Below are 43761 nucleotides of genomic sequence, written 5' to 3'. Positions count from 1 at the left end.
CTTCTTTAAGAATTGAAATTATCTGTGTCTCTGTGAATCGTGACTTCTTCAAAACGAGCCTCCTAGCTTTTATAGTTTGCCAGAAAAACTCTGCTTATGAAACGTCTACTTAATAGGGGAGCTTACGCCCCTTCCGATGGCGACCATCTGCTGTTCACCGCCGGAAAGCGTTCCTGCGAGCTGTTTTTCCCGTTCTTTCAGTCGCGGAAACAGGTTATGCACGTCCTCCAGATTCTTTTTGAAATCCTTCTGTGCGCGCTTGCTGAAAGCGCCCATCTCAAGGTTCTCGAAAACGGTCATAAGGCTGAAAAGCCTTCTGCCTTCGGGAACGTGGATAAGTCCCCTGCCCACTATCTCGTCGGCGGGGAGCTTAGTAATATCCTCGCCGTTAAAGGTTATTTTGCCGGACGACGGGCGGATGAGACCGGAAAGCGCTTTGAGCAGGCTGGATTTGCCCGCACCGTTCGCACCGATGATGCTCACAACTTCGCCCGCCTCCACACGCATGGAGACGTCGAACAGAACGCCTATCTCGCCGTATCCGGCGCAAAGATTTTCAATGGCTATTAGCGACATATTCATCCCCCAGATAGGCTTTGATAACCTCTTCCTCGGCGACCACCTTATGGGGGTCTCCCTCGGCTATCTTCTTACCGAAATTGATAACGTACACTTGCTCCGACAGGTTCATTATCGCCTGCATTATGTGCTCGACGATAACTATCGAAACGCCCACGGAGTTTATCTTGCGGATAACGGGCAGCATCTCCGCCACTTCGGAGGGACGCAGCCCTGCCATAACCTCGTCCAGCAGCAGCAGCTTAGGCTCTGTTGCCAGCGCTCTGGCAAGCTCAAGCCTTTTACGTTCCGGCAGAGTGAGGTTCTTTGCGGGAACGTCCTTTTTGTCGTAAAGGTCGATGAGTTTAAGAACCTCCATCGCCTTCTCTTCCGCAACGTCCAGTCTGTTGGTCTTTGCGAAAGCGCCGACGGTTGTGTTATAGAGCACGGTTTTGTTTGCGAAGGGCTTAACCACCTGAAAGGTTCTGGTCACGCCCAGTTTGCATATGTCATAGGGTCTTTTGCCCGCAATCTCTGTTCCGTTGAATTTTATGCTCCCTTTAGTGGGAACGTGTGAACCGGCTATGCAGCTGAAAAGGGTCGTTTTGCCTGCACCGTTGGGTCCTATGATCCCGACAATCTGCCCCTCCTGCACTTCCATATCCACATTGTTGACCGCCGTGAGACCGCCGAACTGCTTCGTTACGCCTTTAACTTCCAAAAGTGCCATGATTACGCCCTCCTCCTGTTCTCAATGCGGTCAAAAATAGCGGTAAGCCATTTTGACACAGGCTCAACAAGCCCACGCGGTTGATAGCGCATAACGATTATGAGCACCAGACCAAAGATGATGAGGTGCAGACCGGGGAGCGTATCGCCGAGGTATATCCTCGTAAGCTCACCAACCGGACGCAGAAGGAACGCGCCGAGAACGGGACCTAAGATTGTACTTCTGCCGCCTATGAGGGCGATGAAAGCGATTTCATAGGACATATCAAGCCCCATGATGGATTTCGGATAGAAATACAGCACGAGCTGGGCATAGAAAGTACCGCCAAGAGCTGTGAGAAAGCAGCTTATCGCCATTGCGATGAGCTTATATTTTGAAACCTTGATACCAAGCGCCTCCGCAGCTTCCGGTTCTTCGCCACCGGCAGCAAGGTAGTAGCCCACCTTTGACCGCATCATAAAAAAGGTCAGTATCAGCACCAGTACAAGCATGGTGAGTATTATGTAATAATAGGGAACCTTGCTGAGAAACTGAAAATCCCTGAACGAGTTGCCCACAAGGTTGATGAGCAGACCCTTGGGACCGCGAACCTCGAAAGAACCGAGTTTTTCGATATTTTCCACCAGAACGCGCAGACCCTCGGCAAACGCAATGGTTGCAAGGGCGAAATATGCGCCGCGCAGTTTCAGTGTCGGCAGACCGATGAGCAGACCGAACGCCGCCGCCACGATGCCGCCCGCTATCATGCCTATCCACGGGCTGATGTTGTATGTGAGATAAAGAAGCGTTGACGTATAAGCGCCAAGTCCAACAAATGCGGAGTGCCCCAGAGGCAGAACCCCTGCGAAACCGCCAACGAAGTTCCATGAAGAGGTCAGATACGCATAGAAGAATATAAGTATGAATATCTGTAACATAACAGGGCTTGTAACAAACAGCGGCAGTGCGTAGAGCACAGCCAGAACAAGCGCCGCGAATACTTTATGTGTTGTCGGTACGTTGCTTAGAAATTTCATCTGTGCGCCCCCTTAATAATCCTGTCTCAGACCGAAGAGACCGGAAGGTTTAACAAACAGAACCACAAGGAAAAACGCATATATAAGCATTTCCGTCCATGTCGCCGCCATAAACTGTGCGCCCACGGTCTCTATGATACCGATGATCACGCCGCCCAGTATCGCGCCGGGGATGCTCCCCAGACCGCCGAGAACGACTATTACAAAAGCCTTTATGTCAAACGGAACGCCAACCGTCGGATATACATAATAGAAAGGGACAAGAACGCAAGCCGCAACGCCGCAGCAGGCGCAGCCCATACCGAATACGATGTTGTATATGCGGCTCTGTTTGATGCCCATAAGGGTTGCCGCCTCCCTGTCAAGGCTCGTTGCGCGCACAGCTTTTCCCATACGCGAGTGTTTGAGGAACCAGTAAAGGTATACGCCCAGCAGAAGTGTTATCCCTGTGCCGATTATCTTTGCCAGCGGAAAATACATCTCTGCCACTTCAACCATTTTGCCTGTGACGGATGTCTGAGCAACGCGGAACTCCGCACCGAAAACCAGCAGAGCAAGGTTGTCCAGAACATACCAGATACCCGTTGTGACTATGATGACAGTGATAGGCTCTCTGACATGCTTTTCAGCTTCAAAGATGGGTTTAATGACGATCTTCTGCATATAATAACCGAAGAAATAGAGCAGAGGTACAACAACCACAAGCGCCAGATAGGGGTTAACCCCTGTCAGCGTAATAAACCAGTATGCAGCGAACATCCCCACCATGAGGATTGAGCCGTGAGCAAAGTTTACCACCTTCATCACCCCGAATATCAGGGTAAGCCCCACCGCAGTGAGTCCGTAAATCGAACCCATGAGTATGCCGTTGATGACGGATTCTATATAGCCGATCATAATAATAACTCCCGTAAAAACACGGGTCAGGGGGGTAAAAGTCTCCCCCGACCCGTTCTATGAATGGTTCTTATTTATTCGGTTGGGGGAATACCACTTTATATCCCGCCCTTCTGACGTTTTTAGGCCATACGGTGATTCTCTCCATCTTGCCGTCTTTGCCGCTTCTCACCTGAACAATGACAAGGCTTGCGTTCCTGTTCTGCCCTGTCTGGTCAAACTGGATACAGTTGTATGCCAGAAGACCTGTTTTGCCGCCGCAAAGGTTTGTGGATGCAAGAGCCGCGCGCAGAGCGTTGGGGTCTGTTGATTTTGCTCTTTCCAGAACGTCTTTGACGAGGTACATGGAAGCGTATGCGTCAACAGCTTCACCTGTGAGGTTATATCCGTAGAGTTTTTTGAACTTTTCGTTTGTCTCTTTCAGACCGGGTCTGTTGAGGTCTGTCTCCCACTCGACGATGTCGAACAGATATTCAGCACTCTTGCCCACAGCCGCCAGATATGAAGGGTCTGCGTGTCCGCCGCCGGATGTTACAATGGCTTTAACGTTGACCTTGAGGTCGGTCATTGTCTTTGTAAGAAGAATCGCGTCAGCCGCGTTTGAAGTCATGAAGACAACGTCGGGGTTGGAGCGTTTCAGTTTAAGAACAACGGGGGTAAGGTCGCTTGCTGTGCTGGGATAGGGTTCATCAAGAACAACCTGATATCCGGCAGCCTTCGCAAGTTCACGCCATTTCTCAGCGAAACCTGTTCCCCAGTCGCCGTTTTCATAAACAAAAGCAACTTTTTTAATGGGGGTTTTAAATTCTTTCTGCATATCGGAAAGGAAGCGGAACTGGTCGCGTGTCCACCATGAGTCTTTCGCTGCGATGCGGAACACGTTTTTGAAGCCTCTCTCTGTTATAGTGTCGCGGACAGACACGGGCACAACGAAGGGAACCCCGTATCTTTCGGCAACCTGAGTCGAGGGATAGGTTACGGATGAGTTCCAGGCGCCTGTGACGATGCTGACTTTTTCGGTGCTGATGAAGCGTTCAGTCTCAGTAACGCCTGTTGTGGGATCGCCTTTGCTGTCGGCAAAGAGAAGTTTCAGCTTAGCACCGCCGAGTGCCTTGATACCACCTGCTTTGTTGATCTCGTCAACAGCCATTTCCCTTGCCTGTTTGCCCTGAATACCAACGGATGCCGAAGGTCCGGACAGGGGGAGTATGTTACCTATCTTGACCACTTTTTCCGCAGCGTAAGCAGAAAAAGATGCTGTTCCCATTGCCAGTACAACGGCAGGAACGATGAATTTCTTCAGATTCATAGAATACCCTCCTTTTTATTTTCACCGCCATAAAGCGGTAATGAGACCCCCTAATCCCCCCTTTTTAAAAGGGGGTTAGGGGGATTTACACTTATTTTTCAGTTACTTACTCAGCACCTTGCGTACTGCTTTTTCGAATATGCTCATTGCCTGACCGAACTGCGCGTCTGTAAGTACAACAGGGGGAAGCATACGGATAACGTTGCCGAAGATACCCGCGCCGATGAGCAGCAGACCGTCCTTCTGGCATTCAGCTATTATCGATGTGACGCTGTATTTGTCGGGTTCCTTTGTGGTTTCGTCTTTGATGAACTCGATACCTATCATGCTGCCGAGGTTGCGAACATCGCCTATCACGGGAAACTCAGCCTGAAGTGCCTTAACGCGCTCCACTATCCTTTCGCCGAGGTCTGCTGATTTGTCGGCGAGTTTCTCGTCTTCCATATATTTAATGGTCGCAAGCGCCGCTTTGCACGCAACAGGGTTGCCGCCGTATGTGCCGCCGATGCGTCCCGCGCCGACTGAATCCATAACGTCTCTGCGTCCCACAACTGCCGAAAGGGGCATACCGGATGCGATTGACTTAGCCATGGTGACAAGGTCGGGAGAAATGTCGTAATGATCCATAGCGAACATCTTTCCTGTGCGGCAGAAGCCCGTCTGAACCTCGTCCGCAATAAGCAGGATGCCGTGTTTGTCGCATATTTCGCGAAGCCCTTTCATATATTCTTTGGGTGTGACGTTAAATCCGCCCTCACCCTGAACAGGTTCGATGATGATTGCGGCGATGTGCGAAGGGTCAACCTCCGCCGCGAAGAACCTTTCGAAGTAGTCAAGGTATGCCTTCACCGCGTTCTCTTTGCCGACGTGGAGCTGACCTCTGTAAAGGTTGGGGAACGGAACCTTGTAAACTTCGGGCGCATAGGGACCGAAGCCGTGTTTATAGGGTTTCACTTTGCTGGTGAGTGACATTGTGAGCAGTGTGCGTCCGTGGAAAGCGGACTCGAAACAGATAACGCCCTGTCTGCCTGTGTATGCTCTGGCTATCTTAACGGCGTTTTCAACGGCTTCCGCGCCGCTGTTAACAAGCATCGCCTTCTTTTCGAAATTTCCCGGTGCTATCTCAGTGAGCTTTTTGGAAAGCTCAACGTAGGAATCATACATTGAGACCATGAAACAGGAGTGGATGAGGTTTTCCGCCTGCTCCTTAACAGCCGCAACGACGGGTTCGGGGCAGTGCCCTGCGGTGGTAACGCCTATTCCGGCATAGAAATCTATATAGCGGTTGCCGTCGATGTCCTCGATAACAGCGCCCTTAGCCTGTTTGATAAAAATCGGTACGGAAGCGCTTATGCCAGCCGCAACGTACGCCTCTTTCTTGCGGAGCAGTTCTTTTGTCTTTTCGCTTTGGGGTGCAGATATCTGCGCCAGTTCGTCGCCTTTCAGCATAGTATCCTCCAAGGATTTGATGTTATTTAAATCCGTTAAAGCAACGCCCATGCCACAAGATAAGATATTAATAAATAAAATATTTTTTCAACCAGACCCATTTGTGTCAATTTTTATTGAAGTGCAGGTCAACAATAATTGACCCGCAGACCGGAAAATAAACAAAAATTGACGTAAAAAAGCCCCGTTACCTGTCCGATAACGGGGCGAAATGCACGGGTTGACTTTCGTGCAGTTAAGTTTGTTTATCCTGATGAGACTGCTTCGCTCCGCTCGCAGAGACTTACTTTTTCCGTCTTCGCGAGGGTCGTATACCCGAAGCGATCTCATTCTCTTATCAGTTTCTGTTTATCATCACCATTTTGATGCTTGTCATGTCCTCCATGGCAAAGCGCACGCCTTCCCGTCCGAGACCTGAAAGTTTGTTTCCGCCATAGGGCAGATGGTCAACTCTGAACGTTGCAGTGTCGTTAATCATAACGCCGCCAACTTCAAGGTCTTCCACAGCCTCCATTATCTTGTTAATATCTCTGGTGTAAACGCCAGCCTGAAGCCCGAAGTCGGAATCGTTCACGCGTTTGATTGCATCGCTGAAATTATCGTATGCAACGATGGACACAACGGGCGCGAAGGTCTCCATACACATTACCTTCATATCCTCGGTGACGTTTGTGAGCACTGTCGGTTCAAAGATGTTGCCGTTGACCTTTCCGCCTGCGGCGAGCACAGCGCCCTGAGCAACCGCCTCGTTCACCCATTCCTCGATACGTTTAAGCTCTTTGCCGTCTATCATGGGCCCAACGTCACAAGCCGCATCCATGGGATCGCCCACAACGAGAGCTTTCGTCTTTTCTACAAAAACCTTAGAAAACTCTTCTGCAACTTTTCTGTTAACGTATATTCTCTGGAGTGAGATGCACACCTGTCCTGAGTTTGAAAACGCGCTGACGACGCATCTTGCGGCGGCTTTTTCGATATCCGCATCGGCTTCAATGAGCGTTGCGGAGTTGTTGCCAAGCTCAAGAGTGACCTTTTTGATACCCGCTTTTTTGATTATCTGATCGCCGACGCCGGGTGAACCTGTGAAGGTTATCTTCTTGCATTTGGGGCTTGCCACGATGGTGTCGCCAACTGTGCCGCCGGAACCGATGACAACGTTAAGAACACCTGCGGGCAGTCCTGCCTCCTCCATTATTTCGGCAAGGATGATTGAAGACAAAGGAGTGCTGGACGCCGGTTTCAGAACAACCGTGTTCGCAGTTGCAATGGCAGGTGCGACCTTGTGCGCAACAAGGTTCAGCGGGAAGTTGAAAGGAGTGATGGCTCCGATAACTCCCAGAGGTTCTCTGATGAAATAGCCCACGCGGTTCTCACCGAATGCGCTGGCATCCACGGGAATGGTTTCGCCGTGTACTCTTTTCGCCTCTTCCGCGGCAAATTTAAAGGTTTCCGCACTGCGGTAAACCTCGTTCATGGAAAATTTCCATGCTTTTCCCGCTTCTTTTGATATTATCTCCGCAATTTCTTCCTTTCTGGCAAGGATGATGTCGGCTGTTTTTTCAAGTATCTCCGACCTTTTGTGTGCGGGGCATTTTCTGAAAGTTTTGAAAGCCTCTTCGGCTATGTCTATGGCTCTCTGAGTCTCTTTCTCGTCCGCAACGGGAACGTCGGCGAAGACTTCGTTGTTATACTTGTTCTTCACTTCAAGTTTTTTGGCGGAATCGACCCACTCCCCTCCGATCAAAGTTTTATAATGCTTCATCGTTCACCTCATGAAATCTGATGGAGGAAAAGGACGCAAGAACAGTGCCAGAAAAAAGGTATTGAAACAGTGGTTTTGCGGCAGTTATAGTTGACGGGGGTCAACTTTTATTGACCCCGTGGTTGACATTAGTAATCTATCAGTGTCCGCGTTTCTGAATACGTTTGTTGAGCGCCTGTTTGGAGATGCCCAGAAGCTTCGCCGCCTGCGACTGATTATTATTTGCTGACTTCATCGCCGATGTAACAGCATATTGGGTGATTTCCTCAAGGGTGGGGAAATGACCGAATATCTGCTCCAGAGGCTCGCCGGATAGAATCTGTACAGTCTGCTCCCGCGTGAGCTCACCCAGCCTGTCGGCTATGAACCTGTCCTCCATAACTTCGGAATTGCACCTCGCAACTGCGTCATAGATATAGGTTTTCAGCTCTCTGATATTGCCGGGGAAATCGTGTCCCATGAGCATACGCATCGTCTGCGGGCTGAAAACAGGCGTAGTTTTGCCCATTCCTTTTGCCGCTTCTTCCGCAAGATATTCCGTCAGAAGGGGAATATCCTCTTTGCGTTCCCGCAGTGAAGGCAGTTTTATAAGATGTGTGCTGAGTCTGTAATAAAGGTCGCGGCGGAATGTGCCGCCGGCAACGGTCATAGCGTTCAGATCTTTGTTTGTCGCGGCGATTATCCGCGCCTGACACTGTTTGGGCTTATCCGAACCGAGAGGATAGTATATCCGCTCCTGCATAAGACGCAGAAGCTTCACCTGCGAGGTCTCGTTAAGATCGCCTATCTCGTCAAGGAATATCGTTCCGCCCGCCGCACGCTCCACAAGCCCCGGACGGGTGCTGTCAGCACCTGTATACGCGCCCTTTGCGTGACCGAACAGGGTGTCGGAGAACAGCGAATCATCAAGCCCTGAAACGTCCACGGCGACGAATTCGCCGTTCAGCCCGCTGGAATCGTGAACAGCCTTGGCTATCAGCTCCTTGCCTGCACCTGTCTCACCGAGAACCAGCACCGGCTGACCGCTTTTCGCAATGGATTCTATATACTGAAATATGCCCGTCATTATGCCGCTGCATGTGACAAGGCTTTTGAAGTTTTCTGGAGTTTTAAGTCCTGTATCCGTACCGATCCTTTTAAGTGAAAGGAGTTCCGAACGGAGTGAACCTATCTCGCTGGCGTTTCTCAGCGCTGAACCGAAAGTGCTGACACTTATAGGTTTAACAAGATAGTCGTGTGCGCCGAGCTTAAGGCACTCCACAGCGGTTTCAAGGTCGCTGTTCGCAGTGCAGATTATAACCGGAACCTGCGGAAGACGCTCCTTGATCTCTTTCAGAACCTCTTTGCCGCTCTTTTTCGGCATGTTGAGGTCGAGAAACACAACGGGAGAATCGAGTTTTTCAAGTGTATCAAGAACATTCCTGCTGTCGTCAAGGGTTGTAATATCTTTAAGCCCCATTGATTCAAGCAGAAACTTATAAGCTGTCAGTTCCTCTTTCTCGTCGTCTATTATCAGAATGGAGGGGTTGAATCCTGTCAGGTCAAACAAATTAATCCTCTTTATGAATTTTCGGCAGGGTTACCGTAAACACCGCTCCATGCTCATAGTTCTGCGCGGTCAATGTCCCCTGCATCTCGCTTTCGATAATGGTGCGCGACATATAAAGTCCTATCCCCGTTCCCGAAGCGTAGGTCTTTGTGGAAAAATACGGGTTGAATATCTTCGGCAGAATATGTTCCGCTATCTTGCATCCGGTATCTTTCACCTTTATCATAACATTATTGTCGTCATGTTCAATCTCAATATAAACTTCACGCGGTTCGTCTTCCGGTGCATTTCTTTCAATAATAGCGTCTCTGGCATTTGCCAGCAGGTTAAGAACAACGTGAACAAATTCGCTCCGGCATCCGTTAACCACCAGCGGATATTTTTCCTGCGGTTTCAGTATGTTGAGCGATATATTGCCGTCTTTGTAATTAGGCGCTATGAGCCTTGCGGCGCTCTCCACCGCTTCAACGGAATCGAAAGGTTCCTTCGCCTTTGACGGTTTGAAGAAGTGTCTGAAATCGTCGATGGTCTTTGACATGAACTGAATCTGGCTGTCCGCTCCGGACACCAGTTTTTCAACAAAATCCTTATTCACCATATTATTATAGTATGCCGACTGGATACTGGCAACGTATGTTGAAAGGATGTTCAGAGGCTGGCGCCACTGGTGGGCTATGGCTCCCACCATCTCACCCATCGCCGCCATCTTCTGCGCCTGACGAAGCTGCTGTTCGGCGTTCACACGTTTGGATATGTCCCTGATACTCAGCAATATGAGCTGTTCATTGTTCAGACGGAGCTTTTTAAGACTCACTTCAGCGGGGAACTCCGTTTTGTCGCCACGCATGAAGTTCCAGTTAAAGAACTGCTGTTCGCCCTTCTCCGCTTCCGAGATTATAACAAGCGCTTTCTCGTGGCTGCGCACCCCGTCGGGCTGGTGGGCAGGTGAAAGATCGAGCATGTTATTTCCCAATATACCGTAATGACTCAGCCTGAATATCTCGTTCGCCTTTTCATTGCAGTCCACAAATATCATACCCTTGCAGACCATGATTGCGTCGTTCGCCACGTTGAACAGAGTGTGGTAGTGTGTCTCAAGTTCCTTACGGCGGGTGATGTTCCACTTAAGGTCTTCGTTCATACCTGTTATCTGCACCTGCTGCCTCTGCATAGCGTTGACAAACCTGCGGTTATACAGATACAGAATAAGTGCGCTTCCGCCTATGCCGATCATGGTTATAACCACCAGAAGCCCAAGCACTTTAAGCACCGATTCGGTGGCGAGGAGCATGGACGCTCTGCCGGAAAGCTCGTATGCGTTGGTTCTGGTCATGGTTGTGCAGAGGTACCAATCAACGTTTTCTATCTTCTGAAAGGCGAGGATATATTCTTTGCCATGCTGTGTGTATGAAAACGAACCGGAGTCTTCGTCCTTCATAACGTTAAGGATGTTTTCAAGACTGGGGTCGGCGTCCTGCAGTTTTTCGCGCATGAGCAGATTCTTGTCGGGGTGCATTATGATGGTTCCGCCCTGACTGACAACGAAGGTATATCCGCCCTTAGCCGCTCTGGCGTTCACCACGTTCTTCATAAGCATATCAAGGTTAGTGTCCGCACTGAGAACACCTTTCAGTTTTCTGTCGGCAACAATAGGCATTGAAAGGGCAATTACTATCTGTCTGGTGGTCATATCAACGTAAGGGTATGTGAAACCGGCGGAATCCGACTTTTCGCCTCTTTTGTACCACGGGCGTGTCCTGGGGTCGTAATTGTGCGGCGGAATCCATTCAGCCCCGTCTATCATCTGCCCGTCGTACATGCCGATATAAACGTCACTGAAATCACCCGCATCCATAGCCATTTTCAGAATGTTCATAGTCTTATCAAGATTCTTTTCAGGCTCTTTACCAAGCGAATTCGCCGCAGACTGGAGTATCTTTATCTGCTGCTGAACCCATATTCCGGTGGTGTTCGCCGCCTGCGCGGCTATGTTCTGCTGGTGGTTCATGACCGTTCTGTCGATAATCACCCGTGTGCTGTGATAGGTCACACCTATAAGGGTGAGTATCCCGATGAGAACAAGCGTCATGGTGATCAATGAATTTTTAACTTTAAATGTCATCTCGGTTCCGTTTGGATCGTATAATTTACCGAGAGAAACGTGCAAAAGGCGTGCCAGTTTATTTAACAGAAAAATCTCCGATAGTTTTGTCTCCTGTGTTCGTACAGACATTTTGAATTTTGGGCAAGTATTTTTATGAAAAAAGCACTCTTAAAAAAGAGTGCCTTTTGTTTACAATTTCAATGTCCGCCTGCGGAATCTGGTCCCGCCTTTACCTTTTTCGGTCTTGCCAGCCAGACAACACCTATCAGGCAAAGTATCAGAAATCCGGAGACCCTGAACATCTCATATGTCGAAAACATGAATGACTGAACGGTTATGTCCCTCTCTATCATGCTGTAAGCAGCCGAACCCTTGATGTTTATAGCCGAAAGAGCGTTTGCCATATGCGACCATGCCACCGAATAAGGAGTTATCTCCTCGGTTAGTCTCGCGTGGTGCATCGCGGCTCTGTTCTCCCATATGGTTGTTCCAACGGAAGCGCTGAAAGCCCCCATCATGATACGGGCAAAATTTATAAGCCCCGATGCGGAACCTATCCTGTCATGCGCCATGCCCGCCACAGCCATAGCGTTAAGCGGTGTCATGAACGCCGCCATACCTATACCCTGAAACAGGTGGTTAAGTGCAATGGACTTCGCATCCACAGCTGGGGAAAAACCGCTCCGCATGAAGAACGCCGCGGAAAAGAACGTGAACGCGAACGTCACGAACAGTCTTGGGTCATATTTCGATATCCCTTTTCCCACAAGGGGCGAAAGGATGATGGCGAATATCCCGAAAGTCGCTGTCACAAGCCCTGCCCATGTCGCAGTGTATCCCATGTATTTCTGAAGCCAGAGCGGCACAAGGACAAGGTTCATAAAGAACACGCCATAGCCCAGACTGAGCGTCAACGTACTGACGGTGAAGTTTCTTATCCTAAACAGCGAAAGATCTATGATGGGATGTTTCTCCGTAAGTTCCCACACAAGGAAATATACGAACGCCACAACTGAAACCACAGCCAGAGTAACAATGAACGGTGAACCGAACCAGTCCAGCTCCTTTCCCTTGTCCAGCATTACCTGAAAACTGCCAACCCATATGATTAGAAGTGCAAGTCCCACCCTATCCACAGGCAGTTTGCGCGTGGGCGATTCCCTGTCGCCTATCATCATAAGCGAAATAACCAGCGCCAATATACCTATCGGTATATTGACATAAAATATCCATGGCCATGATATGTTATCGGTAAGCCAACCGCCCAGAATCGGTCCCGCGATTGGCGCAACTGTAATCGTCATCGACCAAATAGCTATCGCCATACCCGATTTTTCCCGCGGATAACACTGCAAAAGCAGTGACATAGACAGAGGAATAACGGGTCCCGCCACAAACCCCTGCATAATCCTGAATCCTATCAGCGACTCTATATTCCATGCCATCCCGCACAAAAACGAAGACAGGATAAAGAGCGCCACAGACCAGACGAACAGTTTTATCTGTCCTATCCGCTGAATCAGCCATCCGGTGAGCGGTACCGCGACGGCATTTGCCACAGCAAAAAAGGTTATGACCCACGTTCCCTGACTGGTGCTGACACCAAGGTCACCTGATATCGCAGGTATGGAAACGTTAGCAATGGTCGTATCTATAACTATCATAAGTGTCGCCAGCGAAAGAGATATCGTGGCGAACACAAGTTTCGCTCCTGTAAGGGGTGCAGGAGGAGCCTGTTTATTGTCCTGCATACTTTTCTCCCTGCATATCAGCGGTTTCTGGCTATTATTCCGGAAACTACGGCATCAGCCTCGCTTTTCCATGTATTTTTATAGGCAGGTTTAACGCTGTCATGGGCAGACACGCCGCCTGTGAATCTTTTGCCGGAATTATCCCTGACATTTACGCGTGCTTCCATCGAAAGCCCTATCTGGAGAGGATTTTCCTTTATCTCTTTTTTATCGAGCGCAACGCGCACGGCAAGTCTCTGAACAACCTTTATCCAGTTCCCTGTGGCGTTCTGCGCGGGCAGAAGGGAGAAAGCCGAACCTGTTCCAGCGGAAAAGCCCTGTATCACGCCTTTATATTTAACGCCGCTGCCCAGCAGGTCGCTGGAAAGTTCAACGGGCTGACCTATGCGCATGTTTCTGAGCTGAGTTTCTTTAAAATTGGCGTCCACCCATATCTGATCCAGCGGCACAATAGCCATAAGGGGTGCGCCTGTGTTGACCCACTGTCCTTTCTGCACATTGCGTCTTGCGACAAAACCGTCCTCCGGTGCGACAATTTCCGTTCTTTTAAGGGCAAGGTAGCTCTCGCGAACCTGTGCCGCCGCTTTTTCAACATCGGGGTGGCTTTCGGCAACCGTTCTCTCGGTGAGGCTTCTGCTTGTTTTAAACTGTTCATGTGCCTCTTCAAGTGACTGCTGAGCCAGCTTTACCGCTTCACCCGCGTGGTCTATCTCTTCCTGTGCTATAGCCCCTGTACCTGAAAGTTTCATACGCCTGTCAAGGTCGTCCTGTGCTTTTTTAAGGGCAGTCTCTTTCTGTTTCACAACAGCTTTCAGTCTGCTGTCGGATGTGTAAAGGCTTCTGACCTGTCTCACGGTGCGGGCAAGCTCCGCCTCCGCCTGTTCAAGTGCTGTTTCAGCGTCGGCTCTGTCAAGGCTCACAAGAACAGTCCCCGCTTTAACAAAGTCGGTATCGTTAACAAAAACAGCAGCAACTGAACCGGAAGTCTGGGGCGTGATCTGAATTATATTGCCGGAAACGTATGCATTATCCGTCGTTATGCTGTATCTGGCGAACGTGAACCAGTAAAATGCGTACGACGCTCCTATCAGGACAAAAATTCCCGTAACCATCAGCATCAGCCGCATCCTTGAATTCGGTCTCATTGTATTTTCACTCATCATTCTTCTCCTCACCTTTCTTAACAGCCGTTTCAAATCCGCCGCCGAGCGCTCTTGTCATGGATACGGCAAGCTCAGTCTGTCTGGATTTCAGCGCTATCACGGCGCTTTTAGCATTAAGGATATCTATTTCAGTGTTCAGAGCGGGCAGAGCGCTTGCAATCCCGCTTTTATAGTTAAGATCCGACAGCCTTTTAGCATTCGTAAGACTGCCCACCGCGTTCTGTCTGTCCTCAAGCTGTTTCATGTTCTCTTTGCCCGATACGGCGAGGTCTGCAACCTCCTGAACGGCATCCAGAATAAGAGTATTATATCTTTCAACCGCTTCATCATATTCCGCATTCTTCATTGCAAAATTACTTCGGAGCGCGCCTCCGTTGAATATGGGAAGAGTGACAGCAGGTCCCACGCCGAAGGTACCGCTTCCTGTTCTCAGCAGATTTTCAAGTCCTATTGAGCGGAATCCGGCAAACGCATTCAGGTTCACATTGGGATAGAATTCCGTCTTCGCAGATTTTATGCGCTGCTGCATCGTCTCTATACGCCATTTCTGTGCGGCGATATCGGGTCTTCTGCCGACAAGTTCCGCCGGAAGGTCTTCAGGCAGATACGCAAAAGCGTACTCACCCAGCGCAGGTCTGTTCAGTTTGAGTCCCCTCTCGGTTCCTATTCCCGTCATGGCTCCCAGAGATATTTTCAGAAGCGTCTGCTCTTCCTGCAGTTTCTTTATATCTGCACTGACGGAGTGCATGGCGCTCTCAGTCATCTTTATATTCCCTTCGGAATCAAGTCCGGCACCGTAGCGCTTTCTTTGCAGGTCGATTATCTGCGCATATTTACCTAGCATCTCTTTTTTCAGATCTTCATTACGGTATGCGTTGTCCAGACGCACATAGTCGAGCACCAGTGCCGAAACAAGGGTCAGTTTTGCCGCCTCTTTGTCCACTTCCGCAACGCGAACCCCGCCCAATGCCGCTTCATATTCCGCCTTGTTCTTTCCCCACAGGTCAAAATCGTACCCTGCGGTTATCTGCAAACGGTTCACAGTGTCCTTTCTGCCTGCGTGTGCCGCCGGATAGGTTTCGTGGCGCGGAAAACGCTGATATGTGCTTGCCGCTTCACCGTTCACCTGAACCGAGTTCTCTGAATCCGCTATGCCCGCCGCCGCCTGCGCCTGACGAATTCTCGCCTGCGCCTCACTGAGTGAAGGATTTCCGGCAAGTGCATCCTCCACTAACGCGTTAAGCTGCGGGTCATTCAGCCTCTCCCACCATTTTTCATCCGGCCAGTCGCCCTTTTGCGTCTCTACACCCACAAGGGGTATCTTTTCCATTTCAGATTCCGTGTTCAGTCCTTTATATCCGGTACAGCCTGAAAAAAGCAGGATGGACAGAGTTAACACAGACAGTTGTATTGCTGTTCTTTTCATATGCCTTCCTTAAAATACAGCCGCTTCGACCTTCGCCTTTTCAATCGCATGGGCTACGAACTCCGCCGCTCTGTCGGGGAGAATGTCCAAGCCTTCTATAACTATCGAAGAGAAATCCTCCACACCGATAAACTTCATCAGGGTTTTGAGATACGGAACCGAAAAGTCAAAGGGAGTGCCGTAATAAAATCCGCCTGTGGCGTGGATGTTGAGACATTTTTTGCCTTTTCCGCTCAGAAGTCCCACCGGTCCTTTCTCAGTGTACATGAACGTCTTTCCGACCACGCATATCGTGTCCAGATACATCCTCAGTTCCACCGGAAAGTTAAGGTTCCACATGGGCGTCACAAAAACATATTTGTCCGCCTCTGCAAATTTCTCCGCAGAAGCCCATATCTTTCCTAGCTTGACCTGCTCATTAGATGTCAAAGCCGCAAACGCCATTCCGCCATGAAGCTTTTCCATTCCGTTCAGAACATCCTCGTCAAACCGCTGAATGTGGTCTCTGTATGTGTCTATGACCTCAATCCGGTCTTCGGGATTGAGTTCCGTATACTTTTTCAGAAACTCGTCCGCAACTGTGAGGCTTCTTGACCGTTCCTTCGGTTTAAGATTGCACGTGATAAAAAGAACTGTCTTCATATTTTCCTCCGATACCTTATCCAATGGATATTGCAATACGCATGCCATAACCTTAACTTCTGCTGCATAAACAACTTAGCTATAAACGTCTTGCTTTAGAGACGAAATATCGTTATACTGGTATCTAAATATCGATACATATATTAAAAACAACGATATTTCGTTATAAGGAAACTGTATGAATATAGATGAAAATGAGTTTTTCAAAGAGATCACGCTCAGGATATGCGGCAGTCTGGATATAAAAGCCGCCCTCAGTAAGGTTTACGACTATATCAGAAATATAATGCCTCTGGACAACATCTATCTGGCTATACACGACGATGAACTGGGAGCAATCCGTTTTATTGCTGCCGTCCCGAACAACAGCAACTTAACGGAAGATACAATCATCCCCCTCAACGAAGAGCTGTGGGAAATAACAAGAGCATTAAAGCATCCCATGATAAAGGACATAGACAATCCACTCCCGTTTGTTCAGAAGATGGTGGAAATTACAAAAGATGAAGGGAACTCTTCAATCATAGTGCCTCTGCACATAGACGACACAAAACTGGGAACCCTTGCGCTGCGCGCCTTAGGCAACAGAAGATACAATCAGGATCATTTAAAACTTATAAGCATAGTTACGGATCCTTTCACCATCGCGCTTGCAAACGCACTTGCCCATAAAGATCTTATGAACCTCAAAGACAGACTGGTGGATGAAAACCAGTTTCTGCAAAATGAGCTCACCTCAAAATACCACGAAGATATCATCGGCTCCAAAAGCGGACTGAGAAACGTTATGGAGATGGTTTCGCAGGTGGCGCAAAGAAACAACACAGTGCTTCTTCTTGGCGAAACCGGTGTCGGAAAAGAGGTCATTGCAAATGCCATCCACTATAATTCAGCCAGAAAGAATCAGCCGTTTATAAAGGTCAACTGCGGGGCTATACCCGAAGCGCTCATTGACACGGAACTTTTCGGACATGAGAAGGGAGCCTTCACGGGCGCCACGGCAATGAAGCGCGGAAGGTTTGAAAGGGCGGAAGGAGGCACTATATTTCTTGATGAGATAGGAGAGCTTCCCTTGCAGGCACAGGTACGTCTTTTGAGGGTGCTGCAGAACCGTGAACTTGAAAGGGTCGGCGGCAGCACGCCGATACCGCTGAACATAAGGATCATAGCCGCAACCCACAAAAAGCTGGAGGACATGGTTGCCGAAGGCGGATTCCGCGAAGACCTCTGGTTTCGTCTGAACGTTTTCCCCATATACATCCCGCCACTGCGAAATCGCAAAGAGGACATACCCGCTCTTGCACGCTATTTCATTGAACAGAAGTGCCGCGAGATAGGGCTTCACCAGACACCGCCAATAGAGATTGGCACACTGGAAAAGCTGGCGAATTATTCATGGCCGGGCAACGTCCGTGAACTTCAAAACGTCATAGAACGGGAACTTATCCGTTTCAAAACCGGAAAACTGACCTTCTCATCCATAACAGCCGACAGGCTTGAGGACAGAAAATTCGTAAGATCGCAGGCACCGGATTTAATCCCCGAAAATCTGGATGTACACACGGCGGATTACATTTCTCAGGTTCTGAACTACACCGGAGGAAAGATAAACGGCAAAGGCGGAGCGGCGGAGATTCTGGGACTGAAGCCAAGCACGCTGAGAAGCAAAATGGCAAAGCTGGATGTCAGGAGAAAATAGAGGAATGCAGTTCTGTCAGCCTTCCTTCAAAGGCACAATGCAACGCACAACAGTTCCTGAGGAGCCGTCGAACACCAACTCGCCGCCTATGCTTTTTGCCCTGTTATGCATGTTCTTAAGTCCCCTGCCCTTTTTCACGTCGCCGTGGAAACCGCATCCGTCGTCTCTGATAAGCAGAGAAACGCTTCCGCCGGCGATCTGCACCTCGGTATGAAGGGTTCTCGCTCCCGAATGTTTGACACAGTTGATTACACATTCCTTAAAAAGCCTGATCAGATTAATATATACGTCAAAAGATATCTCCTGATATTTCATATCGGTCATCAGATTTGACGTCATTGTAAAATCTATACGGGTTCCGTCTGTCAGCATGTTTCCGACGTTCTGCATATCCGACACAAGGTCTTTGTATACAAACCTGCGCCGCTCGTATGTGTTCATCATGAAACGAACCTCTTCGCATGTATCGGCGGAGATACTGCGTATCTTCTCCAGAACGGTTTTCCTGTCATACCCGTCTTCAATAGCGCCGGCAGCCAGAATACTTATGACACTTACACTGCCGCTGATATTGTCGTGTATGTCGCTTATGATTGCGCTTTTCTGCTCCGCAAGAGCCTTGTCCTTCTGCACCTGCACAAGTTTGTAATGCTCGGTGGCGTCGTTGATGAAGATTATATATCCGTCGATATTTCCGTTATACCCTTTAACAGTTTTCAGTTTTGCCGTGTATATTCTGTCGCCTGAAGATATCTCGGAAATCGGGATATCTGTATCACCGCCAGATTTATACGGATCCAGTTTGAGCACCCGGCAAGCTGATTCCAGAAGCGACATCTGCTCCTCTGTTTCAAAAACAGATCCGGCGGCGGAGTTCGCTTCAACAAGTTTTCCGGTGCTGCCGTATATTAATATTCCTGCTTCAACCATATCAACGATATCGCTGTTCGATAGCGGCACAATACCGAAGATATGAAATTTATGCACCAGAATGAAATAAACGATGGCTGTCAGACCGATTGATATGGCATACGAATCTATATATGTAAGCCCTACAACCTGCGGAATCCCTGCAATGAGGGCAAACACCATGGCAACGATCATTATACCGTAAAGAAATCTTCCATACTTTCCGGTATTTATATAGGCGGCAAGAAACATGAGAATGGAAACCAGAACCGGAATATACAAAGACCAGATATATATGCTCAAAAACCATATACCGAACTTCGGCTTCATTATGGAAATACTGTCGGAAATCTTATACAGTTCCACAGATTCACGGAAAAGATGGAGTGTCTGGTCGTTCCAGATCACATACATGTTCAGAAAAGCTATGGTCAGAAGCACAGCGGTTATCTTTTTATTAAGATATTTATTGTTTGTCAGCATATAAGTGAAATAAAGCCATACAACCGGACTTACGCACAGCATAGAAACCTTTATATTTGCCCAGAACAGCTTCACATCGAGAGTTAAAGCAGATATCTGCATGAAATATGACGCGCAATGAACCCATGCCAGCAACATGTATGCTGCAAAAAGGCGAAGTGACGGTCTGTCGATGCGTTTCAGAGTACCGTACAGAACACCGGAATGAAGGCACAGAAAGAAAAGCATGACATATGAGATGCCGTTAAGTGAATAATTGTGATAATTAAACATAGTTTATTATATTATAAAGAATGACAGAATAGTATATTTGATTTTACTTTGAGATGAAACTTAACAACAGGCGTTGCAAAGCGTTAACCTCAGAACATTGAATACTCCCATGTTCTGCTGGGTTTCGCAAATGAACGGTTAACATCTTCCGCTCTGAAATCTATTCCGTAGAAAAGCGCATAAAACTCTTTCGCCTCCGCCTTTATGTCAAACCCGAAAACCTCCGGATGCAGACAATTCGCTATATGCATCAATCCAAGCACCCAGCGGGGACTTCCGAAGTCGAAACAGGGTGCAACGTGGTTATAGACGCGTCCGTTTTCCACTGCATTGGTCATGATTGAGTGCCTGTCGCAAAGACTGTAGAAATCGTCCAGCTCCGCATGCATGAACGAAGAGATGAATATCACGTCGGGGTTTAACTCGTTCAGCCTTTCAGGTTTTATCCTCATGCCCGGTCTGCCCTCGCAGTCCATACCTCTGTTAAGGCTCACGCCGCCAGCCATCTCCACCAGCCAGTTTTCAAGCCTGCCCGGCTCAAGGGCGAAAAGGGGTGAACTCATCACATAATACACAGAAGGTTTATAGGCGGCTCCAGCTGCCCCTTCACTGATGATATCTATCTTATCGCGCATATACCTGACAAGTCTCTCTGCACCGTCAACATGTCCTGTCAGTTTTCCGAAATACTTAATTGTGTCCGCATATTTGTCAAAACTCTGGATATTTCCGTGAAAACGGGTCAGACCGCCGTCGTTCAGCGTATCCGCCCAGCATTTTATTATCTTTTTCCTGTCGCGCACGCCTATTGCGGCGAGCGTTCCCTCTATTATCTCAAGAGCGCGGGTGAACGGGTATCCGCCCTCGAAATCGTTTTCGTTGAAAGACCTTTTCGCAACATCACCCTCAAGCTTCAGCGCGTGTCCGCATTTCGGACAGTTCTTTTCATCGTGCCCTATGTGCGATGCGCGGAGCTTTGAACCCATGGGACCGTAAAAATCCCGCTCGAATATCAGCTTACCGCATTCAGGACAATAGGTGTTGATACAGTCGGTGCCGGGGGAGTTGAAAAGATATACATAGTCCAGTATCTCTTTCATTCGCTCTATCAGAGCTTCTGATTCCGCTATGGTGGGTTCATCGGTAATGTCTGCCTCGTCCAGAGGAATGAACCGCATCACCTGCAACGGAATCTCTTTGGAAACAGCGGCAACAGCCTGTGCTATGCTGACCGCGGTCTCTTCGCCGCCTTTTTTGTGCATGCATGCCGCCTCAACATGTACACCCTTTTCATGAAACAGCCGTATATTGCGCATAACAGGCAGGTACGAAGGCGCTCCGCAGGCTCTGTAGTCTGCGTCATTCAAACCCTTTATACCTATGTTGATAAAATCAAGATAATCCGAAATCCCGCTCAGCGAATCTTCCGTGAAATACCCGTTTGACGAACAGCCGACGAGAAGCCCGTTATTTTTTGCCAGCTTCGCAACTTCCAGAAAAGTGTGGAATGAAGCCAGCGGATCGTTCATCAGAAACGCTATTCCTGCGCACTCCTGCGCAAATGCCTTTTGAATTATCTGTTCAGGGGTAAGTTTTTTCATGGCACTGCTGTCGGCGTTCATCTCCTTTGCGCAGACGGTGGCAACGCACCCGCCGCAGTCGAAGTTGCACCCGCTGGTGCTTATCTGGAGAAACTTTGCTCCGGGGTAAAAGTTCATGACCGGCATAGTTTCAGCTGAGATAGGGCAGACCACAAGATAGCTGTGGGGAAAAAGCTCCGTGATTTTTCCGTTCTCAACAGTATATCGCCCGCAGGCTCCACCTGCACCCTCGCTCACAGAGCATCCTATCTCGCATACGTTACACTTCACGGTCTTCCCCCGTATATATAATTTACAAAACTCCGATTACGTTATATACAATTAAGCATAATGATAAAAAAGTCAATATTTATCAGGTAATTATGCAAAAATAACGCAACTATATATTATAACTTAGTAATACATAGCAAAAGAATAAACAAAGAATACCGCGCACGATTTTAAGTCAACGGCACAGGATTTCCGAAATATCTTTTTCAGGACAAACAACTCTCTTTTTCTGCAAATTTTCTTCATAATATGAATTTTTATTCCATTCCTCCGTCTTTAATATTAAGCTATTGCCTGACGGGGGAGTAAATAAACATGGAAGAGAGAGTTAAACAAAAGTCGGACTGGAAAAATCCGGCTAAAACCAAAGCCATAATAGCGGCGGCAGCTGTAGCAATACTCTGTGCGGCTTTCTTTTTGTCCGGCGGAAAAGTTTTTTCACAGGGAAAACAGAAAGACGCGCAAAAGCCCAAAGAAAAAAAGGCATATGTTGAAACAGCGCCTGTTGCATTCCGCAGCACCGGACACGCAGTTTTTTCTGTTGGAAACATCATGTCAAACGAGTCGGTTGTCATAACATCCGAAACGGCTGGACGCATCACAGACATTCTTTTTTCTGAAGGTCAGAAAGTTAAAGCCGGACAGGTGCTTGTCCGCATCGACGATTCCACTCTGAAAGCGGAGCTTGACAGCGCGGAAACAGACCGCACGCTGAACGAAGCGAAATACAGACGCGCGGAAGACCTTGTGGAATCCGGCGCAGTATCCAGACAGGACAGGGACATTGCCTTTGCAGACTGGCAAAGAAGCGAGGCGCAGGTACGCCTTGTCAAAGCCGAGCTTGTGAAAACAACCATAAAAGCACCGTTCTCCGGCACAGTGGGTCTCAGGCAGGTGAGTGCAGGAAACTATATTCAGGCTGGAACCCAGATAGTCAACCTTGAAGACATCTCAGCCGTAAAAGTACAGTTCAGCGTTCCCCAGACGGACATTTCAAAAATAAGAATCTCGCAGACATTCACAGCGACAACGGACGCATATCCTGACAGGGTGTTTTCAGGCAGGATATACGCCATCGACCCGAAGATAGATCAGCAGAGCAGAAGCCTGACAGTACGCGGAATAATCAAAAACACAGGCGGAGAGCTTCACCCTGGCATGTTCGCGCAGATAAGCATTGAAACAGAGGAGCGTGAAAACGCCCTATTCATTCCCGAATCAGCAATAACCCAGAACGCATCCGGCAAATCGGTATTCATATACAACAACGGCATCGCCGTTCAGACCAAAGTGACAACAGGAAACAGGATAACAGGTTTCGTCGAGGTCACTGCGGGACTGAAAGCCGGCGACATTATAATTACAAAGGGACAGGACAGGATAAAGGACGGAGACAAGGTCACTCCCGCAGAGGATGAAAAAGGGTCTGTGAAATGAAACTGTCCGAAATAACTATCCGCAAGCCTGTTCTCGCAACAGTTTTAAGCCTTATCATACTCCTCATAGGTTTTGTGGCATACAGCGAACTGACAGTGAGAGAGTATCCGAACATAGACGAACCCACGGTCTCAATTCAGACGACGTATACCGGAGCAAGCCCCGACATCATCGAAAGCAGGGTTACTAAGGTAATTGAAGACCGTATCTCTGGTATCGACGGCATAAAGAGCATCACATCACAGAGCAGGCAGGAACAGAGCAACATCACGGTCGTGTTTAATATGAACATCGACCCGGGCGACGCTGCAGCGGATATCCGCGACAGAGTCGGGCGTGTGCGCGGCTCACTGCCGGACGATATTGACGAACCTGTCATAACAAAGGTGGAGGCGGATGCGTCCCCCATCATCTTTCTGACGGTCACCAGCACAAAACATTCACCAGCGCAGATATCGGACTACATGAGCAGATTCATCGTCAAACGTATCGAGCTTATAGACGGTGTCGCCGCGGCAAACATATACGGCGAAAGAAGATACGCCATGCGTGTCTGGCTCGATCCCGACAGAATGGCGGCGGCGGGAGTTACCGTTGCCGACGTTAAAAATGCCGTATCCGCACAGAACCTTGAAGTCCCCGGCGGAAGGGTTGAAAGTCAGACAAGAGAATTTTCCGTTCTCGCCGAAACAGGGCTGAACAAACCTGAAGAATTTGCAAACATCGTAATTGCCGATAGAAACGGATATCTCCTGCGTATCAAAGATATAGGTCATGTTGAAATGGGCATAGAAGACCAGAGGTCTTTTTACAGACTGGACGGTAAGAACGCCATCGGTATGGGCGTGGTCAAACAGAGTACGGCGAACCCGCTGAATATCTCGAAAGACCTTAAAGTCGTTGTGGAGGACATCAACAAAACTCTGCCCGACGGCATGAAACTGCTCATAACATACGATTCGTCGGTCTTCATTGACCACTCCATAAAGAACGTCTACAGCGCAATATCCGAAGCCGTTCTGCTGGTCATAATAATCATCTTCCTTTTCCTCAGAAACCTCCGCTCAACCATCATACCTCTGGTAACGATACCCGTGTCGCTTGTGGGTGCATTCGCTATCATGTGGGGGCTTGGCTTCTCCATAAACACTCTGACACTTCTGGCTTTCGTTCTCGCAGTGGGTCTTGTTGTGGATGACGCAATCGTCGTTCTTGAAAACATCCACAGACACATCGAGGGTGGTACAAAACCTTTCAAGGCAGCCATAGAAGGGATGAAAGAGATTTCGCTCCCTATCATCTCCATGACGCTGACCCTTGCCGCGGTTTACGTTCCGGTGGCTTTCACACAGGGCAGAACCGGCAAACTGTTCACCGAGTTCGCTATAACACTTGCAGGCGCGGTTATAGTATCGGGCTTCATAGCTCTGACGCTTACACCGATGATGTGCTCCAAGATGCTTAAGGAGAACCATTCAAAAAATCGTTTAAACCAAGCGGCTGATGCATTCTTTGACGCGATGGATTCCGCTTATGAAAAAGTTCTGCGTGTGTCCATCAAATCGTGGCTGCCAGGCATTATCGTTATGATCGCAGTGTTTTCAACCGGATTCTACCTGCTGAAATCTCTGCCCTCGGAGCTTGCACCCATTGAGGACAGAAGCGTTATCTTCGGCATATACTCAGGACCCGACGGGGCAACACCAGCCTATTCAATGGAATCTGCAAGAAAACTTGAAGAGATATACGCAACCATCCCCGAACGGACAGCCATTCAAACAAGGGTCGGAACACCTGTTGTCGCCGACGGCAGGACAGTCATAAGGCTTCGTACATGGGACGAGCGCACACGCTCACAGCAGGATATTGCGGCGGAGATAGCTCCGAAAATGGCTATGATACCCGATGTAAGAGCGTTTCCCATCAATCCGCCTTCACTGGGACTTTCGGCAACGAAACAGCCTGTCCAGTTTGTAATAAAGACAACATCCTCATACGCGGAACTTAACACCTTAACAGAGAAATTTATCCGCGAGGTCAGCCAAAGCCCCATGCTGTCTTCTGTTAAAAGCGACCTGAAACTCAACACACCGGAGCTTAAGGTCAGCGTTAACAGGGACAAGGCGGCGGCAATGGGCATCAGTGTCGAGGATGTAAACCGCGCCATAGAAACAATGTTCAGCGGAAGCACCGTGACACAGTTCAAAATGGACAGCGAGCAGTATGACGTTATCCTTAAAACAGAGGACTCAAGACGCACCGTTCCGCAGGATCTGGACAGACTGTATGTCCGTTCAGGTACGGGAGAGATGGTGCCGCTGTCAAACCTTGTGGACATCAGAGAGGGCATCACTGCACAGTCGCTCAACCACTTCGACAGGTCGAGGGCGGCGGTTGTCAGCGCGAGCCTTAATGCAGGGTATTCGCTCGGCGAGGCGCTGAACTATCTGAACGCGACCGCATCCAAAATGCTCCCCGAAAACTATACCGTTGACTACGACGGTGAATCCAGAGAATTCAGAGAATCAAGCGGCGGGCTTGTGTTCACGTTCATACTCGCCATACTTTTCATATACCTCATGCTTTCGGCACAGTTTGAAAGCTTTATCGACCCGTTCATAATCATGCTCACCGTTCCGCTTTCCATGACGGGCGCACTGCTCGCCCTGAAACTGACGGGCAACACACTGAACATTTACAGCCAGATAGGACTTATCACCCTGATAGGGCTTATCACAAAGCACGGCATACTTATAGTTGAATTCGCAAACCAGCTTCAGCTTACAGGACTGAGCAAGACGGAAGCAGTCGTAAAAGCCGCTACACTGCGTCTCCGCCCCATTCTTATGACAACGTCCGCTATGGTTCTGGGTTCCATACCACTTGCATTTGCAGAGGGTGCGGGAGCGGAGAGCCGTCACCAGCTCGGCTGGGTAATTGTCGGCGGGCTTCTTCTGGGGACAACGCTCACCCTTCTGATAGTGCCGCTCGCCTACAGGCTTATGGCAACAGTGAAAAAGCAGGTCGCAGACGAAGATATTTAGTATTTAAATCATTGTGCATATCGGTTATACTTTTTTCAGAGGAACTGATATGGCACATCATACAGCTAAACACGGCTACAGCAGTCTTGCCGAAAGACTGAACAGATTTCCACAGGGCGCTCCGGCATCGGAAACGCTCTTCAAGATACTCTCAATACTCATGACTGAAAAAGAGGCTGCGCTCATTGCGCAGCTTCCTATAAAACCCTTCAAAGCAGAGGAAGCGGCGAAAATATGGAAGGTCAGCGACCTTGAGGCTCGAAAACAGCTCGACGCACTCTGCGACAGGGTGCTTCTGATGGACATCATTGAAAACGGGCAGATGACCTATGTCCTGCCGCCCCCAATGGCGGGCTTTTTCGAGTTTTCCATGATGCGCACGCGGGGCGACATCAATCAGGAACTGCTCGGACAGCTTTATTATCAGTATATGAACGTTGAAGAGGACTTCATAAAAAACCTGTTCACCAACGGCGAAACCCAGCTGGGGCGCACGTTTGTCAACGAGGAAATGCTCTCCGAAGACAACAACCTCTACGTTCTGGACTATGAACGCGCGACGGAGGTAATAAAGACCGCCAGCCACATAGGTGTCAGCATGTGTTACTGCCGCCACAAGATGCAGCACATGGGAAAAGCCTGCGATGCGCCCATGGACATATGCATGACGTTCAACAACGTCGGCGGTTCGCTGATACGCCACGGATATGCCAGACAGATAGACGTTTCAGAATGTATGGATCTGCTGGCACAGGCATACGAACATAACCTCGTGCAGTTCGGCGAGAACAGCAAACGGGAAGTAAGCTTTATCTGCAACTGCTGCGGATGCTGCTGCGAAGCGCTCATAGCCGCCCGCAAATTCGCCATAATGAACCCTGTCCACACATCCAACTTCCTGCCTGAAATAGAAACGGAAAAATGCACCGGATGCGGCAAATGCGCCGAACTCTGTCCCGTGGAAGCTATGGCGATGGTCTCCGCAAACGATCCGCATAAACCTAAAAAGAAACTGGCTAAACTTAATGAAGACACCTGCCTCGGCTGCGGCGTCTGCCTGCGCGGGTGCAAAACGGACGCGCTCAAACTTAAATCACGCGAAAAACGGGTAATCACACCCGAAACAGGCGTTCACAAGGTGGTTATGATGGCTGTTGAGCGCGGCGGGCTGGAAAACCTGATATTCGACAACAGAGCACTCTTCTCACATCGCGCTATGGCGGCTGTTATCGGCGCTATACTGAAACTTCCGCCTGTGAAACGCTACATGGCAAGCGAACAGGTCAAATCCAGATATCTCTACAATCTGATAGAGAAAACGGAACACAGATAACACAACAGGCGGGGGATAAAAACCCCGCTTTTTTTATTTAAAAAATCCCCAAACGGCTTATCTTTATTATCTCAGGAGGAGATAATGAAAATCAATAACATAGAAAGAGCGAACATAGGCACGCTGGAAACAAAGGCAAGCAGAATATGCCTCGGAACATGGGCGATAGGCGGCTGGATGTGGGGCGGAAGCGACGAACAGGACGCTGTTCAGACCATACGCACGGCTGTTGACAGCGGCATAAATTTCATTGATACCGCGCCTGTGTACGGATTCGGACGCTCGGAAGAGATAGTAGGTAAAGCGCTCAAAGGTTATGCGGACAGAGAAAAAGTCGTTATCGCCACAAAAGCCGGACTTGACTGGACTGACGACGGAAAAGTATTCCGCAACAGTACAAAGGAACGTATTGAAAAAGAGATAGACGATTCTCTGAAAAGACTTCAGACAGAATATATCGACATCTACCAGATACACTGGCCCGACCCGCTCACCCCAATAGCGGAAACAGCAGAGATAATGAACAGGCTTCTGCACAAAGGCAAAATAAGGGCTATTGGCGTAAGCAACTATTCCAGCGACCAGATGGATTCTTTCAGACTGGAAGCGCCAATACACAGTGTTCAGCCACCTTATAACCTTTTTGAAAGACAGATCGAAAACGGCATACTTCCCTATGCACATAAGAACAATATAGCGGTTCTGTCATACGGTGCGATATGCCGTGGGCTTCTTTCAGGAAAGATAGGCGAAGGCACAACCTTCCCCGAAGGCGACATCCGCAATTACGACCCGAAATTCAAGGAGCCCAGAATAGCTGAATATGCTGCCGCAGTTGCCAAGCTGGACGCATACGCAAAAGAAAAATATGGCAAAAGCGTTCTGGCTCTGGCTGTGCGCTGGGTCATAGACAAAGGAACTTTTGCACTCTGGGGTGCGAGAAAACCTGAGCAGATAACTGCCGCAGCAGACGTTTTCGGCTGGAAACTCACGGAAGACGATTTCAGAGAGATTGACAAAATACTTGATGAAACTGTTAAAAATCCTGTGGGACCGGAGTTCATGGCGCCACCCGCAAAAGAAAATATAAAAAGATAATAAAGCGGGGCAAATGCTCCGCTCAGGTTGTTAACAAACTAAATTTACACAGACTCACATTAGACTGCTTCGGGTTAACACCCTCGCAGAGACGTTTTTTGTCTTCGCGAGGAGCACTAGCCGGAGGCTGAAAACATTTGCCTATTTTTGCAAATGTTTCTGTACCGAGCTTGCTGAAATGAGTCCACTTTAAACTATTTGTCGAATAAAGCGACGACGCGATCTCGCATTTTCCTGACTTTGTCATCAGTCAGAGCGGAGCAGAAGCTCCGCTTCTGTTTTAAAGCTGTTTTTTAAGCCTGTCTTTGTCTGCGATGCGCTGTCTGACCCTGTCCATGGCTTCGCCTATAACCTTGTCCGGTTCGTCGGTCTGCGCGTCGGCTTTCATATAAAGTTCAAGAGCCTCTTCATATTTCGCTTCGGTCTCGCGGCAAACCCCAATATTGAAGATGAAGGAAGGTGACTTAGGATATTTAGCCATGCCGTCTGTCCAGATAGCACAGGCTCTGTCCAGTCTGCCCGCCTCTGCAAACTTCTGCGCGGATTTCAGCATATCTTTGCCGTCGCCGTCCAGTCCGCTTTTACTCGTTAAAAGAGTAAGCTTTACGTCTGCACTGTAGGGCGCTATCTGTCTGCGGAATTCGTACATAGCGGAATTTTCCGCTGATTTTATGAGATCTGCATCGGACATCAGCGGCGAACCGCTGTCCTGACACCTATTGTCTTCGGCAGCACCTGTTATCTTTTCGGAATAGACCACCTGTGCAGTGGAAACGTCTATGAGTTTGGGAATAAATGTGACCAGCACCTTCTTCTTTGTACAGGTTACATTATAATCGTAATATGACGTGCATTTGCCTTTGCTGTTCGTTGCGCCGCATTTTGTGCGCCTTTCCGTATAGTTCGACCTGTCGGACGTAATGTCGGCTGTTCCGGTGAAGATACCCTGAACACCAACCAGCCTTCCGAGCTTGACCGCCGTGTTCTCGTCTGTCACTCCCGAAACCTGAAGTTTCTGTTCGGAAATCACCCTGTTGAGATTCTGTCTGTCCGCTACGTTAAAATACCTGACGCCTCTGACCTCTGTCGTAACAAGCACGTTCTCCGCAGAAGGCGTAAGCTGTTTCCCATAACTGCCGGAAAACGGCAGAACGGCAACGTTTCTATATGAAGATATTCCGTCGGCATCGGACGGCATAAGCACGGACGTGCTGACTTTGGGCGCGCACCCCAAAAGGGCGGCAACAGCGGCGCAGACAAGGATTTTTCTCATATATCGCAACCTCATGGCGTATTTATACATAATACCCCGCGAGTGTACAGGTAACAATACCAATGCTTCAGTAATTATAAGGTCCCGACTCGTTCCATTTATACATATAGCCGTCGTCAGGGCGTTCTATCTTTTCTATCTTATCAGGAACAAATATAAAATCGTTCCTCACGGTAACCGATATCGGCGAACCCGACATGGTTCTGGAAGATTTATCGCCAAGAACCGTCTCGCCCTCTTTATCTTTGCCTATCCTTTTCGCTTTTCCGTATACCTTAACCCATGCGCCGTTTTCGGTACCTTCCGGCAGATATTTGGCAGGGATACGGAATCCTGCGGCGATAGTGTCCGCCGCACAGCAAACCATGGCGACCCGAAGCACTCCGAAATAGCCCTCTTTTTCAAGCGCGCTGTCCAGATATACCCGTCCTCTGAAAACGTAGTCCATGCCGTGCATTTTTGACATTTTATCGTCGTTGAGTATCATATAAAGCTCTGCAAGGTTGAGTTTTATATACTTATCCTCAAACGCCTGCACCTCTTTTTTCTGTCTGTTGTAAAAGACGGAAAACGCAAGCACTATGACCATTATAACGGTTATGACAGTGGTGATGTATTTCATAGCATCCTCAGAATGGGGAAAACAGCATGTCGCCTGCACCGAGTTCCCGTGCGGGAACGCCAAGCATAAGCGCCAGCAGAAGCCCTATCACTAAAGTATAAAAAATCCTCGCACGATGGGGCGGATAAACCGTTCCATGCACTCCGTAGACAAGGAGCATCACGGCGGAAAGGAAGGTCAGCCACATGTATTTCGGATTCATATAAAGGCTGTATCTGCCGCTGAACATCAGAAACAGCAGAAAACATCCGTAAACAGCAATCAGTATGCCTTCGAGCCTTCTCAACATCATCACACCCCGAATCCTGCAATATCAATAAGCAGGCACGCAATATACACAACTGCCGCTGCTGTGAGCACCATTTTGCTCATAGTGCGGTTTGACATAACAGCCCTGTACATAAAAACCAGCTTAAGATCAAATATAGGACCGAAATTCACAAACCCCAGCATTGACGCGGGAGAAAAATGCACAAACGACGACGCGACGAAAGAATCCGCCTCTGAACATACGGAGAGCAGAACCGCAAACACCATCATAATGGCAATTGCTGCGGCACCGTGTCCGCTGATGGAGTTCATGACGCTTTCAGGCATCAGCACATGGAAAGCTCCCGCAAAAAAAGCGCCGATTGTCAGATAAACAAGCGTCTGGACAAAATCGTCCTTTGCATGGTTAATTATGTTTCCAAAACCGCCCTTTTCATCGTGGCATCCGCATGAACAACCGTGCGCGTGGGTTTCAGTTTTCACAGCATAAAAAGGATCCTTCATGCGGGAGAACAGAAAACCGATTGCAAAAGCCGCGAGGATACTTATCAGAATACGCATGAGCGTCATTTCTGCATTTCCTTTAAAGCCGGCATAGGTAGCCACCATCACCACAGGGTTTATGACTGGCGAAGCCACCATATATGCCGCAGACATCGGAGCCGGAACCCCTTTCGCATTCAGTCTGCGGACTATCGGCACTATGCCGCATTCGCACGACGGAATAAAAAGAGCGAGAAAAATACCGGAGATTATCTGGCGGAAAACGCCTTTCGGCACTGATTTCACAACGGTTTCTTCCGAAACGTAGACATGTATGAGAGAGGAGACAAGAGACCCCAGAAGTATGAACGGAAGAGCCTCCATCACGATAGCAGATGATTTCAGCACAAAAACCTGTAACAGATTATACACGGCAAGCCTTCAATAAAAAAATATCTGCCAGTCTGCACCCATAGGCGGCAGATGTCAATACCGGACAAAAAAAGGCGGAGGAAAACCTCCGCCTGTGTACATTGTTTTTAAAGTCCGCGGCGGGCAAAGGCTCTTACGCCTGCCACCCTGCCCTGAAAATCGCCCGCTTCCATCACCTTGACAACTTCTGCAAGCTCAGTAGGAATGTCTATACCCTGCGGGCATTTCTCTACACACTCACCGCATTCCACACACTGGGATGCAAAGCCCGTATTGGGATGCTCCGCAAACCCTTCGCCTGTCTGTATCGCATAGCGGAACATGGCACCGTTGGGGTCGTTGAATATGAACATGTTGTTGTAATGCTCGAAACATACCGGAATTTTTACACCCGCCGGACATGGCAGGCAGTATTCGCAGGCGGTGCAGTTCACTTTGATAAGTTTTTTGAACTCCGCCTCCGCCTTGTCCATTATCTCAAGCTCTTTCGCCGTAAGAGAAAAAGGTTCAGCCTCGGATGCTATTCTTATGTTCTCGTCGATGTGAGCTTCCTCGTTCATACCTGAAAGTATCACGCCGACTTCGGGATAGTTCCACACCCAGCGAAGCGCCCATTCAACGGGAGTGCGTTTTACATCGGCGCTGTCGAACACAGCTTTAACAGCCTCCGGCTGTTCCGCACTGCCGAGGCTTCCGCCGCGCAGCGGTTCCATAACAATGATTCCAATGTTCTTTGATGCGGCGTATTTAAGACCTGAAAGACCTGCCTGAAAATCCCTGTCAAGGTAGTTGAACTGTATCTGACAGAAATCGAAATCGTATGAATCCACGATTGGTTCAAACTCGTCCGGTGCGCTGTGGAAAGAAAAACCCACCCTACGCACGCGTCCGTCGGCTTTTATTTTGTCCATAAAGCCTGTAACGCCCATTTCCAGCATTTTTTTCCATGTGTCCCAGCCGAGGCTGTGCATCAGATAATAGTCGATGTGGTCAGTTTCAAGGCGTTCAAGCTGTGCTGTCAGATATCTTTCCATATCATCGGGTGTTTTCACAAGCCAGCATGGAAGTTTTGTAGCAAGGAACACTTTGTCTCTGTATCCGTCCTTAAGCGCTCTGCCCACAAAAGGTTCGCTGGCGCCAAAGTGATACGGCCATGCGGTATCCACATAGTTCACACCTTTGTCTATAGCACCGCGAAGCTGTGCCTGCGCACGCTCTTCGTCTATCTGTCCGTCCTTCATGGGAAGACGCATACACCCGAACCCGAGAATTGAGAGTTCGTCTCCCGTTTTAGGCATTTTTCTGTAAAGCATCCTGAAACCTCCGTAATAAAAAACCTCTGATGTCAGAATATACTTTATAATATCATCTTCAATACTCATTCCTGCCTTTTTCTTGCCTGTTTCTGCAAAAGACTGGAATAATGCATCAGATTGATCTATTGATATCTACGGAGGTAAAAATGCTGAACACAATGGCAGAACTTCTGAAACAATATATGCAAAAGCCAGGCGTAATTTTTTCTCCCGTTAACGGAGTGCGCCTCATAAGAAGTGACGTTTCCGTACGCAAAACACCGCTGGTTTATGAGCCGAACATCTTCATTCTGGCGCAGGGGAGCAAAAGGGTCTATATGGGTGAAGAAATTCTGCATTACGATCCAAACCACTTTCTTGTGATGTCAGTGCCGCTTCCTCTGGAGTGTGAAACCTTTGCATCGTGGGAGGAACCGCTTCTTGGCATATCCATCAAGGTCGACCCGACAACTGTAGGAGAACTGCTTCTGGATATGGATTCGGAAATCTCCTATCAGCAGAGCTTTGCGGGTGCTTTCTCGTCAGAGCTTACACAAGAGATGACCGACGCCACAATAAGACTTCTCAGATGCATATCAAACGAAAAGGACTGCCGTATCCTCGGACCCCAGATAGTGCGGGAGATTATTTACCGCATCTTATGCACAAAACAGGGTGCAGCTCTGCGCGCGCTTGCTGTGCGCCACAGCAACTTCAGCCAGATAGCAAAGGTTCTGCGCCGCATGCAGGAAGACTTTGACAGCGATTTCTCTATGGAAGCTCTGGCATGCGAAGCGAACATGAGCCTTTCGGCATTCCATCATAATTTTAAAGCGGTAACATCAACCTCGCCCCTGCAATATCTGAAAAGCATCCGTCTGCACAAGGCGCGCCTGATGATGATACAAGACGGGATGAACGCCAGCGACGCATCCGGCAGGGTGGGATATGCCAGCCCGTCGCAATTCAGCAGGGATTTTAAAAAACTCTTTGGCAGAACACCTGCCAGCGAATCCAGAGAGATACGAACCGGAACAAACTAATTTATTGGTGGTAAAAGTGATAAAAAAGACATTTTCCGCATCCATAGTGATGCTTCTCGCCGCATCATGCGGTCTCATAGTGGCTAACCTCTACTATGCTCAGCCCCTTGTGGCTCTTATATCAAAAGACCTTAACATGGCTCCAGCCGCCGCGGGATTGCTCGTTACCATGTCTCAGGCGGGTTACGGACTTGGACTTCTGTTCGTTGTACCCACCGGGGATATGTTTGAGAACAGACGGCTTATTATAGCAATAACCGCACTTGGGATAATCTCCCTTCTGAGCGCGGCATTCTCGCAGAACTCTGCACAATTTATAGCCGCTTCGTTTATTATAGGCATAGGCTCCGTAGCCGTGCAGATAATCATCCCCTATGCCGCAAGCATAGCTCCACAGGAGATTCAGGGGCGCGTCGTGGGATATGTCATGAGCGGGCTTCTGCTGGGCGTGATGCTCGCCAGACCGTTCGCCAGCATCGTCACAGAATTTTCCTCGTGGCATTACATCTTCATTATATCGGCGGCTGTTCTGACTCTGCTGATGGCTGTTCTGTTTAAGATGATGCCGGAACGCAGACCGCAGGCTTCAATGGGCTACGGCGCCCTGCTTGCTTCTATGGGTAAGATGTTCGTGACAATGCCCGTTCTCAGACGCAGAGCTTTGTATCAGGCATCGCTGTTCTGTGCTTTCAGCCTCTTCTGGACAGTTGCACCCATGTATTTCATGAGCGACGCTTACGGCATGACGCAGGGACACATAGCAATATTCGGTCTGGTCGGCGCGGCAGGAGTAATAGCGGCACCCATAGCGGGCAGAATAGCTGACAAGGGCGTTACGCAGTTTAAATCCGCCATGGCAATAATCACAGCGGGATTCGGTCTGCTCCTTCCGCATTTTGCAGGGGGACAGGGCATGGCAGAAGTTCTGCTCCTTGCGGCATGCGCCGTTGTGCTGGACTTCGGAGCTATCGCAAGTCAGGTAATGGGTCAGAGGGTCATATTTTCTCTGGGTGCGCAGTACAGAAGCCGCGTAAACGGCGTTTACATGGGCGCATTTTTTGCAGGCGGCGCGGCAGGTTCTGCATTGGGCGGATACGTCTATGCGTCATACGGATTTTATGCCGCAATGTGGACAGGTTTTGCAATGCCGGTTCTGGCGTTTCTATACCTGCTCACGGAACCCAAGGAGCTTTACGCAAAGAAAGACATTTGATACTATTTTATTATAGGAGGACGGCATGAAAGTCAGACAGGTAAAATCTATAGTGACCGGAAGACCCGCTGTGGACGGCGCAGGTGTGCATCTGGTACGCGTTTTAAGCAGATCAAACGTTGTTGATTTCGATCCGTTCCTGCTTCTGGATGCATTCGATTCGGTGAACCCCGACGACTATGTTAAAGGATTCCCGATGCACCCCCACAGAGGCATAGAAACTGTTACATACCTTATCGAGGGAAAAATAGAACATCAGGACAGCATTGGCAACAAAGGCGTTATAACATCCGGTTCCTGCCAGTGGATGACAGCGGGCAGCGGTATACTGCATCAGGAGATGCCGAAGCCTTCGCCCAGAATGTTGGGTCTTCAGCTCTGGGTAAACCTTGCAGCCGAAAAGAAAATGACTGAACCTGCCTATCGTGACATAACACCCGACCTTGTTACGAAAGTTGAAAGCGATAAGGCATCGGTCGCCATAGTAACTGGCGAATATGACGGACAGAAAGGCGGTATCAGAGGTGAACATATCCCCGTGACGTTTCTCGACGTAACCGTTAAGGCGGGACAGAAATGGGAAATGGCAACCAACTCTGACGACAATCTTTTTGTCTATACAATCTCAGGCGAATGTTCCTTCGGCGAAAGCAAAGAAGAGAAGGCAAAACAGGCGATTCTCTTTACGGAAGGAGACACCTTCACTGCACATTCGGAAAAAGGCGGACGCTTCATTCTTATAGCCGGAAAACCGCTGAAAGAACCTGTTGCGTGGGGCGGACCTATTGTCATGAACACGCAGGACGAATTGAGGCTCGCGTTTGACGAGATCGAAAGAGGCACTTTTATAAAGCATAAATAAATTTACACTTATGCTTTTTTCTTGTTAATATGAAAACAGAAAGGTGAAGTATGGACAATAATACGGTCGTGGGTCTTTTAGATAAAGCAAAGAGCTTCTTTAGGAAATACATAGCTGAAAATCATTTATCAAATCTTAAAAAGGCTGCCAATTTACCTGAATTAAATATAAATCCTTTTACATACAGATATCTTGCAAATTTTCTAACTGGAAATGAATCACCAGAAAGTATTGCCAAAGCTCTTTTGTACCCCAGAATACTGGGAACATCTTTTACGACATCTTTCGGCACTAATATTCAGAATAAATTCTGTGCCGAGGTACTTGATGGTTATGGAAGCGCAATAGATGGTATAGACATAGAATTTGTCGACCAAATCGACAAACGCAAAAAGTATTGTCAATTAAAAGCCGGACCGGATACCATTAATAAAGGAGATGTGGAACCGATTAAACAACACTTTAAAAGTTTGCAAAACAGGGCTAGAACTAATAATTTGCAAATACTACCAGGAGACATGGTCGTTGGTATAACATATGGAAAGATGAAACAACTTAATGCCCATTATAAAAAAGTTTCCATAGACTATAATATCCATATAGGACAGGATTTCTGGTATCGCCTGACAGGGTTTCAAAACTTCTATTATGACCTCATAACGGCATTCGGCGAAATTGCGTGTGAAACAAACGGAACAATAGCACTTGAAGAAGCTGTCAATAAACTTGCGTCAGAGATTGCACAGAATCTAAATGATTCATATTGGAAATAGCTGAGTATCTGTTTAAAAAATCAATAATAGAATACCCAAGTTCTTTTGCCATATTAACAGGTACAGCATTGCCTATTTGCTTATATTGTTGAGCCAATGAACCAGCAAACGTCCAATCATCAGGAAATGTCTGTATCCTGGCATACTCTCTCACTGTGAAAGGGCGAGTTTCTGATGGGTGGCAACGTTCTGTTTGTTTTTGACATGGGCTACATGTGAGAGTTAAACAAGGTTCGTCCCATGACATTCGACGAGCCATTCCTGTTTTACCGCCTCCAAGATAATAACTTTTCATCATATATTCTTTTTGAAGTTCAATAGGTAAATCTCTCCAATATCCGCCTTCCGGCACATGTTCCATTATGTTAAGTTTCTTTAAAGGATATTTCATTCCATCTGATTTTGGGACTTCCGTATCGTATAATCTGCCAGCTAATAAAGCATCTTTAAGAGTATACAATTCAGAATGAGGGTTAGGAAAATAAAACGGAACATTTATATCTTTTCTAACACCAACAATGATTAAACGCTCTCGTTTTTGTGGTACTTTGTAAAAAATAGCTTTAAGGATTTTTGGCTCTATTACTTTGTATCCTATCTCTTCAAATACAGATAAAATACCATTTAATGTTTTACCATCATCATGAGTAAGAAGTCCACGAACATTTTCAGCCATAAATATTGGAGGTTGAATTTCATTAACTGCCCTGGCAAATTCATAAAAAAGCGTCCCCCTGGTGTCATTTAAGCCGAGTTTTTTCCCTGCATAGCTAAAAGCCTGGCAAGGAAATCCACCAGTAACAACATCTATTTTGGATTTAAAATGCATAAAATCTAAATTTGCAATATCATCTTCAATAACATTCCAGTTTGGTCTGTTTTTTTTCAATGTCTCACATGCCCAATGATCTATCTCGTTAAGCATGGCACATTCAAGTCCTGCTTTTTCCAGACCTAAAGCCAGCCCCCCTGCTCCGGCAAAAAGTTCTATGGATGTATATTTTCTGAGAGGTTCGCGTTCATTATTTGCCGCTTCATTAAACATAAAACCCAATTGTTCAAATTTTTTTAGTTCACTTTTATGAAAAACTCTGTAATTATTAATTGGATGTCGAACGGCAACAAGTTTTCTTGAATTATCCCAGCGTCTTAATGTTTCTTTTGAAACACCGAGTAAATCAGCAACTTCTGTAAGGGTATAATATTCTTTCATATAACCACCATACACAAGGTTATACATGGTTATAGATTAAAGTCAATAAGAAAGCCCCGCAAATTGAACTGTCTCCCATTTTTCGGACAGTAAAAAAGCGGGGCTTTTAAGTTGCACTACATTAATTTGGCGGCAGGATACGAGCATTCCTAGGAGAAATCTAACAAAGCCAATATCATCCGCGAAATAATATCTCCGCGTCGGGATACTTCTCCATCACTTCCTTGCACATAGCCTCTCCGTCCCCTTTTCCTCTGGAACGTATAACTACCTTTCTCATACCGTCGGTGGCGACGTGTCCGCTGAGTATGCTCTCGATACCGAACCCGTGCGCCCTGACTATATTTGCCGCCTCTTTGATACTTCCGGAGCGGTCTTCAAGAACGAACGTTATCCTGTATCCCCTCTTGTTTCCACCTGTTATGTCCACCATAGCCTTAAAGATGTCTTTGTCGGATATGATGCCCACAAGCACCCCGTCCTGAACAACGGGCAGACACCCGATGCCTTTGTCAAGCATCTCCATAGCCGCCTCCTCAATGGGAAGCTGAGGAGGACAGACAATAACCTCGTGTTTCAGAAGTTCGGATATCTTCGTGTTCTCAAGCAGATAATTCAGCTCAAAAACGTCAAGGCTGGTACCTTTGGACGGGAGATACTCTTTCAGCATCCTGTCGGAAACAAGACCTATCACTTTGCCGTGATCCATTACAGGGACATGTTTTATGTCCATGGCATGCATAAGTCTCACTGCCGCCACGACACCATCTTTTATATCAACTGTGTGAACCGTGTGAGTCATCCAGTCTTTAACATACATATTCCACCTCCGCTCCTATACGCCGAGATATGCGGCTTTGACGTGTTCGTCGTTGGCAAGATCCGCCGCTTTTCCGCTCATAACGATTTTTCCGTTCTCAAGAACATACGCCCTGTCCGCGATCGCGAGGGTCTGCTTTACGTTCTGCTCAACGATAAGCACCGTCATACCCTCCGAGCGCACCTGCTCAATAACGCGGAACACCTCTTTAACCAGTATTGGCGCAAGCCCCAGAGAGGGTTCGTCCAGCATCATGAGTTTCGGCAAAGACATAAGCCCCCTGCCGATGGCAAGCATCTGCTGTTCGCCGCCGGAAAGTGTTCCGGCAAGCTGTCTGCGTCTTTCCAGAAGGCGCGGAAACAGCTCGAATATCCTGTCCTTATTCACCTTTCTGTCTTTCTTTGCCTGACCCCGCAGAGAACCTATGTCGAGATTCTCCTCAACTGTCATTTCAGGAAAAAGCCTGCGGGCTTCCGGCACGTGCACAAGGCCAAGCTCAATAAGGCTGTAGTTGTGCAGTTTGTTGATCACATGCCCGTCAAAGACTATATCGCCATTAGCCGGTGGAACAAGACCGGATATCGTCCGCAGTATAGTGGATTTCCCCGCTCCGTTCGCACCGATGAGCGCAACGACCTCGCCTGTGTTCACACCGAACGACACATCGAATATAACCTGAAGGTCGCTGTAAAATACGTCAATGTTCTTAACTTCAAGCATCTTACGCCTCCCCCAGATACGCTTCGATAACCTGCTGGTTGTGCCTTATTTCGTCGGGCGTTCCCTCGGCTATCTTCTGTCCGTATGTCAGCACCACAATCCTGTCGGATATGGACATAATGACCTTCATGTGGTGTTCGATGATCATTACCGTGATGCCGCTCTTTTTTATGTTCCTTATAATCTCAATGGACTTGTCAAGCTCCGCAGGGTTAAGTCCCGCGAAAGATTCATCCAGAAGCAGGAGTTTCGGTCTGGTGGCGAGCGCCCGCGCTATCTCAAGACGTTTGCGTTTACCCAGCGGCAGACCTTTGGAAAGGATGTCTCTGTCCTCGTAAAGATCTGTGAACTTTAAAACTTCCGTAGCTATTTCCTCCGCTTCCGCCTTGCTCTTTGCACGCAGAAATGCGGACGCAAGAACATTGTCGAAAACACTCAGCCTGCGAAGCGGACGCACTATCTGGAAAGTACGCGCCATGCCCGCCTTGCATATCTCATGGGGCTTTTTGCCGCCTATGGATTTGCCGTTAAGAATTATTTCGCCTTTAGAAGGCTTATAAAAACCGTTTATAACGTTGAACAGGGTGGTCTTGCCCGCTCCGTTGGGTCCGATGATTCCCAGTATCTCGTTCTCGTTCACGTCAAAGCTGACACCCGAAACCGCCGCCAGACCGCCGAAAAACTTTGACACTTCCTTAACCTGTAAAATGCTCATGCTCTCACCCTCCCAAGACCAAAGAACCGTTTGATCTTACGGAAATCGCCAACGATACCATTGGGCAGGAAGATGATTATGAAGATCAGCAGAAGTCCGAATATAGCCTGATGCAAAGCGCCCAGACTGCCTATCGAACGTACCGCCTCCTGCAGCATTACCATTATCACGGCACCTACGAATGGTCCCCACTGGGTCGCCACGCCGCCCACCATAACAATCATGATAGTGATAATAGATACGTCATGAAGAGCGAAGACTATGTGGGGGTCTATGTAACCCATATAGTTCATATAAAAAGCACCAGCCACACCCGTTATCATACCGCTGACAACCAGCGCTATCGTCTTGTAAAGCGTGGTATTTATCCCCATTGACTCCGCCGCGTCCTGATCTTCGCGTATCGCCACGAAGAAGTAACCAAGCTTTGAAGCCACCAGATATTTCATCAGTATGAAAGTTGTAACTGCGATGGCAAGGATGATGTAATAATACGGTTCCTTGCTTACCCAAAGCCTCTTCTGAAGCATGATTCCGAGAGTTCCGCTGGTGAGCCATTCCATATTCTCAGCACTTACTCTGAACACCTCACCTGATGCCAGCGTTGCAAGGGCAAAGAAAGGACCGCGAAGCCTCAGCACTATCAGACCTATGATAAAGGCAAACACGCCCACAACAAATACGCTCAGCGGCAGACCGAACCAAGGCGAAACGCCTGCTTTGCTATACAGTATGCCCGCCGTATAAGCTCCGATACCGAAAAATGCCGCATGACCGAACGAAACCTGTCCGCAATAACCGGAAAGCAGGTTCCAGGCCATGCCTATTGTCGCCCACATGAGAAGCAGTATGAAAATATGCATCACATAGGTGCTGAATCCCAGCATCGGCAGAACCAGAAGCAATGCCAGAGTTATGAAAGGATAATATTTTTTCATTTCCCTAACCTCCGGCTTCTAAGGAGTGATGCTATGCCGCCCGGAAGAAAGACAAGCGCAGCGATGAATATCGCAAACCTGCCCACAGGCGCCCAGCCCATGCCTATGTATGTGGATGTAAGTGACTCGAAAACGCCCAGTATCAGACCGCCGATGATGGCGCCGATGTTTGAGCCGAGACCTCCGAGAATTGTTATTACGAAAGCAATAAGCGTAAACTGTCCTCCCAATGCGGGGTACAGATAGTAAAGCGGGATGAACAGACAGCCCGCCGCCGCAACGATTGCGGAACCGAGACCGAAGCTGAAAGCCCTCACTCTGTTAACGTTTATCCCCATCAGAATCGCCGCGTCGCTGTCCTGTGATGTGGCTCGAATCTGCTTGCCAATGTCCGTGCGGCTGAGGAAAAACCACAGCGCAAGGGTGATAAGTATTGAGAAAATAAACGAAACCGCCCACAGAAGCGAAATCGAAAGTTCTATTGGGCTGCTCTGCCAGAAATCAGACAGATACCATGTCACCGATGCATACTCCACCGGAGTTGAACGGTAATCGGACTTGAAAAATACGGTAGCAAGGCTCGCCAGAACCATGCCTATGCCCACTGTCAGAATTACCTGATTCTCCGGCAGAATGGATTCCACCTTTATGACGGGAGTTATCAGATATTTCTGTATCAGTACGCCCAGAATGAACAGAGCCGGCGACGCTATGAACACAGCAACATACGGGTCTACACCGAGAAGCGTGAAAAGCCAGTATGCGATGTACATCGCCACCATCATCAGCTCGCCGTGGGCAAGGTTTATTATCTTCATAACGCCCATGATGAGCGTCATTCCGAGACCTATAAGAGCATACAGTCCGCCAAGGAGAAGCCCCGAAACCATTGTTTGTAGAAAGACCTCAAGTTGAACCACCAGAAGCTCCTTTATTATATTTTTAACAAAATGACCTCGTGTCATTTTGTTACTAACGCAAAGCTCAGTCAAACTTCGCTTTGCTCACACTGCGCATGTTTTCATCCATAAATCGGCTGAAAACATTCTCCGTGAGACACTTCCTGTGTCTTATTTTATTTTTAACAAAATGACGTCGTGTCATTTATTATCAAAGTAAATTGCATAAACAAAAAGCTCCCTCCGCAAGACGAAGGGAGCCTCAGTATAATGATTACTTCCTCTGTCTCCACTTAGGCATGGGATAGAGATATTTTGCGCTTGCCATATTCTTCGGCCAGATAGTTTCGTGCTGACCCTTGATGACCTGAAGCGCCAAAGTGGGGATGAAGTTCTGGTTCTGATATCCGTTCTTGTCAACGAACTGAACGTTACCGAACGCAGTCTGCATTTTTGTTGCTTTCAGAGCGTCGCGGATATCGTTGGGCGTCCACGTTTTCGCACGCTCAAGAGCGTCTTTCGCAACGAAAAGCGCTCCGTATGCAGCCGCACCGTGGTATGAAGGATAGTCGCCATACATTTTTTTATACTTTTCGGCGTACTCTTTTGAACCTTTGTATTTGACCTGCGGGCTCCAAAGAGTTGAGGTAACTACATATTCGGAAGCATCTTTTGCATTGTCCACAAATTCAGGGATAGCAAACCCTGCCGCGCCGCCTGCAAAGAGGTTAGCGTCAAGTCTGAGTTCTTTTATCTGCCTCATAAGAAGCGCCGCATCCATAACATATGAAACCATATAAACCACGTCGGGTCTGAGAGATTTCACTTTTGTCAGAATGGGTTTGAAGTCAACTGCTCCCTTTTCATATTTCTCTTTCAGAAGCACTTTGATGCCAAGCGCTTCTGCGTGTTTTGCCATTTCGTCCGCACCGGATGTACCGAAATCGGAGCTCTCATGGAGGATGGCGATAGTTTTGGGTTTAACAGCCTCTTTCATAAATCCCAGAAGACCGTCGGCATAGTTTGCGTTGGGGGAGTTTAGTCTGAAAACGTATTTGTAATTCTGCTGAGTTATATCATCAGCACCGGACACAACCACCATATATGGTGTTTTGCGTTCTTCGCTGACTGCAGCGACCGCTTTTGCACATGCGGATGTATATTCACCGATAATTATTGGCTGCTTCTGAACGTCGATGAGCTTTTCGACGATACCTCTGGCAACCTCAGGCTTTGCACCCGAATCCTCAAATTTCAGAACCAGGGTTTTACCTTTGATACCGCCTTTCGCGTTTATTTCGGCGGCGGCCATTTCATAAGACCTTTTCTGGATGTCACCGAACTTCGCCTGCGTACCCGTGAGGGGCAGCGGGATAGTAAGGTTGAGATCCTCGGCGTATGCGAACATAGCACCGAAAGCGAATAACATGGTAAACAGAGCAGATGTAATCGCTTTTCTCATATAATTAACCTCCATATAATCGTCCCCGATTATTATGATTAATTATATAACATTATTATGGATATTCCAGCAAAATTATTGTTTTAACATGCCTATGTTTTACTTTATAAAAGCCTCTCAACGCTTTTTAAACTCTCCATTAATCTTTTATATATTATAATTACATAATACCGTTTGAATATATACTATAGTGAATATTGATTTTATCTATCATGGATAACAAAA

Annotated in this window: 36 protein-coding genes; 9 read left to right on the top strand and 27 right to left on the bottom strand. The window is 48.1% G+C overall.

Annotated elements, in window-relative coordinates; translation table 11 throughout:
• Positions 1-105: 105 nt before the first annotated feature.
• From LRY47_RS01140 to LRY47_RS01080, 13 genes are all read right to left on the bottom strand, one after another.
• On the bottom strand, positions 106-576 hold the full coding sequence (locus LRY47_RS01140; RefSeq protein ID WP_295221665.1) for an ATP-binding cassette domain-containing protein: 471 nt from the start codon (positions 574-576) through the stop codon (positions 106-108).
• On the bottom strand, positions 557-1288 hold the full coding sequence (locus LRY47_RS01135) for an ABC transporter ATP-binding protein (protein ID WP_295221663.1): 732 nt from the start codon (positions 1286-1288) through the stop codon (positions 557-559). The genes LRY47_RS01140 and LRY47_RS01135 overlap by 20 nt, the downstream gene beginning before the upstream one ends.
• A 2-nt stretch (positions 1289-1290) precedes the next feature.
• Positions 1291-2304 (bottom strand): branched-chain amino acid ABC transporter permease, encoded by a 1014-nt coding sequence (locus LRY47_RS01130; protein ID WP_295221662.1) that lies wholly within the window; start codon positions 2302-2304, stop codon positions 1291-1293.
• A gap of 12 nt (positions 2305-2316) precedes the next feature.
• Complete coding sequence (locus LRY47_RS01125; protein WP_295221659.1) at positions 2317-3201, bottom strand: branched-chain amino acid ABC transporter permease; 885 nt, start codon at positions 3199-3201, stop codon at positions 2317-2319.
• A 70-nt stretch (positions 3202-3271) separates the two neighbouring features.
• Complete coding sequence (locus tag LRY47_RS01120) at positions 3272-4468, bottom strand: ABC transporter substrate-binding protein (RefSeq protein WP_366043002.1); 1197 nt, start codon at positions 4466-4468, stop codon at positions 3272-3274.
• Positions 4469-4612: 144 nt separating this feature from the next.
• Complete coding sequence (gabT, locus tag LRY47_RS01115) at positions 4613-5959, bottom strand: 4-aminobutyrate--2-oxoglutarate transaminase (protein ID WP_295221655.1); 1347 nt, start codon at positions 5957-5959, stop codon at positions 4613-4615.
• Positions 5960-6296: 337 nt separating this feature from the next.
• Positions 6297-7721 (bottom strand): aldehyde dehydrogenase family protein, encoded by a 1425-nt coding sequence (locus tag LRY47_RS01110; protein WP_295221654.1) that lies wholly within the window; start codon positions 7719-7721, stop codon positions 6297-6299.
• Between the two features lie 139 nt (positions 7722-7860).
• A complete protein-coding gene (locus LRY47_RS01105) occupies positions 7861-9270 on the bottom strand; it encodes a sigma-54 dependent transcriptional regulator (protein ID WP_295221650.1) in 1410 nt (469 codons plus the stop codon).
• A gap of 1 nt (position 9271) precedes the next feature.
• The gene (locus LRY47_RS01100; protein ID WP_295221648.1) at positions 9272-11503 is read right to left on the bottom strand and encodes a sensor histidine kinase; all 2232 of its coding nucleotides are present in this window, start codon (positions 11501-11503) and stop codon (positions 9272-9274) included.
• Positions 11504-11571: 68 nt separating this feature from the next.
• Entirely contained in the window at positions 11572-13125 is a 1554-nt protein-coding gene (locus LRY47_RS01095; RefSeq protein ID WP_295221646.1) for a DHA2 family efflux MFS transporter permease subunit, read from the bottom strand.
• 17 nt (positions 13126-13142) lie between these two features.
• Positions 13143-14285 (bottom strand): efflux RND transporter periplasmic adaptor subunit, encoded by a 1143-nt coding sequence (locus LRY47_RS01090; RefSeq protein ID WP_295221644.1) that lies wholly within the window; start codon positions 14283-14285, stop codon positions 13143-13145.
• Positions 14278-15714 (bottom strand): efflux transporter outer membrane subunit, encoded by a 1437-nt coding sequence (locus LRY47_RS01085; protein WP_295221641.1) that lies wholly within the window; start codon positions 15712-15714, stop codon positions 14278-14280. The genes LRY47_RS01090 and LRY47_RS01085 overlap by 8 nt, the downstream gene beginning before the upstream one ends.
• A 9-nt stretch (positions 15715-15723) precedes the next feature.
• Complete coding sequence (locus LRY47_RS01080) at positions 15724-16356, bottom strand: NAD(P)H-dependent oxidoreductase (RefSeq protein ID WP_295221638.1); 633 nt, start codon at positions 16354-16356, stop codon at positions 15724-15726.
• 178 nt (positions 16357-16534) lie between these two features.
• Here LRY47_RS01080 and LRY47_RS01075 point away from each other — a divergent pair, with 178 nt between their 5' ends.
• Positions 16535-18055: a sigma 54-interacting transcriptional regulator gene (locus LRY47_RS01075; protein WP_295221635.1), complete on the top strand. Its 1521-nt coding sequence runs from the start codon at positions 16535-16537 to the stop codon at positions 18053-18055.
• Positions 18056-18070: 15 nt separating this feature from the next.
• On the opposite strand, the gene LRY47_RS01070 is transcribed toward LRY47_RS01075, so the two are convergent.
• Positions 18071-19720, bottom strand: a complete 1650-nt coding sequence (locus tag LRY47_RS01070) for a histidine kinase N-terminal 7TM domain-containing protein (protein WP_295221632.1) — start codon at positions 19718-19720, stop codon at positions 18071-18073.
• Positions 19721-19809: 89 nt separating this feature from the next.
• Positions 19810-21591, bottom strand: coding sequence for a radical SAM protein (locus LRY47_RS01065; protein ID WP_295221630.1), 1782 nt, complete (start codon positions 21589-21591; stop codon positions 19810-19812).
• 315 nt (positions 21592-21906) lie between these two features.
• Between LRY47_RS01065 and LRY47_RS01060 the strand changes: the two genes are divergently transcribed.
• The 4 genes from LRY47_RS01060 to LRY47_RS01045 all read left to right on the top strand — a co-directional run bounded on the left by LRY47_RS01060 (position 21907) and on the right by LRY47_RS01045 (position 28503).
• Complete coding sequence (locus LRY47_RS01060; RefSeq protein ID WP_295221628.1) at positions 21907-23028, top strand: efflux RND transporter periplasmic adaptor subunit; 1122 nt, start codon at positions 21907-21909, stop codon at positions 23026-23028.
• Positions 23025-26072: an efflux RND transporter permease subunit gene (locus LRY47_RS01055; protein ID WP_295221626.1), complete on the top strand. Its 3048-nt coding sequence runs from the start codon at positions 23025-23027 to the stop codon at positions 26070-26072. Before LRY47_RS01060 ends, LRY47_RS01055 begins: the two co-directional genes overlap by 4 nt.
• A gap of 49 nt (positions 26073-26121) precedes the next feature.
• Positions 26122-27405, top strand: a complete 1284-nt coding sequence (locus LRY47_RS01050; protein WP_295221624.1) for a 4Fe-4S dicluster domain-containing protein — start codon at positions 26122-26124, stop codon at positions 27403-27405.
• Positions 27406-27489: 84 nt separating this feature from the next.
• Positions 27490-28503, top strand: a complete 1014-nt coding sequence (locus LRY47_RS01045; protein ID WP_295221622.1) for an aldo/keto reductase — start codon at positions 27490-27492, stop codon at positions 28501-28503.
• A gap of 280 nt (positions 28504-28783) precedes the next feature.
• Here LRY47_RS01045 and LRY47_RS01040 read toward each other — a convergent pair whose 3' ends face one another.
• From LRY47_RS01040 to LRY47_RS01020, 5 genes are all read right to left on the bottom strand, one after another.
• Complete coding sequence (locus LRY47_RS01040) at positions 28784-29776, bottom strand: CsgG/HfaB family protein (RefSeq protein WP_295221620.1); 993 nt, start codon at positions 29774-29776, stop codon at positions 28784-28786.
• A gap of 67 nt (positions 29777-29843) precedes the next feature.
• Positions 29844-30398: a hypothetical protein gene (locus LRY47_RS01035; RefSeq protein WP_295221617.1), complete on the bottom strand. Its 555-nt coding sequence runs from the start codon at positions 30396-30398 to the stop codon at positions 29844-29846.
• A gap of 7 nt (positions 30399-30405) precedes the next feature.
• A complete protein-coding gene (locus LRY47_RS01030; RefSeq protein ID WP_295221614.1) occupies positions 30406-30687 on the bottom strand; it encodes a hypothetical protein in 282 nt (93 codons plus the stop codon).
• Between the two features lie 2 nt (positions 30688-30689).
• Complete coding sequence (locus LRY47_RS01025; RefSeq protein WP_295221611.1) at positions 30690-31583, bottom strand: permease; 894 nt, start codon at positions 31581-31583, stop codon at positions 30690-30692.
• A gap of 107 nt (positions 31584-31690) precedes the next feature.
• Positions 31691-32896, bottom strand: a complete 1206-nt coding sequence (locus LRY47_RS01020; RefSeq protein ID WP_295221610.1) for an aldo/keto reductase — start codon at positions 32894-32896, stop codon at positions 31691-31693.
• A gap of 149 nt (positions 32897-33045) precedes the next feature.
• Here LRY47_RS01020 and LRY47_RS01015 point away from each other — a divergent pair, with 149 nt between their 5' ends.
• The 4 genes from LRY47_RS01015 to LRY47_RS01000 are packed head-to-tail and all read left to right on the top strand — an operon-like array spanning position 33046 to position 36769.
• Positions 33046-33921, top strand: a complete 876-nt coding sequence (locus LRY47_RS01015; RefSeq protein WP_295221607.1) for an AraC family transcriptional regulator — start codon at positions 33046-33048, stop codon at positions 33919-33921.
• 16 nt (positions 33922-33937) lie between these two features.
• A complete protein-coding gene (locus LRY47_RS01010; protein WP_295221605.1) occupies positions 33938-35134 on the top strand; it encodes an MFS transporter in 1197 nt (398 codons plus the stop codon).
• Between the two features lie 25 nt (positions 35135-35159).
• Positions 35160-35996 (top strand): pirin family protein, encoded by an 837-nt coding sequence (locus LRY47_RS01005; protein WP_295221601.1) that lies wholly within the window; start codon positions 35160-35162, stop codon positions 35994-35996.
• Positions 35997-36046: 50 nt separating this feature from the next.
• On the top strand, positions 36047-36769 hold the full coding sequence (locus tag LRY47_RS01000) for a PmeII family type II restriction endonuclease (protein ID WP_295221598.1): 723 nt from the start codon (positions 36047-36049) through the stop codon (positions 36767-36769).
• On the opposite strand, the gene dcm is transcribed toward LRY47_RS01000, so the two are convergent.
• The 7 genes from dcm to LRY47_RS00965 form a co-directional block, all read right to left on the bottom strand.
• The gene (gene dcm / locus LRY47_RS00995; RefSeq protein WP_295221596.1) at positions 36714-37982 is read right to left on the bottom strand and encodes a DNA (cytosine-5-)-methyltransferase; all 1269 of its coding nucleotides are present in this window, start codon (positions 37980-37982) and stop codon (positions 36714-36716) included. The two genes, LRY47_RS01000 and dcm, sit on opposite strands and share 56 nt — an antisense overlap.
• A 175-nt stretch (positions 37983-38157) precedes the next feature.
• Complete coding sequence (locus tag LRY47_RS00990; protein WP_295221595.1) at positions 38158-38802, bottom strand: CBS and ACT domain-containing protein; 645 nt, start codon at positions 38800-38802, stop codon at positions 38158-38160.
• A 15-nt stretch (positions 38803-38817) separates the two neighbouring features.
• The gene (locus LRY47_RS00985; protein ID WP_295221594.1) at positions 38818-39522 is read right to left on the bottom strand and encodes an ABC transporter ATP-binding protein; all 705 of its coding nucleotides are present in this window, start codon (positions 39520-39522) and stop codon (positions 38818-38820) included.
• A 1-nt stretch (position 39523) separates the two neighbouring features.
• Positions 39524-40237 (bottom strand): ABC transporter ATP-binding protein, encoded by a 714-nt coding sequence (locus LRY47_RS00980; RefSeq protein ID WP_295221593.1) that lies wholly within the window; start codon positions 40235-40237, stop codon positions 39524-39526.
• A complete protein-coding gene (locus tag LRY47_RS00975; RefSeq protein WP_295221591.1) occupies positions 40234-41175 on the bottom strand; it encodes a branched-chain amino acid ABC transporter permease in 942 nt (313 codons plus the stop codon). Before LRY47_RS00975 ends, LRY47_RS00980 begins: the two co-directional genes overlap by 4 nt.
• Positions 41172-42095 (bottom strand): branched-chain amino acid ABC transporter permease, encoded by a 924-nt coding sequence (locus LRY47_RS00970; protein ID WP_295221590.1) that lies wholly within the window; start codon positions 42093-42095, stop codon positions 41172-41174. The genes LRY47_RS00975 and LRY47_RS00970 overlap by 4 nt, the downstream gene beginning before the upstream one ends.
• 253 nt (positions 42096-42348) lie before the next feature.
• Entirely contained in the window at positions 42349-43536 is a 1188-nt protein-coding gene (locus tag LRY47_RS00965; protein WP_295221588.1) for an ABC transporter substrate-binding protein, read from the bottom strand.
• Between the last annotated feature and the right edge of the window lie 225 nt (positions 43537-43761).

It is taken from the genome of Seleniivibrio sp. (assembly GCF_021209385.1).
Classification (GTDB): domain Bacteria; phylum Chrysiogenota; class Deferribacteres; order Deferribacterales; family Geovibrionaceae; genus Seleniivibrio.
This window is presented reverse-complemented; position numbering and strand designations above follow the sequence as displayed.

Excerpts from the sequence above, each read along its gene's own strand:
- LRY47_RS01035 (WP_295221617.1), bottom strand. The coding sequence starts at position 30,398 with ATGAAATACATCACCACTGTCATAACCGTTATAATGGTCATAGTGCTT.
- LRY47_RS00980 (WP_295221593.1), bottom strand. The coding sequence starts at position 40,237 with ATGAGCATTTTACAGGTTAAGGAAGTGTCAAAGTTTTTCGGCGGTCTG.
- LRY47_RS01015 (WP_295221607.1), top strand. The coding sequence starts at position 33,046 with ATGCTGAACACAATGGCAGAACTTCTGAAACAATATATGCAAAAGCCA.
- LRY47_RS01135 (WP_295221663.1), bottom strand. The coding sequence starts at position 1,288 with ATGGCACTTTTGGAAGTTAAAGGCGTAACGAAGCAGTTCGGCGGTCTC.
- LRY47_RS01130 (WP_295221662.1), bottom strand. The coding sequence starts at position 2,304 with ATGAAATTTCTAAGCAACGTACCGACAACACATAAAGTATTCGCGGCG.
- LRY47_RS01070 (WP_295221632.1), bottom strand. The coding sequence starts at position 19,720 with ATGTTTAATTATCACAATTATTCACTTAACGGCATCTCATATGTCATG.
- LRY47_RS01060 (WP_295221628.1), top strand. The coding sequence starts at position 21,907 with ATGGAAGAGAGAGTTAAACAAAAGTCGGACTGGAAAAATCCGGCTAAA.
- LRY47_RS00985 (WP_295221594.1), bottom strand. The coding sequence starts at position 39,522 with ATGCTTGAAGTTAAGAACATTGACGTATTTTACAGCGACCTTCAGGTT.
- LRY47_RS01140 (WP_295221665.1), bottom strand. The coding sequence starts at position 576 with ATGTCGCTAATAGCCATTGAAAATCTTTGCGCCGGATACGGCGAGATA.
- LRY47_RS00990 (WP_295221595.1), bottom strand. The coding sequence starts at position 38,802 with ATGTATGTTAAAGACTGGATGACTCACACGGTTCACACAGTTGATATA.
- LRY47_RS01020 (WP_295221610.1), bottom strand. The coding sequence starts at position 32,896 with ATGCTTTACAGAAAAATGCCTAAAACGGGAGACGAACTCTCAATTCTC.
- LRY47_RS01090 (WP_295221644.1), bottom strand. The coding sequence starts at position 14,285 with ATGAGTGAAAATACAATGAGACCGAATTCAAGGATGCGGCTGATGCTG.
- LRY47_RS01050 (WP_295221624.1), top strand. The coding sequence starts at position 26,122 with ATGGCACATCATACAGCTAAACACGGCTACAGCAGTCTTGCCGAAAGA.
- dcm (WP_295221596.1), bottom strand. The coding sequence starts at position 37,982 with ATGAAAGAATATTATACCCTTACAGAAGTTGCTGATTTACTCGGTGTT.
- LRY47_RS00975 (WP_295221591.1), bottom strand. The coding sequence starts at position 41,175 with ATGAAAAAATATTATCCTTTCATAACTCTGGCATTGCTTCTGGTTCTG.
- LRY47_RS01120 (WP_366043002.1), bottom strand. The coding sequence starts at position 4,468 with ATGGGAACAGCATCTTTTTCTGCTTACGCTGCGGAAAAAGTGGTCAAG.
- LRY47_RS01085 (WP_295221641.1), bottom strand. The coding sequence starts at position 15,714 with ATGAAAAGAACAGCAATACAACTGTCTGTGTTAACTCTGTCCATCCTG.
- LRY47_RS01045 (WP_295221622.1), top strand. The coding sequence starts at position 27,490 with ATGAAAATCAATAACATAGAAAGAGCGAACATAGGCACGCTGGAAACA.
- LRY47_RS01110 (WP_295221654.1), bottom strand. The coding sequence starts at position 7,721 with ATGAAGCATTATAAAACTTTGATCGGAGGGGAGTGGGTCGATTCCGCC.
- LRY47_RS01125 (WP_295221659.1), bottom strand. The coding sequence starts at position 3,201 with ATGATCGGCTATATAGAATCCGTCATCAACGGCATACTCATGGGTTCG.
- gabT (WP_295221655.1), bottom strand. The coding sequence starts at position 5,959 with ATGCTGAAAGGCGACGAACTGGCGCAGATATCTGCACCCCAAAGCGAA.
- LRY47_RS01100 (WP_295221648.1), bottom strand. The coding sequence starts at position 11,503 with ATGTCTGTACGAACACAGGAGACAAAACTATCGGAGATTTTTCTGTTA.
- LRY47_RS00965 (WP_295221588.1), bottom strand. The coding sequence starts at position 43,536 with ATGAGAAAAGCGATTACATCTGCTCTGTTTACCATGTTATTCGCTTTC.
- LRY47_RS01080 (WP_295221638.1), bottom strand. The coding sequence starts at position 16,356 with ATGAAGACAGTTCTTTTTATCACGTGCAATCTTAAACCGAAGGAACGG.
- LRY47_RS01030 (WP_295221614.1), bottom strand. The coding sequence starts at position 30,687 with ATGTTGAGAAGGCTCGAAGGCATACTGATTGCTGTTTACGGATGTTTT.
- LRY47_RS01040 (WP_295221620.1), bottom strand. The coding sequence starts at position 29,776 with ATGAGAAAAATCCTTGTCTGCGCCGCTGTTGCCGCCCTTTTGGGGTGC.
- LRY47_RS01055 (WP_295221626.1), top strand. The coding sequence starts at position 23,025 with ATGAAACTGTCCGAAATAACTATCCGCAAGCCTGTTCTCGCAACAGTT.
- LRY47_RS01075 (WP_295221635.1), top strand. The coding sequence starts at position 16,535 with ATGAATATAGATGAAAATGAGTTTTTCAAAGAGATCACGCTCAGGATA.
- LRY47_RS01005 (WP_295221601.1), top strand. The coding sequence starts at position 35,160 with ATGAAAGTCAGACAGGTAAAATCTATAGTGACCGGAAGACCCGCTGTG.
- LRY47_RS01000 (WP_295221598.1), top strand. The coding sequence starts at position 36,047 with ATGGACAATAATACGGTCGTGGGTCTTTTAGATAAAGCAAAGAGCTTC.
- LRY47_RS01095 (WP_295221646.1), bottom strand. The coding sequence starts at position 13,125 with ATGCAGGACAATAAACAGGCTCCTCCTGCACCCCTTACAGGAGCGAAA.